Annotated in this window: 49 protein-coding genes and 1 pseudogene (2 of these 50 only partly in view); 26 read left to right on the top strand and 24 right to left on the bottom strand. The window is 69.5% G+C overall.

The annotated features are described in order from the left end of the window. Both IPK71_21570 and IPK71_21565 read left to right on the top strand, forming a co-directional pair. Nucleotides 1-96: pseudogene (locus IPK71_21570) on the top strand (DNA topoisomerase IV subunit A); it begins 2345 nt to the left of the window's first position. Nucleotides 97-111: 15 nt separating this feature from the next. Continuing rightward, entirely contained in the window at nt 112-2019 is a 1908-nt protein-coding gene (locus IPK71_21565) for a type IIA DNA topoisomerase subunit B (GenBank protein ID MBK8216329.1), read from the top strand. A gap of 28 nt (nt 2020-2047) precedes the next feature. Here IPK71_21565 and IPK71_21560 read toward each other — a convergent pair whose 3' ends face one another. Continuing rightward, nucleotides 2048-2593: a bifunctional (p)ppGpp synthetase/guanosine-3',5'-bis(diphosphate) 3'-pyrophosphohydrolase gene (locus tag IPK71_21560; protein MBK8216328.1), complete on the bottom strand. Its 546-nt coding sequence runs from the start codon at nt 2591-2593 to the stop codon at nt 2048-2050. 131 nt (nt 2594-2724) lie between these two features. Here IPK71_21560 and IPK71_21555 point away from each other — a divergent pair, with 131 nt between their 5' ends. Both IPK71_21555 and bamA read left to right on the top strand, forming a co-directional pair. Next, the gene (locus IPK71_21555; protein ID MBK8216327.1) at nt 2725-4026 is read left to right on the top strand and encodes an MFS transporter; all 1302 of its coding nucleotides are present in this window, start codon (nt 2725-2727) and stop codon (nt 4024-4026) included. 109 nt (nt 4027-4135) lie between these two features. Then, entirely contained in the window at nt 4136-6859 is a 2724-nt protein-coding gene (gene bamA, locus IPK71_21550) for an outer membrane protein assembly factor BamA (protein ID MBK8216326.1), read from the top strand. Nucleotides 6860-6986: 127 nt separating this feature from the next. Here the strand turns inward: bamA and IPK71_21545 are convergent, their stop codons facing one another. Beyond that, complete coding sequence (locus tag IPK71_21545; protein MBK8216325.1) at nt 6987-8870, bottom strand: protein kinase; 1884 nt, start codon at nt 8868-8870, stop codon at nt 6987-6989. Nucleotides 8871-9007: 137 nt separating this feature from the next. Between IPK71_21545 and gyrA the strand changes: the two genes are divergently transcribed. From gyrA to IPK71_21530, 3 genes are read left to right on the top strand one after another with little or no spacing between them, the layout of a single operon-like run. Then, the gene (gene gyrA / locus IPK71_21540; protein MBK8216324.1) at nt 9008-11677 is read left to right on the top strand and encodes a DNA gyrase subunit A; all 2670 of its coding nucleotides are present in this window, start codon (nt 9008-9010) and stop codon (nt 11675-11677) included. Nucleotides 11678-11684: 7 nt separating this feature from the next. Then, nucleotides 11685-12536, top strand: coding sequence for an endonuclease III (gene nth / locus IPK71_21535; GenBank protein MBK8216323.1), 852 nt, complete (start codon nt 11685-11687; stop codon nt 12534-12536). Between the two features lie 3 nt (nt 12537-12539). Beyond that, a complete protein-coding gene (locus IPK71_21530; protein ID MBK8216322.1) occupies nt 12540-12908 on the top strand; it encodes a hypothetical protein in 369 nt (122 codons plus the stop codon). Between the two features lie 2 nt (nt 12909-12910). On the opposite strand, the gene IPK71_21525 is transcribed toward IPK71_21530, so the two are convergent. From IPK71_21525 to queG, 3 genes are all read right to left on the bottom strand, one after another. Further along, complete coding sequence (locus tag IPK71_21525) at nt 12911-13366, bottom strand: hypothetical protein (GenBank protein ID MBK8216321.1); 456 nt, start codon at nt 13364-13366, stop codon at nt 12911-12913. Between the two features lie 63 nt (nt 13367-13429). Continuing rightward, a complete protein-coding gene (meaB, locus tag IPK71_21520; GenBank protein ID MBK8216320.1) occupies nt 13430-14461 on the bottom strand; it encodes a methylmalonyl Co-A mutase-associated GTPase MeaB in 1032 nt (343 codons plus the stop codon). 107 nt (nt 14462-14568) lie between these two features. Then, nucleotides 14569-15621: a tRNA epoxyqueuosine(34) reductase QueG gene (gene queG / locus IPK71_21515; protein MBK8216319.1), complete on the bottom strand. Its 1053-nt coding sequence runs from the start codon at nt 15619-15621 to the stop codon at nt 14569-14571. 51 nt (nt 15622-15672) lie between these two features. Between queG and IPK71_21510 the strand changes: the two genes are divergently transcribed. Further along, complete coding sequence (locus IPK71_21510) at nt 15673-16761, top strand: hypothetical protein (protein MBK8216318.1); 1089 nt, start codon at nt 15673-15675, stop codon at nt 16759-16761. Nucleotides 16762-16777: 16 nt separating this feature from the next. Continuing rightward, nucleotides 16778-17464, top strand: coding sequence for a methyltransferase (locus tag IPK71_21505; protein MBK8216317.1), 687 nt, complete (start codon nt 16778-16780; stop codon nt 17462-17464). A 21-nt stretch (nt 17465-17485) separates the two neighbouring features. Here the strand turns inward: IPK71_21505 and IPK71_21500 are convergent, their stop codons facing one another. The 8 genes from IPK71_21500 to IPK71_21465 all read right to left on the bottom strand — a co-directional run bounded on the left by IPK71_21500 (nt 17486) and on the right by IPK71_21465 (nt 23741). Continuing rightward, nucleotides 17486-18064, bottom strand: coding sequence for an RNA methyltransferase (locus tag IPK71_21500; protein ID MBK8216316.1), 579 nt, complete (start codon nt 18062-18064; stop codon nt 17486-17488). After that, nucleotides 18061-18843 carry a tRNA (guanosine(37)-N1)-methyltransferase TrmD gene (gene trmD, locus IPK71_21495; protein MBK8216315.1) on the bottom strand — a complete coding sequence of 261 codons (783 nt, stop codon included), beginning with the start codon at nt 18841-18843 and terminating at the stop codon, nt 18061-18063. Before trmD ends, IPK71_21500 begins: the two co-directional genes overlap by 4 nt. Before the next feature lie 10 nt (nt 18844-18853). Continuing rightward, complete coding sequence (gene rimM, locus IPK71_21490) at nt 18854-19450, bottom strand: 16S rRNA processing protein RimM (protein ID MBK8216314.1); 597 nt, start codon at nt 19448-19450, stop codon at nt 18854-18856. A gap of 66 nt (nt 19451-19516) precedes the next feature. Further along, on the bottom strand, nt 19517-19753 hold the full coding sequence (locus IPK71_21485; protein MBK8216313.1) for a KH domain-containing protein: 237 nt from the start codon (nt 19751-19753) through the stop codon (nt 19517-19519). A 99-nt stretch (nt 19754-19852) separates the two neighbouring features. After that, entirely contained in the window at nt 19853-20110 is a 258-nt protein-coding gene (rpsP, locus tag IPK71_21480) for a 30S ribosomal protein S16 (GenBank protein ID MBK8216312.1), read from the bottom strand. Between the two features lie 190 nt (nt 20111-20300). Further along, nucleotides 20301-20741 (bottom strand): hypothetical protein, encoded by a 441-nt coding sequence (locus tag IPK71_21475; GenBank protein ID MBK8216311.1) that lies wholly within the window; start codon nt 20739-20741, stop codon nt 20301-20303. 76 nt (nt 20742-20817) lie between these two features. Then, entirely contained in the window at nt 20818-22314 is a 1497-nt protein-coding gene (locus IPK71_21470; GenBank protein MBK8216310.1) for an insulinase family protein, read from the bottom strand. Further along, nucleotides 22311-23741 (bottom strand): insulinase family protein, encoded by a 1431-nt coding sequence (locus IPK71_21465; protein ID MBK8216309.1) that lies wholly within the window; start codon nt 23739-23741, stop codon nt 22311-22313. The genes IPK71_21470 and IPK71_21465 overlap by 4 nt, the downstream gene beginning before the upstream one ends. A 207-nt stretch (nt 23742-23948) precedes the next feature. On the opposite strand from IPK71_21465, the gene IPK71_21460 reads away from it, so the two are divergent. From IPK71_21460 to IPK71_21415, 10 genes are all read left to right on the top strand, one after another. Next, entirely contained in the window at nt 23949-24617 is a 669-nt protein-coding gene (locus IPK71_21460) for a sigma-70 family RNA polymerase sigma factor (GenBank protein ID MBK8216308.1), read from the top strand. Next, entirely contained in the window at nt 24610-25107 is a 498-nt protein-coding gene (locus IPK71_21455) for a hypothetical protein (GenBank protein ID MBK8216307.1), read from the top strand. The genes IPK71_21460 and IPK71_21455 overlap by 8 nt, the downstream gene beginning before the upstream one ends. Beyond that, nucleotides 25104-25664, top strand: a complete 561-nt coding sequence (locus IPK71_21450; GenBank protein ID MBK8216306.1) for a hypothetical protein — start codon at nt 25104-25106, stop codon at nt 25662-25664. Before IPK71_21455 ends, IPK71_21450 begins: the two co-directional genes overlap by 4 nt. Next, nucleotides 25661-26146 carry a hypothetical protein gene (locus tag IPK71_21445; GenBank protein MBK8216305.1) on the top strand — a complete coding sequence of 162 codons (486 nt, stop codon included), beginning with the start codon at nt 25661-25663 and terminating at the stop codon, nt 26144-26146. Before IPK71_21450 ends, IPK71_21445 begins: the two co-directional genes overlap by 4 nt. Before the next feature lie 65 nt (nt 26147-26211). After that, nucleotides 26212-27141, top strand: a complete 930-nt coding sequence (locus IPK71_21440) for a hypothetical protein (GenBank protein ID MBK8216304.1) — start codon at nt 26212-26214, stop codon at nt 27139-27141. Between the two features lie 166 nt (nt 27142-27307). After that, nucleotides 27308-28789 carry a DnaJ domain-containing protein gene (locus IPK71_21435; GenBank protein MBK8216303.1) on the top strand — a complete coding sequence of 494 codons (1482 nt, stop codon included), beginning with the start codon at nt 27308-27310 and terminating at the stop codon, nt 28787-28789. Between the two features lie 116 nt (nt 28790-28905). After that, nucleotides 28906-30729 (top strand): molecular chaperone DnaK, encoded by a 1824-nt coding sequence (gene dnaK / locus IPK71_21430; protein MBK8216302.1) that lies wholly within the window; start codon nt 28906-28908, stop codon nt 30727-30729. A 31-nt stretch (nt 30730-30760) separates the two neighbouring features. Then, nucleotides 30761-31645, top strand: a complete 885-nt coding sequence (locus IPK71_21425; GenBank protein MBK8216301.1) for a hypothetical protein — start codon at nt 30761-30763, stop codon at nt 31643-31645. A 124-nt stretch (nt 31646-31769) separates the two neighbouring features. Then, nucleotides 31770-32771, top strand: coding sequence for a hypothetical protein (locus IPK71_21420; protein ID MBK8216300.1), 1002 nt, complete (start codon nt 31770-31772; stop codon nt 32769-32771). Nucleotides 32772-32817: 46 nt separating this feature from the next. Beyond that, nucleotides 32818-34248, top strand: a complete 1431-nt coding sequence (locus IPK71_21415) for a TolC family protein (GenBank protein ID MBK8216299.1) — start codon at nt 32818-32820, stop codon at nt 34246-34248. Between the two features lie 34 nt (nt 34249-34282). Here the strand turns inward: IPK71_21415 and IPK71_21410 are convergent, their stop codons facing one another. The 3 genes from IPK71_21410 to IPK71_21400 form a co-directional block, all read right to left on the bottom strand. Continuing rightward, complete coding sequence (locus IPK71_21410) at nt 34283-38371, bottom strand: FecR domain-containing protein (protein MBK8216298.1); 4089 nt, start codon at nt 38369-38371, stop codon at nt 34283-34285. 81 nt (nt 38372-38452) lie between these two features. Beyond that, entirely contained in the window at nt 38453-38767 is a 315-nt protein-coding gene (locus IPK71_21405; GenBank protein ID MBK8216297.1) for a DUF433 domain-containing protein, read from the bottom strand. Nucleotides 38768-38797: 30 nt separating this feature from the next. Further along, a complete protein-coding gene (locus IPK71_21400) occupies nt 38798-38983 on the bottom strand; it encodes a stress-induced protein (GenBank protein MBK8216296.1) in 186 nt (61 codons plus the stop codon). A 251-nt stretch (nt 38984-39234) separates the two neighbouring features. Here IPK71_21400 and gnd point away from each other — a divergent pair, with 251 nt between their 5' ends. From gnd to IPK71_21385, 3 genes are read left to right on the top strand one after another with little or no spacing between them, the layout of a single operon-like run. Continuing rightward, nucleotides 39235-40131: a decarboxylating 6-phosphogluconate dehydrogenase gene (gene gnd, locus IPK71_21395; protein MBK8216295.1), complete on the top strand. Its 897-nt coding sequence runs from the start codon at nt 39235-39237 to the stop codon at nt 40129-40131. A gap of 4 nt (nt 40132-40135) precedes the next feature. Further along, nucleotides 40136-41662, top strand: coding sequence for a glucose-6-phosphate dehydrogenase (gene zwf / locus IPK71_21390; protein MBK8216294.1), 1527 nt, complete (start codon nt 40136-40138; stop codon nt 41660-41662). Continuing rightward, on the top strand, nt 41659-42783 hold the full coding sequence (locus IPK71_21385) for a glucose-6-phosphate dehydrogenase assembly protein OpcA (protein MBK8216293.1): 1125 nt from the start codon (nt 41659-41661) through the stop codon (nt 42781-42783). Before zwf ends, IPK71_21385 begins: the two co-directional genes overlap by 4 nt. Before the next feature lie 13 nt (nt 42784-42796). Here IPK71_21385 and IPK71_21380 read toward each other — a convergent pair whose 3' ends face one another. Next, nucleotides 42797-45589: an MMPL family transporter gene (locus tag IPK71_21380; protein MBK8216292.1), complete on the bottom strand. Its 2793-nt coding sequence runs from the start codon at nt 45587-45589 to the stop codon at nt 42797-42799. 171 nt (nt 45590-45760) lie between these two features. Next, nucleotides 45761-46147: a PilZ domain-containing protein gene (locus IPK71_21375; GenBank protein ID MBK8216291.1), complete on the bottom strand. Its 387-nt coding sequence runs from the start codon at nt 46145-46147 to the stop codon at nt 45761-45763. A 107-nt stretch (nt 46148-46254) separates the two neighbouring features. On the opposite strand from IPK71_21375, the gene IPK71_21370 reads away from it, so the two are divergent. Together IPK71_21370 and IPK71_21365 are read left to right on the top strand one after the other, a co-directional pair. Beyond that, nucleotides 46255-46863: a hypothetical protein gene (locus IPK71_21370; protein MBK8216290.1), complete on the top strand. Its 609-nt coding sequence runs from the start codon at nt 46255-46257 to the stop codon at nt 46861-46863. Between the two features lie 97 nt (nt 46864-46960). Then, nucleotides 46961-48175: a hypothetical protein gene (locus IPK71_21365; protein ID MBK8216289.1), complete on the top strand. Its 1215-nt coding sequence runs from the start codon at nt 46961-46963 to the stop codon at nt 48173-48175. 55 nt (nt 48176-48230) lie between these two features. Here the strand turns inward: IPK71_21365 and IPK71_21360 are convergent, their stop codons facing one another. Beyond that, on the bottom strand, nt 48231-49043 hold the full coding sequence (locus IPK71_21360; GenBank protein ID MBK8216288.1) for a leucine-rich repeat domain-containing protein: 813 nt from the start codon (nt 49041-49043) through the stop codon (nt 48231-48233). An 89-nt stretch (nt 49044-49132) separates the two neighbouring features. Here IPK71_21360 and IPK71_21355 point away from each other — a divergent pair, with 89 nt between their 5' ends. Next, nucleotides 49133-49621, top strand: a complete 489-nt coding sequence (locus IPK71_21355; protein ID MBK8216287.1) for a hypothetical protein — start codon at nt 49133-49135, stop codon at nt 49619-49621. Between the two features lie 394 nt (nt 49622-50015). Here IPK71_21355 and IPK71_21350 read toward each other — a convergent pair whose 3' ends face one another. Both IPK71_21350 and IPK71_21345 read right to left on the bottom strand, forming a co-directional pair. Beyond that, nucleotides 50016-53552, bottom strand: coding sequence for a protein kinase (locus IPK71_21350; protein ID MBK8216286.1), 3537 nt, complete (start codon nt 53550-53552; stop codon nt 50016-50018). Nucleotides 53553-53639: 87 nt separating this feature from the next. Next, nucleotides 53640-54248, bottom strand: a complete 609-nt coding sequence (locus IPK71_21345) for a sterol desaturase family protein (GenBank protein MBK8216285.1) — start codon at nt 54246-54248, stop codon at nt 53640-53642. Between the two features lie 356 nt (nt 54249-54604). Here IPK71_21345 and IPK71_21340 point away from each other — a divergent pair, with 356 nt between their 5' ends. Continuing rightward, on the top strand, nt 54605-55030 hold the full coding sequence (locus IPK71_21340; GenBank protein ID MBK8216284.1) for a MarR family transcriptional regulator: 426 nt from the start codon (nt 54605-54607) through the stop codon (nt 55028-55030). Nucleotides 55031-55177: 147 nt separating this feature from the next. Here IPK71_21340 and IPK71_21335 read toward each other — a convergent pair whose 3' ends face one another. The 3 genes in view from IPK71_21335 to mutY are tightly spaced (at most 49 nt apart) and all read right to left on the bottom strand, a layout consistent with a single transcriptional unit that may run on beyond the window. Continuing rightward, the gene (locus IPK71_21335) at nt 55178-56644 is read right to left on the bottom strand and encodes a TolC family protein (protein ID MBK8216283.1); all 1467 of its coding nucleotides are present in this window, start codon (nt 56642-56644) and stop codon (nt 55178-55180) included. Nucleotides 56645-56693: 49 nt separating this feature from the next. Continuing rightward, on the bottom strand, nt 56694-57635 hold the full coding sequence (locus IPK71_21330; protein MBK8216282.1) for a diguanylate cyclase: 942 nt from the start codon (nt 57633-57635) through the stop codon (nt 56694-56696). Continuing rightward, on the bottom strand, nt 57632-57671 hold the end of the coding sequence (mutY, locus tag IPK71_21325; GenBank protein ID MBK8216281.1) for an A/G-specific adenine glycosylase. Its footprint extends 1115 nt past the window's final position; only the last 40 of its 1155 coding nucleotides appear in the window; its start codon lies off the right edge, out of view; the stop codon is at nt 57632-57634. The genes IPK71_21330 and mutY overlap by 4 nt, the downstream gene beginning before the upstream one ends.

The following is a 57671-nucleotide window of genomic DNA, read 5'->3' as shown; positions in this document are numbered from 1 at the left end:
CGCGGCGGAAAAGGCCGCGAAATCATGAGCCGGGGCACCCTCACCGAGGTCGTCTCGGAGCCCGTCACGGCCCCCGAGCCCCTCGACCGCACCTGAGCGCACGGAAACGCGATGGCGACCGAATACACAGCAAAAGACATCACGATCCTCGAGGGCCTCGACCCGGTGCGAAAGCGCCCGGGCATGTACATCGGGGGCGTCGGGACGGCGGGCCTCCACCACCTCGTCTGGGAGATCGTCGACAACTCGATCGACGAGGCGATGAACGGCCACGCGAAGGAGATCGCGGTCGTCCTCCACAAGGACCGATCGAGCATCACCGTGAGCGACGACGGCCGCGGCATCCCGGTCGACAAACACCCGAAGCTCAAGAAGAGCGCGCTCGAGATCATCTTCTCGACGCTCCACGCGGGCGGCAAGTTCGAGGGCCAGAACTACAAGACCTCGGGCGGCCTCCACGGCGTGGGCGCGAGCGTGGTCAACGCGCTCTCGACGAAGCTCGTCGCCAAGGTGAAGCGCGAGGGCGCCGAGTGGGCGATGGAGTTTCGTCGCGGCGTAGCCCAAGGTCCGCTGAAGAAGCTCGGGGCCGCGCGCGGCACGGGCACCTGGGTGCACTTCCAGCCCGACCCGACGATCTTCCCACGGACCGAGTTCGACGCCGCCACGATCCGCGATCGCCTCGAGATCGCGAGCTTCTTGCATCGTGGCGTAAAAATTCGCTTCACGGACGAGTCGACCGGAAAAGAAGAGGTGTTCCGCCACGAGGCCGGCATCCTCGACTACCTGAAGAAGGTCGTGGGGGAGCGCGGGGCGAAGCCCGTGCACGAGGCGCCGTTCACCCTCGTGAAAGAGGGCGACGTGAAGGTCGAGGTCGCCTTCCAGTGGACCGAGTCGACCGACGAGCACGTGCGGAGCTACGTGAACGGCATCCCCACGGGCTCCGGCGGCACGCACGAGAACGGGCTCCGCGCCGCGGTCGGCAAGGCCGTACGCAACTTCGTCGAGACCCACGCGCTCACGCCGCGCGGGGTCACCATCACGGCCGACGACATCCGCGAGGGGTTCGCGTCGATCCTGAGCGTGTACGTGGCGGAGCCTCAGTTCCAAGGCCAGACGAAGGACCGGCTCAACAACCCCGAGGTGCAAGGGGCCGTCGACCAGGCCGTCCGCCCTGCCCTCGAGCAGTGGATGAACTCGAACCGCAGCGTGGCCGAGCAGATCGTCGCGCGCATCGTGCTCTCCGCGCGCGCCCGCGAGGCCTCGAGGGCCGCGAGCGCCGCGATCTCGCGCAAGACGGCCACGAGCGGGCGGCTCACGCTCCCCGGCAAGCTCTCCGACTGCACGAGCCACGCGCGCGAGCGCACCGAGCTCTTCATCGTCGAGGGCGACAGCGCAGGCGGCTCCGCCAAACAGGGGCGCGATCGCGAGCACCAGGCGGTGCTCCCGCTCCGAGGCAAGGTGCTCAACACCGAGGCCATGGGGCTCGCGAAGGTGCTCGAAAACAAGGAGATCGCCGATCTCATCGTGGCGCTCGGGTGCGGCGTCGGAAAAGACCTCGACGTCGAGAAGCTCCGCTACGCGCGGGTCATCTTGCTCGCCGATGCCGACTCCGACGGCCACCACATCACGACGCTCCTGCTCACGTTCTTCTACCGGCACATGCCCGACCTCTTGAAGGCCGGCCGCGTCTACGTCGGGGTCCCGCCGCTCTACCGCATCGACGCCGCCAAGAAGACCTTCTGGGCCGCCGACGAGGCCGACAAGGCGCGCATATTGAAGAGCCTCGGTAAGGACGAGAGCGCCGTCGACATCACGCGCTTCAAGGGGCTCGGCGAGATGATGCCCAAGGTCCTTTGGGAGACCACGCTCTCGCCCCGCACGAGGCGCCTCTTGCGCGTCGACATCGCCGACGCCCTGGCGACAGACCGCATCATCTCCGACCTCATGGGCAAAGATCCGCAGGCGCGCTTCCAGTTCATCATGGAGCACGCCGAGGACGCCCAAGACATCGACGTCTGACGCCTGAAAGCGGAGTACTTACGGAGCCTTAGGCTGACCGTTCGACCTCGGCGAGCACCGCGGAGTACTCGTCGACGAGGGGGTGCGGCGCGAGGGACCGGGCTGCGCGCTCGAGGGCGAAGAAGCGCTCGAGCTGGGCCTCGCGCCCACGTTTGAGCTGGGCCCACGGATCACCGTGGTCGGCGCGGCAGACGAGCAGGCTCTCGAGGTTGTCGATTTTGTCGGCCAGCGTGATGGCCTGCGCATCCCACGGCTTTTTCGGGAAGGCCTCGAGGTAGGCCGCCTTCCGCGCCTCCCAGGGGAGGCTCTTGTCGGCCTCGCTGCACGCGACGACGAGCTCGGCCACGTGCTCGCCAAAGCGCGCGGCGATGTCACCCCTCGTGATCCCGGCGTCCTCGATGGCGTCGTGGAGGGCTCCGGCGACGACCACGTCGGCCGCGAACCCATGGCGCGAGAGCGTCGCGACCACGCCCGCGAGGTGGCTCATGTAGGGTACACGGACCCCGGGGTACTTGCGGAGCTGGTGCTCGTGGAGCTGCGCCGCCCAGTCGAGCGCGCGTTTGACGCGGATCATGCGCGAATCCTAGCATCCGCGCGGCCGACCGCACCCCGCCTGCCCGGCACGAGCCTCCTCGCAGCCGCGCGGGCCATCCCCTCCCCGCCCGATTCCACGCCGCTCCGTCGAACCCCTGATACGGTGAGGCGGTGATTCGGCGGCCCACGCTCGTCCTCGCGCTGCTCACGGCGCTGAACCTCCTCAACTTCATCGACAGGTACGTGCTCGCCGCCGTGCTCCCGAAGGTGCGCGACACGCTTCATCTGTCGAACTTCGTGAGCGGCCTCATGGCCACGGTGTTCCTCGCGGGGTACTTCCTCACGAGCCCCATCTTCGGTGTGCTCGGCGATCGCATGCGCCGCACGTGGCTCATCACGTTCGGCATCGTCGTGTGGTCCATCGCGACGTTCGCGTCCGGCCTCGCCCAAGGGGCGACCTCGATGCTCGTCTTCCGCGCGCTCGTCGGCGTGGGAGAGGCGAGCTTCACGGCCATCGCGCCCACCCTCATCGACGACGTCACCCCGAAGGACAAAAAGGGCAAATATCTCGCGATCTTCTACGTGGCTCAGCCGATCGGCGCGGCGCTCGGGTACCTGCTCGGGGGCGCGCTCGAGAAGGCCTACGGGTGGCGCGCGGCGTTCTACTTCGCGGGCGGCCCCGGGCTCGTGCTCGCGCTCACGTGCCTGCTCATCGCGGAGCCGGATCGAGGCGTGCGCGAGAAGGCCGACGTGCGCAAGGCGTTCGGTGAGCTCTGGGCGTCGCGCCAGTACAGGCGCGCCATCTTGGGCTACTGCGCGTACACGTTCGCCATCGGCGGTTTCTCGTACTGGGCGCCCACGTTCCTGTCCGACACCTTCCACATCGATCTGGCGAAGGCGAACTTCCGCTTCGGCTTGCTCACCGTGGTGGGCGGGGCGATCGGCACTTTCGTCGGCGGCTCGTTCGCCGATCGCATGCAAAAACGCGCGGTCGATCGCGCGGCGCTCCGAGGCTCCACCGAAGCCCACGACGCGCACGCCGCCCACGTGACCCGGGTGGAGATCGGGGCGCTCCTCAAGCTGTGCGCCATCGGCAGCCTCGTGGGCGCCCCGCTCGCGGCGGCGTGTTTCCTCTCCCCGTCGGCGAACGGGTTCTTCGCCTCTGCGCTTTTCTGCGAGACGGCGCTCTTCCTCTCGACCTCGCCCATCAACGCGATCATCTTGAAGAGCGTTCCTTCCCACCTTCGCGCGAGCGCCATGGCCCTCGCCATCTTCTCGATCCACCTCTTCGGGGATCTGTGGTCCCCGCCGCTCGTCGGCGTGTTGTCCGACCACATGCCGCCCAGGCTCGCCATGCTCACGCTCGCGGTCGCCATCGGCCTCTCCGGGTACCTCTGGTGGCCGCGGCGGGCCGAGATCGACGAGGGCCCTGCCGCCTCGAAGGGCACCGAGCCGACGTCGGTCGGATCCTGAGCGGGCCCACCTTTCGCGCACCTAGGGGAAAGGCGCGGTTGACCTCCCTCCCTCGAACGCGATAGGACCGCGGGCGCCCGAGGGCTCGTCCCGGGTGCCTTCTTCCGCGATGCGCCTCCTTTCCACCCAGGTCCAAAAGCGGACGTTCGTCCGGCAGCTCGCGGCGTTGAGCGCGGCTATCCTTTGGATACTGTTCGTCTTCCCGGCGACCGCTGGCGCCCAATCCGCCGACGGAGGCCTGCCCGGGCCGACCACCGCCGACGCGCGCCCCGTCGACGCTGGCGCCCCCGCGAAGCCCCAGGGCGACGCTGGCGCCCCGTCGAAACCCGCAGGAGACGCCGGCGCTGGCCCCTCCGCCGCCGACGCGGGCGCCCCTGAAGCCGACCCGCAAAAGGGCACGCCCCGAGCCGCGGGCCCCGCGGAGCCCGCGATCCGCCTCCCGCTGACCGAGGCCGAGAAGGCCGCCGGGGCCACCATCCTCTCGATCGACGCCCGCGGAAACCGCCGGGTCGCCCGGGAGGACGTGCTCACGTACCTCCGCCTCAAGCCCGGCCAAGCCTTCCGCCCCGAGCTCCTCGCGTCCGACGTCCGCGCCCTGTGGGACTCGGGCTTCTTCGACGACATCGAGGTCGACCTCACCCGCTCCGACCGCGGCATCACCCTCACATTCCTCGTGCGCGAGCGCCCGAACGTGAAGGCCGTGGAGTTCGAGGGCAACAGCGAGATCGAGAACGACAAGCTCCAAGAGGCGATCGAGGTCAAGGCCAACACCATCTTGAGCGTGCCGGCCGTGCGCCGCAGCGTGCAGAAGCTGAAGGACGCCTACGCCGAGAAGGGCTACTTCCTCGCCGACGTCGAGTCCCAGATCGACGCCGAGAAGGACAACGAGGTCGTCGTCCGCTTCAAGATCGCCGAGCACCAGCCCGTCACCGTTCGGCGCATCACGTTCATCGGCAACTACAACGTGCCCGACACCGAGCTCCGCGAGGGCATGCAGACGGGCAACGGCGGCTTCTTCGCGTTCGGCTCGGGCGGCCCGTACCGCCAAGACATCTTCGAGCGCGACGTGCTCATGCTCACGGCCCTCTACTACGACAAGGGCTACATGAACGTGCAGGTGGGGACACCTCGCGTCATGCTCACGCCGGATCGTGAGGGCATCGAGATCACGGTCACCATCCACGAGGGTCCGCGCTTCAAGATCCGCCAGCTCAAGGTCTTCGAGCGCGACGCGGACGGGCGCGAGGTCGAGCCCATCGGCGGCCGCAAGGCGCTCCGCCAGCTCGTGAAGGCGAAGAGCGGGGACTTCTTCAACCGCGCCGATCTCGTGAAGGACCTCACCGCGGTCCGCCTCCTCTACCGCGACGCGGGCTACGCCAACGTCGAGGCCGACCCCGAGACCGAGCTCGACCCGGTCCATCGCGAGGTCGACATCGTCATCCCCATCCGCCGCGGCCCGCTCGTGCACGTCGAGCGCATCGAGGTGAAGGGCAACACGAAGACCCGCGACAAGGTGCTCCGTCGCGAGATGGAGATCGAGGAAGGCCAGCTCTTCTCCGAGACCAAGGTCGAGGACTCGAAGCGCCGCATCACCGCGCTCGGCTACTTCGAGCGGGTCGACGTGAGCACCCAGCAGGGCTCTTCGCCCGACAAAATCCAGATCACCTTCGAGGTGACCGAACGCCCGACGGGCACGTTCCAGGTCGGCGCGGGCTTCTCGAGCGTCGAGAATTTCATCGCGACCGCGCAGGTCCAGCAGGCGAACCTCTTCGGCAACGGTCAGTCCCTCGCCCTCCAGGCGCAGATCTCCGGGCTCCGCCAGCTCATCAGCATTCGCTTCTTCGAGCCGTACTTCCTCGACTCGGACTGGTCGGCCAGCACCGAAATCTACGACCAGCTCTACATCTTCACGGACTTCTCGCGTCGGTCGCTCGGCGGCTCGCTCACCTTCGGCTACGCGCTCATCCAGCCGTGGCTCCGCGTGAGCCTCACCGGCACGGTGCAGAACGACACGGTCGACACGACCGCCGTCACGACCTTCCTCGGCTCCACGTCGAGCTTCGCGAGCACCTTCCAGAGGCTGCCGCTCGCGAACCTCTTCAACGCCGGCCGCACGATCTCGCTCCGCCCGACGATCACGTACGACACGCGAAATAACCGCCTCTTCCCGACGAGCGGCCTCTTCCTCCAGGCCTCGACCGAGGTCGCGAGCGGCGTGCTCGGCAGCGAGATCGAGTTTTTGCGTCACAGGCTTACGGGCCGCTTCTACATCCCCCTCTTCGGTCAGACCGACCAGGCCGGCTCGGGCGTGGTCTTCAAGGTCAACAGCGAGGCGGGCCTCGTGACGAGCCCGAAGTCCGAGGGCGTGCCGATCTTCGCGCGCTTCTTCCTCGGCGGCATCCTCGACGTCCGCGGCTACCGCCTGCGCACCGTCGGCCCTCGCCTGCCCCTCAACCAGTCGCTCGACGTGAACTCGGCGCCCATCACGAACGGCGCGAACATCGGCGGCAACCTCCAGGCGTACACGAACGTCGAGCTCGAGTTCCCCATCATCGACAAGGTGGGCATCCGCGGCGTCACCTTCTTCGACGCCGGCAACGCCTGGAACCTCGAAAACCAGTACTGCCAGACGACGCCCGCGCCGCAGTTCTCGAAGCTCGTGCGCCCATGTTTCGAGGCCTCGTCGCTCTTGAACCTGCGCGCCTCGACGGGCTTCGGCGTGCGCTGGTTCTCGCCGCTCGGGCCGCTCCGCTTCGAGTGGGGCTTCCCGCTGAACAAGCTCTACTACGAAGAGAGCAGCGTGTTCGAGTTCACCATCGGCAACTTCTTCTGATCCTCGGCGCGCTCGCGACCGTCGCGTGCGCGATGGGTCGGAGAGAGGCCGCCCGGGCGATTCGTCGTCGGCCTCCGAATCGCGCATGGGCCAGCAGCGGGCCCCACACATCGGCGTGGAGCGTGGCCTACTCGCGGCCGAGCACGAACACGACGGACGGGGTCAGCGTGCCGCCGTCCGGCGTCTTCTGCGCCGGCGGGAACGGGAACGGGGCGACGGCCAGGGCCGAGTCGGTGCAGTCGCGGAGCTGGCCTGCGGGGCCCGGCTCGGTCGTCGCGTGCACGACCGTGCCCTCGCGCGTGATCCCGGAGAGCGAGAACCCGCGCTTCGTGAAGGTCACGTTCCACGGGACACCGGTGCGCCCCGGCCCCTCGAAGCACGTCGCGAGGCGCTGCGACATCTGAGCGACCGCGGCGCGCATCTCGGCCTCGCGGGGGGCGACTCCCGTCATGCTCACGACCCGAAAACCGTAAGCCTTTCGAACGGTTGGGGTCGACGGTGCCGGCGCCGGGCCGGGTGGGACCTGAGGCTTCGCGGGCGCGACCGTCGACGCGGGGGGCGAGGCGGACGGAGGCTCGGACGCGGGGGCCGAGGCGGACGGAGGCTCGGACGCGGGCTGTGGCTCGCCCGGAGAGGACGCGGGCTGTGGCACCACCTCCGCGTGGGAGAGCGCGCGTAGCGCGACGACGGCCACCACGAGCAGCGCGACCAGCGCGACCAGACCGAGCACGCCGACGACGAGCACGATTCCGCCGATAGCCGAGGAGCCGTTCGACCCCTTCCCACGCGCGGCGTCGTACGTGGGGGCCGAGGCCGGCACGAACGTGGGTGCGGGCGCGAACGCAGGCGCGACGGCGCTCGATCTCGGCGCGGGGGGCGCGGGCACGAAGGCCCCGAGCGAAGGCCGAGCCCCCGGGTCCGACATCCGCCCCGGGTCCGACATCCGCCCCGGGTCCGACATCCGCCCCGGCGCGTACCCCGGAGCGGACTGCGAGAGCGAGAGGCCTCGCGACGCGACCGGCGGCGGCGCGCCGAGGGCCTCGATACGACCGACCGCCGGGGGGAGCAGCGGACCGCTCGGGGAAGGCACGGGGACCCCGAGCTCGGGAAGAGGCGGCGCGCCGTACCCCGACACCCTCCCAGGCCCTTGCGAGCGCAGCGCCTCGCGCATGGTGTCCGCCGAAGGGAAGCGCTCCTCGGGCGACACGCGCGTCGCCCGCGAGACGATCTCGGCGAAGACGGGCGGAAGATCGGGGCGCCGCTCGGAGACGCGGGACCTCCGCGTGGGGCTCGTGCTGCTCGCGATGACGTCGGGGATGGTCTCCCCTTCGAGGGCCGGCGCGAGCGTGGCGGCCTCCTCGAGCACGAGGCCGAGCGCGAAGAGGTCGGTGCGCGTGCCCACGGCGCCGTAGGTCGCCATCCATTGTTCGGGCGCGGCGTACCTCGGCGTGAGCGCGACGCCCGTCGACGTGTGCATCGTGGTCACGTCGCCCCGCGCGAGGCCAAAATCGAGGATCTTCGTCACGAGCCCCGAGGGACCGTCCACGATCATGACGTTCGCGGGCTTGATGTCGCGGTGCACGACGCCTCGCTGGTGGGCGAACGCGAGGGCCTCGAGGAGACCGTCCGCGAGCCGGACGAGCTCGTCGGCGGAGAAGGGCCGACGCTCCCGCGCGCGTCGCTCGATCTCCTCGTCGAGCGTGCGGCCGGCGAGGTGCTCGAGCACCACGTACGGGCTCTCCCCGAGGTGGGTGTGTACGTTCCCCACATCGTAGAGGCGCACGATCCCCGGGTGCGAGAGCTGGAAGAGGACCTTGGCCTCGCGCATGAACGAGGCGACGTCGGCCCCGGCCTTCTGCGGCTTCAGCACCTTGATGGCCACGGGCTGATCGAGGGCGAGCTGTCGCCCCACGTACACGACGCCGAAGCCGCCCTCGCCGATGACCCCGTCGAGGCGGTACTTGCCGTCGAGCACCCGACCGCCGAGGTTGAAGGGATCTTGGGGGCTCACGGTCCTCGACGGGGACGATAGCGGACCCGGCGGAGAGAAGCGCGGGCCTTTCGCCGAATTATGCCCCTTTCGCACGGCGAAAATAGGGGTTTTGGCCTTGTCCCGCCCTCCGTCCTGAACTAGTGTTCCGCCCGCTCATGACGTCGCCGAACCCGCCCTCGCCGCCCCCCACGTCACCGAACCAAAAGATCCCGGTCTCGATCCAGGACGAGCTGCGAACGAGCTACCTCGACTACGCGATGAGCGTCATCGTCGGGCGCGCGATCCCCGACGTGCGCGACGGCCTGAAGCCCGTGCACCGGCGCATCTTGTTCGCCGCGTACGAGGCCGGCCTCATGCCGACGACGGCGTTCCGCAAGAGCGCCACCATCGTCGGCGACGTGCTCGGCAAGTACCACCCGCACGGCGACGCGAGCGTGTACGACGCGATGGTCCGCCTCGCTCAGGATTTCTCGATGCGCTACCCGCTCATCGACGGCCAGGGCAACTACGGCAGCGTCGACGGCGACCCGGCGGCCGCCTACCGCTACACCGAGGCGCGCCTCTCGAAGGTGGCCGTCGAGCTCCTCACCGACCTCGACAAGGAGTGCGTCGATTTCCAGCCGAACTTCGACGACAGCAAAGAGGAGCCCACGGTGCTCCCTTCGCGCATCCCGAACCTGCTCGTGAACGGCTCGGGCGGCATCGCGGTCGGCATGGCGACGAACATTCCGCCGCACAACCTCGGCGAGGTGATCGACGCCACCGTGCACCTCGTACGGAACCCCGACTGCCCCATCGACGACCTCATGCGCTTCGTCACGGGCCCCGACTTCCCCACGGGCGGCCTCATCTACGGGCGCTCGGGCATCTTGCAGGCGCAGCGCACGGGCCGCGGCAACATCATCATGCGCGCCAAGATCGACGTCGAGAAGGCGCCGGGCAAGGGCGAGCGCGAGCAGATCGTCGTCACCGAGATCCCCTACCAGGTCAACAAGGCCAAGGTGGCGGCGCGCATCGGCGAGCTCGTTCGCGAGAAGAAGATCGAAGGCATCAGCGAGGTGCGCGACGAGTCCGACCGCGATGGCATCCGCCTCGTCGTCGAGCTCAAGAAGGACGTCCTCCCCCAGGTCGTCATCAACCAGCTTTACCGCCTCACGGACCTCCAGACGTCGTTCGGCGTCATCAACCTCGCGATCGTGCGCGGGCGCCCCGCGGTGCTCGACCTCCGCGAGACGCTCGCTTGTTTCGTGGAGCACCGGCGCGACGTCGTCACACGGCGCACCCGGTACGAGCTTCGCCAAGCCGAAGCCCAGCGCGAGATCGTCGAGGGCTTGGGCATGGCCACGACCGAGGTCGACCTCGTCGTGAAGACCATCCGCCAGAGCCGCGACACGGACGCGGCGAAGGTCGCCCTCATGGCGCTCCCACTGAAGGGGCTCGAGGCCTTCGTCCGTCGCGCGGGCCGGCCCGAGGACGAGATCGCCGAGGCCAAGGAGCGCGGCGACTACTTCCTGTCCGAGCGTCAGGCCAAGGCCATCCTCGACATGCGCCTCGCCAAGCTCACCGGCCTCGAGCAAGAGAAGCTCGCGGCGGAGTACGGCGATTTGTCGAACGAGATCGCACGGTTGCGCGGCATTCTCGCGAGCGAGAAGGTGCTCTTCGATCTCATCGTCATGGAGCTCGAGGAGATCCGCGCGAAGTTCGCCGACAAGCGCCGCACCGAGATCGTCGAGAGCGAGGCCGACATCAGCGACGAGGACCTCATCCAAGAAGAGGACATGGTCGTCACGATCTCGCACGCCGGCTACATCAAGCGCACGAGCCCGTCGGCCTACCGCGCGCAGAAACGTGGCGGCAAGGGCAAGGTCGGCATGGAGGCGCGCGACGAGGACTGGGTGAGCCAGCTCTTCGTCTCGTCGACGCACTCGTACGTCTTCTTCTTCAGCGACAAGGGAAAGGTCTACGTCAAGAAGGTCTACGAGATCCCGCTCGCGGGGCGCACGTCGAAGGGGCGCGCGATCGTGAACTTCGTCGGCATGGAGCCCGGCGAGAAGATCGCGGCCGTCGTCGAGGTGCCGGCCATCGAGCCCGAGCGCTTCGTCACGACGCTCACGAAGCGTGGCCAGATCAAGAAGACCGAGCTCACCGACTACGAGAACTTCCGCCAAAAGGGCATCATCGGCGTGAAGATCGAGGGCGACGATCAGCTCCTCTCGGCCGTCTTGACCGACGGAAAACGCGAGCTCCTCATCGCCACGAAGCAGGGCCAGAGCATCCGCTTCCCCGAGGAGCAGGTCCGCCCGACGGGCCGCAGCACCATGGGCGTCAAGGCGATCGACGTGGGCGACGACGATCAGGTCGTGGGCTTCACCGTGACCGACGACAAGCGCAAGCACGTGCTCGCGGTGTGCGAGCGGGGGTATGGCAAGCGCACCGACATCGAAGAGTTCCGCATCCAGAACCGCGGCGGCAAGGGCATCATTCTCATCGACGCGAGCGAGCGGAACGGCCCCGTGGTCGACGTGAAGCTCGTCTGCGACGAGGACGAGGTCATGCTCATCACCGACCGAGGGCAGATGCTCCGCACGCGCGTCGGCGAGATCCGCGAGACCGGCCGCAACGCGCAGGGCGTGAAGATCATGAGCGTCGAAGAGGGCGAGCGCATCGTCGGGGTCGAGCGTCTCGCCGAGTCCCCGGTCGAGGCCGAGGTCGAAGGCGACGAAGGGGCCGAGCTCGCCGAAGGGGCCGAGGTCATCGACGGCGCCGGAGAGACCGAAGGCACCGCCCCGGGCGACGGCAACGACGCCCCGCCGGACCTCAACTGAGGGCACCGTGGCTGCCTCGAAGAAGCCCACCAAGACCGCCGAGACCGCCGCGCGCCAAAAGCGCCGCGCGGGGCCCTCGGCGTCGGCGACGGAGCTGCTCGCCGCCCTCCGCGAGGCTCACCCCGACGCCCACTGCGAGCTCGATCACCAATCGCCGTTCCAGCTCCTCGTGGCGACGGTGCTCTCCGCCCAGACGACCGACGTCGCGGTCAACAAGGCGACCCCCGCCCTCTTCGCCGCCTACCCCACGGCCGAGCGCCTCGCCAACGCGAGCCCCGAGGCGGTCGAAGAGAAGATCAGCACCATCGGGATGTTCCGGCAGAAGGCCCGCAACGTCACGAAGCTCGCCAAGATGCTCGTGGAGCGGCACGGCGGCGAGGTGCCTCGCACGCTCGACGAGCTCGTCGAGCTGCCCGGCGTGGGGCGAAAGACGGCGAACGTGGTGCTCGGGGTCGCGTTCGGCGCGCCCGAGGGTGTGGTCGTCGACACGCACGTCCAGAGGCTCGCGCAAAGGCTCGGATTCACTAAAGAAACCGAGCCCGAGCGCATCGAGAAGGCCCTCTGCGCAAAGCTCCCTCGCGACGTATGGGACATCACGAGCCACACGCTCATCTTCCACGGGCGGCGGGTGTGCTTCGCCCGGAAGCCCGCCTGCGGCACGTGCTCGGTGAACGCGCTGTGCCCGAGCGCCTTCGAGGCCGAAGAGGTCGGGCGAAAGCCGAAACGCGCCCGAGGCCCCGAAGCCACCCCCGCCAAGAAGGCCGCTCCCACCAAGAAGGCCACCCCCGCCAAGAAGGCCACCGCCGCCAAGAAGGCCGCCCCCGCCAAGGCCGCGGGCTCTCGCGCCCCGAAGCGGTGAGGCATGGGCAGCTCGGGGGCTCCGAAGGCCGCGTCTGGGCCACTCGCGGCCTTCTTCGCCGGGCACTTGCTCTCGTACCCGGTCGTGTTCGTGTTCGCCGTCTTCGGTGTGATCCCGGCGCTCCGCACGATCCCACCTGGCGAGCTCGCGCGCGAAGCGCCGCGTGACGTGGTCTTGCACGTGCTCGGGCGGCTCGCGTGGCCGTCGGTGGGGATCTTCGTGCTCGCCCACGCCGCGGCCATCCCGTGGATGCGCGACGGCGGGCGTGCCGGCCGCGGGATGAGGATTTCCCTGGCGCTCTACGCCGCGATGCTCGCGCTCGGCGGGGCGCTCGCGGCGTACGTGTGGGGCAAGCTCCTCTTTTTCACCTGACGCTACTTGCTGTCGAGCTCACGACGGACCTCTTCGTAGGCCGCCGCGGGCACCACGCGCTGCCCCGCCTTGATGACCCAGGCCTCGGTCTTGCGGAGCGGATCGGCGTAGCCTTTTTGCGACGTGGGCGACTTCACGACGACCCAGCCGTTCTTGACGCGGTACTCGGGGCGGCCGTCGCCGCGGCCGATTTCGCGGAGGACGAGGCCCTGGTAGCCCCCTTGGCCGGGCTGCGGGAGCACGCGGTTCTTCTGCTCTTCGAGGTCTTCGACGCGCTTTCGAAAGCTCCGCGACTCGCTGTGGCTCAGGGTGAAGGAGGGGTTGTCCGCGCCCTTCGACAAATCGATCGTGACCCGCATTTGAGGCTCGTCGTTCGCGCTCGACGGGCTCTCGGCGTCGGGGCAGCCGACGAGCGAGAGGGCGAAGAGGGCCGAAAGGCCGAGGCGAGCATGGTTCACGCGGAGCATCATCGTGGGCCCATAGTGGCCGAAAACGGCGGTCTTCGGGGCAAAAACCACGAGTCAGGCGCGCCCACCGCGGAAGGCCTCGAGGAGCGCTTCGGTCTCCGTGTACGGGTCCGAGGTGCGCTCGGCCACACGATGGGTCGCCGCCTCGATTTCGGCGTGGAGGGCGCGGGTCGCCGCCTCGATCAGCGCCTCCCGGAGCCCCTCGCGCACCTCCTCGCGGAGCCTCGCCTCCTTGCGCGCGCGGCCGGCCTCGGAGGTCTCCACCCAGGTGCGATGGGCGTCGAGGTGACCGACGAGCGTATCGATCCCCTCGCCGCGGACGGCCACGCAGCGCGCGATGGGGGGGGTCCACGAGGCCGAGTGTCCCGAAGCGGGCGCGCCGGATGTCACGGCGCTCCCATGGACCACGTGACCTCGCGACTTCGACGCCGCGACCATCGTCTCGGAGCCGAGCGCGATCATGAGCTCGATGTCGCGGATCGTAGAGTCGGCGCCGTCGCGGTCGGCCTTGTTCACGGCGAAGACGTCCGCCGATTCCATGATCCCCGCCTTGATGGCTTGCACCTCGTCGCCCATGCCGGGCGCCATCACGACGAGGGTCGTGTGCGCGGTGCGCGTGATCTCGAGCTCGTCCTGCCCGACCCCCACGGTCTCCACGAGCACGACGTCGGCCCCGGACGCGTCGAGCACGCGCACCATGTCTCGCGCGGACCGCGAAAGGCCCCCGAGGTGGCCGCGCGTGGCGACGCTTCGAATGAACACCCCGGGATCGGTCGAGTGCCTGCCCATGCGGATCCGGTCGCCGAGGATGGCGCCACCGCTGTAGGGGCTCGAGGGATCGACGCAGAGCACGGCCACACGCTGCCCACGGGCCCTGTACGCGCTCACGAGGCGGTCGGTCAGGGTGCTCTTGCCTGCTCCAGGATTTCCAGTAATTCCAACCACATAGGCGCGCCCCGTGTGGGGAAACAGCGCCTTCAGGACGGCCTCGGACCCCGGGACGCGATCGTCGACGGCGCGGAGGGTTCGCGCCACGGCGCGCGCTTCGTTCTTCAGAACCCCGGGCACGAGCGAAAGCGGATCCATGGGCGACTCGCTACCGAAGAACACCGCCCCTCGGCAAGCGCGAACACGAGCCGCGAGCATCGGGGGCGGACACGCGGAGGAGAAGTCGCCGATCGCTGCGGCTCGGCTCAGCGACGGCGGCCGAGAGCCCAGTCCGCGGCCTCACGCACGGCCGGGCTGACGTCGTCTCGAAGCCCCTCGAGCACGGCGCGTGTCGCGTCGCCGTGGTCTCCTCGATTGCCGAGCGCGATCGCCGCGTTGCGACGCAGCCCATCGCGCCCCGGTCGCCCCATGGGGCTGCCCTCGCGGAGCGCGTCGAAGGCCGCCGTGTCGAGCGACGCGAGCCCTTCGAGAGAGAGCTCGGCGAGGCGGGCGTGAGGGGTGAAGGGGCGCGGATCACCGGCCGAGCCGCGCCCGGCGTTGAAGGGGCACACGTCTTGGCAGGTGTCGCACCCGAACACGCGCTCCCCGATTCCCTCGCGGAGAGGCTCGGGAGCGACCTCCCGCGCCTCGATCGTGAGGTAGGCCACGCACCGGCGCGCGTCGAGCACGAACGGCTCGGGGAACGCCGTCGTGGGGCATGCGTCGAGGCACGCGGTGCACGCCCCGCAGCGCCCCGTGATGGGCTCGTCGGGCGCGAGCGACAGCGTGGTCACGACCTCGCCGAGGAGGACGAACGACCCCTGCCCCGGCACGATCAGGAGCCCATTTTTTCCGACGAACCCGAGCCCCGCTCGTGCGGCCCATGCGCGCTCCAAGACGGGCGCATCGTCGAGCAACGGGCGCGCCGCGACCCCTTCGCCGAGCGTGCGGACGAACGCGGCGAGGCGGCGCAGCTTCTTACGTACGACGTTGTGGTAGTCCTGTCCGCGCGCATACTTCGCGATGGACTGGGCAATTCCGGGGTCCTCCGCCGCGTCGGCACGTTTGTAGCTCCGGGCGACGCACACGACCGAGCGCGCCCCCGGCAGCATGCCCTCGCCCTCGAGGGACCTCCGTACCTCACGGTCGGCCTCGAGGTACGCCATGTCGCCGTGGTAGCCCCGCGCGAGGAACTCCTCGTAGCGGGCGAAATCCACGTCCAGCGGGAGGTCGGCTCGCGCGATGGCGACGGCCTCGAACCCGAGGCGCTTGGCCTCACCCTTTACGCGCAGCGTCAGGCTCTCGACGGAGATGCTCAAGGGACGCTGAGCACGCTAGCTCGGCCCGGGCGTGGTTGCTATGCCGACCCCATGAAGAACGTGCTCGCCCTCGCCGCCCTCCTCGGCGCTCTCGTCTCCCTCGCTGGTGCGTGCTCGAGCAATACCATCGCGTCCCCGGCGGGAGACGGCGGCGCTCAAGCGTGCCTCGAGGCCGCGAAGGACGATCACTGCGCGGCGTGCACGGCCCCCGCGAACGCGAGCCCGACGTCGTGCCGTGCCCCACGAAACGTGAGCGCGTGCTGCACGTTCGTCGCTTCTCCGACCCGCGAGCTCGCGCGCGGCACGGGCCTTAACCGCTATTCGTCGACGGATCCCACGCTCAGGCTCGGCTGCCTCGACGCCCCCGGAGCGCTCGAAGCACCCCAGACGGTGACCTTGAAGGGGTACGTCCGGCTCTTCTCGAGCGGAAACGACTCGGCCGGCGTCCGCATCGAGATCTTCAAAGAGGGCCCGAACGGGACGCTCGGCGAGAAGCTCGGCCAAGCGGTCGAGACGAAGGACACCGACGCCTTCCTCGAGCCCAAGCCCACGTGGCTGAAAAAGTGCCCCGAGGGCGGTTGTACGCTGCGCGCCTACACGTACGCCGGCGTCCCGACCGAGACCCCCCTCATCGTCAAGACCAGCGACGTCGTCCCCGGTGGGAGCCGCTGGAAAGACCTTTACGACTACAACGTCATGTTCCGAAACGCCCGCGTGCAGGGCGGGGTCGTCGAGCACGATCCCGCGGCCGTCGCCGCGACCGACGTGAACACCGTCGCGGCCGCGGCCGGAGGCTTCATCCCGAAGCCGGACCGCGGTGTGCTCGCGGGCGAGGTGCACGACTGCGACGACGTTCGCGTCTCGGGCGCGATGGTCGACACCGACGTCCCCCACGAGGCGGATCTCTTCTACTTCGGCGAGAACGAAGCCGATCCCCTCCCCGACCAGCAGCAGGCGCGAAACGGAACGAGCCGCATCGGCCTCTTCGGAGCCCTCAACTTCCCCACCGCGGTGCCGATCCGCGTGACGGCCGTGGGCAAGGTGAACGGCGAGACGACGCTCGTCGGCACCCACGTCGTGCAGACCTTCCCCGGTGCGGTCACGGCGCTCAGCCTGCGAGGCCGGCGCCCGACGAAGTAGGCCCACGCGGCGGGGTATGAACGTCACGACCGACATCGTCTTCGGGCTCGAGCTCGACCAGCCGGCGCGAGGCGAGGGCTACCGCGTCAACGTCGACGCGCTCCACCTTTCGCGGTTCGCTCGCCGCGAGGGGCGCGTCGCGAAGCACGCCGTGGACCTCGGATCGGGGGTCGGCACGGTGGGGCTCCTGCTACTTCGAACCGGCAGCGCCGCGCGTGTCACGCTGGTCGAGCGCGAGCCTTCGATGGTGGCGCTTTGCCGGAGCAACGTCGCTCGGAACGGCGTCTCGGGAGAGGCGAGAGTCCTCGAAGGCGACGTGACGAACCCCGAGCTCCTCCTCGACGCGCGAGCCGATCTCGTCGTCTCGAACCCGCCTTTTTCGCCCGAGGGCCGGGGGCGTGTCCCGCGCGATGCCGTGCGGCACGCCAAGGTCGGCCCGCTCGAGCCCTTCGTCGTGCTCGCGCGGCGGGCGCTCGCCCCGAGAGGGCGCGCCTGTTTCGTGTATCCTGCAACCGAGACGGTGCGGCTCTTCTCGACCCTACGCGCGTCGGGGCTCGAGCCGAAGCGCATCGCGTTCGTCCACGCGCGGCTCACTCTTCCGGCCAGGGTCGTCCTCGTCGAGGCGCTCCCCGGCAAGCCCGGCGGCCTCGTCGTCGAGCCCCCGTGGACCGACGCCGAGCTAGGCCCGGGCAGCGCCGCGTAGCTCCGGCTCGGGACCTCGGAGTCAGCGTTCGCCGAGGAGGCGATCGAGGGTCAAGGCACACGCGGCGCGCACGCTGAGGTGCTTGTACCCGTCACCGCGACCTTCGCGCGCGCCGAGCGGAGGCAAGAGGGCGTCGACCTCGGCGAGGAGCTCGTTCGGGAGCCCCCACGCGGTGCCGAACAGGATGACGACCGGCTTGCCAGGCACCTCGAGCTCCCGGCGGGCCTCGACGAACGAGAGGGTGTCGCGCGGCGCTCGCGCGGCGGTCGCCCACACCGTCACCCCGTCGCGTCCTCCGTACGATGCGTAGACGTCGGCGAGGGACCGCACCGGGCGGAGGAGCGCGAGCGCCTCTTTTCGCGTGGGGATGCGGGCCGCGCTCGATCCCACGGTCCAGTGCTCGCGGATGCGCTCGACGAGCGCGAGCTGCGCGTCGACGGGATGCACCACGAAATACGAGGAGCACCCGAACGTCCGAGCGCTCCGCGCGAGGTCGTGGACATCCAGGTTCGTGACGGTGGAGGTCACGATGCCCTTCTGCGCGTCGAGCACGGGGTGGTGCACGAGCGCGATGGAGACCTCTCTACCCTCTCCGCTCATTCGTCGTTCCCCTCGGGCTCGGGGCGGACGACGGCCCTCTCCGCGCGCGCGCGACGCTTCGGTGGCGAAGGCAGGGCCGCCTGCCGCGCCTCGTACGCGGCCCACAGATCGGGCCTGCGCTCGCGGGTGCGCGCCTTCCGCTCCTCGTCACGAAAGTCTTTGATCTTTTTGTGGTTTCCGCCCGCGAGCACGTCCGGCACGCCGAGCCCCCGGAACGTCACGGGGCGCGTGTACTGCGGGTACTCGAGGAGCCCATCGTCGCCGTGGGATTCCTCCTCGACCGACGCCGCGTTGCCGAGCACCCCTGGGAGGAGCCGCACGGTCGCCTCGATGACGGCCATCGCGGCCACCTCGCCCCCGGTCATGACGAAATCGCCCAGCGAGACCTCTTCGTCGACGAAGTGGCGGACACGCTCGTCGAAGCCCTCGTACCGACCGCACACGAGGGCCAGCGCGTTCATACCCGCGAAGCGCTTGGCGTGGGCCTGAGAGAACCTCGCCCCTTGAGGCGTGAGCAGCACCCGGTGCGCGCGTGCCTCGTCGGCGCCGTCTTTCTCGAGCGCCTCGAGCGCCTCGACGAGCACGTCGACGCGCATGACCATGCCGCTCCCGCCGCCGTAGGGCGTGTCGTCGACGCTCCTATGGTTGCCGAGGCCATGATCACGAGGCGACTTGAAGCGGAGCTTCGCCGCCCCGGTCGCGACGGCGCGACCGACGAACGATACCCGCGCGAAGGCCTCGAAGAGCTCGGGGAAGAGCGTGACGACGTCGATCCGCACGCGGGCGCCTTCACTCCGCCTTCGCCCGCTTCTCGCGGGGCTTCGGGGGGGGCTTCGGGGCCTTCGGCTGCGGCCGCTCGAGCCCCTCCATCGTCTCGACGACGAAGCGACCTCGGGCCACGTCCGCCGTGGACACGAACGCGGCGACGAGCGGCACCTCGTAGTCGGTCCCTCCGTCGTCGGCGCGCACGACCAGCGTGTCGACGCTCGGGTAGCTCACGATGTCCCTCACGTGCCCGAGGCGCACGGGCTCCTTCCCGGCCTCCTCGACCCACACCTCGGCCCCGAGCGCGTCGCAGGTGTAGAACTCGCCCTCGCCCAGCTGGGGGAACGAGGCTCGTTTCACGCAGATGAGCGCGCCTCGGATCTCCTCGGCGCGATCACGATCGTCGACCGAATGGAGCTTCATCAAGATGGCTTGGTCGGCGCGCCGCGCGAAATCGACGCTGACCTCGTGCTCTTCGCCGTCCGTGAGGCGCACGAGCACCTCGTCTTGCTCGAGGAGGACGTCGCTGTCTTTGTTGAAGAGTCGGAGGCGCAGCTCTCCACGCACCCCATGTGGGCGAGCGACCTCGGCGAGCGGGACCCAGGCTTCGGGCGAAATCATGTCTTCTCCGCGTGCGGCGGGCGCAAAACGGCCCGAGAACCGAAGGGGCTCCCGGGCCGCAGCACGTCAGTCGACGATGTCGAGGTGGGCGCGCCGCCCGAGCTTCGTGGACATCGCCGAGAGGAGCGTACGCATGGACTGCGCGGTGCGCCCTTCTTTTCCGATGACCTTGCCCACGTCTTCTTTGGCGACGCGGAGCTCGATGAGGCTGTTGTTCTCGCCCGCGATCTCGGTGACCACGACCTTCTCGGGGTGGTCGACGAGCTCGACGGCAATCGATCGAATCAGCTCTTTCAGGGGCATGTTGGACCTCCTAGGCGCCTGGACCACGTTCATGGGCCGGCGGACGCACGACCGCCGTCACGCGCCACCCGAGCGGCGACGCGCGCGACGGTCACGAGATCACTTGGCAGCCGCGGCGGCCGCTTTTTTCTGGGCCTTGATGAGGCCGAGGACCGTGTCGGACGGCTGGGCGCCGGTGCCCGTCCAGTAGGCGAGACGGTCGGCGTCCACCGTGAACGAGCCCTCACGCGACGGGTCGAAGGTGCCGATGTTCTCGAGGAACCGGCCGCCACGGGGGCTCCGGTGATCGGTCACGACGATGCGGTAAAAGGGCTTCTTCTTGGCGCCCGCGCGGGCAAGACGGATGTGAACGGCCATGACGAACCTGCGAAATCTTCGTGGAGCTTGGGGAGGTTTGCGCCGAGAAGAGGCGCATCCGCGGGATGCCCGGGCACCTCGGGGGTACCTACGGGAGGGCGCACCGTACGTTTGTACTTCACACCCGTCAAGGCCTTTTGCACGCGCGCGCCGCAAAAAGGCCCCGGATGGCCCCGATGAGCGGAGCCGTTCAGCCGTTGACCGACAGCACCCGGGTGAGCCTTTGGAGCATCGCGAAGTGCGCGAAACCACCGTAGATTTGGAAGCTCTTCGCCCGCAGGGCCGACATGGCCTGCTTGAGCACGTCCCGCTGCATGTCGTTCTCGGGAATAGGGAGCCCGAACGGTCCGACAGGCATGTTCGAGAGCGCCATGACCACGTCGCTCGTGGCGCGGATGGTCACGTCGGGGACCGACACGATGCCGTCGTGGACCGTGAGGTGCCCGAACGCGAAGCGCAGCGTCAGGGCGACGTCGGCGTCGTCGGCCACGATCGCGTAGCTCCCGCGGAGCGCGTAGAAGTCTTTCAGCTTGTGCGGCTTCGCGTCGAGGTTCTGGCGGACGAGCTCCGCGAGCATCGACGCGAGGCCATTTTCTTCTGCGCCGGGCGCGAGAGCGATGGATACGGACATGGGCCTCGACGATTAGGCAGGAGCCGCCGAGCCGTCAACGACGAAGCGAGCGCCTGCTCCCGTGCATCGACGTGGCTCACTCGACGACGAGGACCTCGACAGGGCCGAGCCCGAGCGGCTCGATCTGGGGCAAGACCTTGTCTTTCGGGCCGACGATCACGATGGCGGCGCGCGCTGGGTCGAGGTGCTCTCGGGCGACCTTCTTGAGGGCCTCGACGGTCGCGCCGTCGCGCAGCTTGGCAGCTCTCGCCTCGTAGTCCGGGGCTTCGCCGATGCCCGCCATTCGCGCGAGGCGCGCCGCGGCCGAGGCCACGCCCTCGTACCCCTCGACGAGCTCGGCGCGCCCCACGAGCCTCGTTTTTTCGGCCTCCTCGCTCGTCGGACCGTCGGTCGCGTAGGCGGCCACGTCCGCCAGGAGGGCCTTGGTCGCCTCGCCCGTCTTGGAGGTCTCGACCGAGGCCTGCGCGACGAACATCCCCGGGCCACGAGCGAACGAGAGCCGCGAGCTCGCGCCGTACGTGATGCCCCTCTCCTCGCGGAGGTCTTGGTTGAGGCGTGAGGTGAAGGACCCGCCGAGCGCGACGTTCGCCCTCGAGAGGACCGGCGCGTCGGGGAGCTGGGCCGCGAGCCCCGGGAGCACGAGCGAGACGACGCTCTGCGGGGCGTCGGGCCTGTCGACGACGACGACCCTGCGCCTCGGCGCGACCTCGGGCAACGCCGGAGCGGCGAGGGTCGCGCCACGCGCGCCGACGTAGCTCCCGAACGCGGGGAGGAGCTCGTCTTCCAGCGCTTTTCGGTCCACGTCGCCGACCACGACGAGGGTCGTCCGCTCCGGGCGAAAGGTCTTCCCGTAGAGGTCGCGCACGTCATTCAAGGCGATGGCCGCCGCGCCGCGCGGGGTCCCGTCCGTCGGGTGCCCATAGGGGTGATCGGCGCCGTACCGAACCCGCAGCCCGGCCACCCGCGCCACCTCGCCCGGATCGTTCTTCCTGGCGCGGAGGTCGTTCGCCCAGAGCTCTTTCACGCGGGTGAAATCGGCCGCGGTGAACGACGGGCGCGCCACGACGTCGGAGAAGGGCACGAGCGCCGCGCCGAGGTTTCGCCGGAGGACGGTGAGCTGCGCGAACGAGTAGTCGGCGACCGCGCCGGTCTTGACTTGCGCCCCGAGCGCCTCGAACGTCCGCGCGAGCTCGAGGGCTCCCTTGCCCCCCGCCCCCTCGTCGAGCAGGTTCGCGACGAGGCTCGCGAGGCCCTCTTTTCCGGGCGGATCGACCGAAGCTCCGCCCGGCACGACGACCGACACCGACACGATCGGGAGCGTGTGACGCTCGAGCAGCCACACCGTGAGGCCGCTCTTCGTCGTGACGACCACCGGCGCGGGCGGAACGTAGGCAGGAGGGCGCTCCGGCACCGGGCGCTCGCCGAGCACGTCCGGCGAAGCGACCGCGGTCGGCGCGGGCTTCGGCGGCGGAGCGAACGGGAGGGGGGCCTTGGCCGACGGCGGTGCCATCGGCTCGCAGGCCGCGAGGGAAAGGACGAGGACCGTCGCGACGGCGCCGAAGCGGAGGCTCATCGCCCACCTCGATCCGCCGTGGCCTTCTCGGGTGCCGGGAGGACGGTGAGCACGACATGCGCGCTCTTCGAGAGCGTCGAAGCCGCCGTCTCGCGAAGATCACGAGACGTCACCGCGCGGTAGCGCGCCAAGTCTTTGGAGAGGTACCCGGGGTCGCCCGTCTCCTCTTCGTACGCGTTCAAGAGGCTCGCCCGCTCGCGAACGCTCTCGAGGCGCGTCATGAGCGACGTCTCGATGCCGACTTTCGCACGCGACACTTCGGCCTCCGTGGCGTCCTTCGTTCGGACGCGCTCGAGCTCCTCGGCCACGTGCGCTTCCAGGGTCGAGAGGCTCGCGCCGGGCCGCGCCGTCACCTCGACGACGAACCGCGACTCGAGCGCTCCGGAGGCCTGATACGCCTCCACCCGTTGAGCCAATTTCTCTTTGAATACGAGGCGTTCCGTGAGCCTGCTCGCCTTCGTCCCCGCCAGGACCTGCGCCAGAACGTCGAGCTCGGCGTCCCCTTTGGCGAAGTGCTTGGGCGACGGCCACGCGAACGTCACCCGAGGGAGCTCGACGGCGTCGGTCATCGTCTCGCGCACCACGCTCGAGAGCTTCGGGGCGTCCTTCGGCAGCCCGGGATCGGACGCGCGAGGCACGGTCGGCAGCCCCCCGAAGTACCGGACCACGAGGGCCCTCGTCGCCACGGGGTCGAAGTCCCCGGCGACCACGAGCGAGGCGTTCGACGCCGTGTAGTGCGTCGCGAAGAACTGCTTCACGTCGTCGACCGAGGCCGCCTCGAGGTCGGCGTGAGAGCCGATGACGGGGTGGTGGTACGGGTGGCCCTCCGGAAAGAGGAGCTCGGGGAGGCGGAGGTCCGCCTTTCCGTAGGGCTGGTTCTCGCTGGTCTGACGGCGCTCGTTACGGACCACCTCGCGTTGGGCGTCGAGCTTTTCGCGGGTCATGAGCGGGCCGAGCTCACCGAGCCTGTCGGCCTCGAGCCAGAGGAGGAGCGGCAGCACCTGCGAAGGCCCGACGTCGTAGTAATCGGTCCGATCCTCGCTCGTCCACGCGTTGTTCCAGCCGCCGGAGGCTTCCATCCACGCGTCGAACGCCTTCGTCGGGGCGCGCTTCGTTCCCATGAACATGAGGTGCTCGAACAGGTGGGCGAAGCCCGTGCGCCGCTTCGGCTCGAACCGGGAGCCGACCCGGTACGAGAGGTTGACGACCGCGGTTGGGACCGTGTGGTCCACGTGGAAAATCACCCGAAGGCCGTTCGGGAGGGTCTCCTTCGTGAAGGGCAAGAGCTCCCGCACGGCGGAGGGCTCGGGGGGCTTCGAGGGCGCCTCCGGGGCGGCGACGGCGACCCCTGCCGAGAAGGAGGAGAGGCCGACCGAGAGACCGACCGCGAAGAGGGCGAGTGGGCGCACGAACGACGGCGAGGGCATCGCGGGAGACCCTACCAAAGTTCGGGGCGACCGCGCCGGACTGTAAGGGCCGCCCTCGGCTTGCGTTCTCCCTCCGTGACCGCGCTCTCCCTCCCGATCCCCCCCTTCCCCTGGAAAGCTGCGGCACCTGGTCGCTGGGGCTCGGTCTGCCCGGGGGCGGTGCTACGAAATGTCCCAAGGCGTACGAGGTCCACTACGCTCGCCTCCGTGGCGACCTACGACGAGGCCGAGCGAGAGAAAGAACGGGAGCGCGACCGCGCCCTCGTCGCTCGCGCCCAAGCCGGAGACAAGGGCGCGCTCGGCGAGCTCCTCCGCCTCTATGGTCCCCTCCTCTACCGGTCGGTCTTGCTCCCTCGCCTCGGCTCCGAGGCGGCGGCCCACGACGCGCTCGCCGAAACCTACGAGAAGGTCGTCGCCAAAATCGGCTCCTTCGAGTGGCAAAATGTCGGGTTCTTTCCATGGCTTAGGGTCGTCGCACTGCGCGTCGCGTTGGACGCTCTCCGCGCCCGAAAGCGGCTCGTGGTGTGGGACGCCGACGACGTGCAGCGCGAGGTGGACGCCACCGCGACGAGCACCCCGCTCGACCAGAAGGTCTCGGACACGCACGACCGCGAGGTCGTCAAACGCAAGCTCCACGCGGCCCTCGGTGCCATCAACCCGCGGTACGCCGAGGCGATTCGCCTCCGGGTGCTCGACGAGGTCCCGCGCGAGGAGGTGGCGGCGCGGATGGGGGTCACTCCCGCGACGTTCGACGTGTTGCTCCATCGGGCGACGGCAGCGCTGAAGAAGGCGCTCGGCGCTCCCCCTTTGGACGAAAGTGCGACATCATCTCCCGGCAAGACCGAGAGCCCGACGAAGGACAGGAGCCATGGCTGACGCCCACGACGACGCGGCCGCGAACGAGGGAGCTCTCGACCTCGACGCGCCCCCGACCGAAGACGAGCTCCGCGAGGCCGACGCGCTCGCCCGCGCCCTCGAAGGTGCCTCGACGAGCGACGACGCGACCTTCTTGCGAGCGGTCCGCCTCGCCCACGCGCCGGAGAAGTATCCCCTCTCGGACGAGGAGAACGCCCGCATCGCGGCAAGGGCCCTCGGCAAGGCTCCGAGCGCGAGGTCGGGGCGTGTCATCCGGGTCGCCTTCGGCGCGGCGTCGTTCGCCCTGGCTGCCGCGGCGGCCATCGTCCTGGTCCTCGGAGGCGACCGCGGGAGCCAGGCCCCTACCCGGCTCGCCCAGTCGCGATCGACGCAGGAGCTCTTCCGAGAGCCCTTCGCCCAAGGGCAAGCGTCGGCGCGCATCGACCGTATCGCGTTGGCCCGATCGAGCGATCTTCGTGAGAACCGCTTCGCGCGATGGGGGGTTCGATGAGCCGCGCCGCCCTTCTTTTCGCCGGTGCGCTCGTCGCGCTCGCCTTGGCGTTGGCCGTCGCCTGCGGACGGAGCACCCCACGCGACGACGCGGCGTTCGACGTCGAGACCATGGCGTACTTGTCGGAGGCCCGCGCCCTTCACCACCAGGCCGGCATCCGCGAGGACGAGGGCGATCTCCCGGGAGCGATCGGCGCCATGACTCGTCTTACGTCGGCCGCGCGCCCGCACCCCGAGCGGAGGGTGCCCGAGGTCGAGGAGGTGCTCGCGGACGCCTTCGCGAGGCGCGCGGAGCTCGAGCTACGCGCTGGCAACACGGACGGCGCCATGGTGTCGGTGCGTGAGGGCCTCGTGCACGCCGAAGGGCCGACCTTCTTCCGCGGGCATTTGCTCGAGGTCGAGGGCCTCGTCGAGAAGGCACGTGCGGCGTCGTTCCAGGATGCGGGGAAAAACGACGAGGCCAAGGCCGCACGAGAGCGCGCCATTCGTCGGCTCGACGAGGCCGTGAAGATCCAGGAGGCCGTGGTCAACGCTTCGCTCGACGGAGGAGCTCGATGAGAACACGCGGTGCATTCGGGCTCGCTGCCGCCCTCACGTGCGCAGCTTGTGGTGGGGCGAGCTCGAAGCCGGCAGAGTCCGCCCAAGCTCCGTCCGCCGCGAGCGAGTACGCCCCGGACTCCCCCTCGAAACAAGCCGGCGCCGCGAGCCCCGTCCAGGCTCAGCCGCAGGCTCCACCCCCCTCACCGGCCCCCGGTGTCCAAGGGCCAGGGAGGTCCGAGCGGATCCGCGCTTTCTATTCTCTCGGCGTCGAGCTCGATCAAGCCGGCCCCGACTGCCGGGCCGCCTGCCGGGCCCTCGGGGCGATGGACCGCGCGGCCGGCGAGCTCTGCGACGTCGACGGGCACGACGGAGTCTGCAAAGACGCCGAGGGGCGCGTGAGGGACGCGCGCGACCGTGTGCGCACGTCGTGTGGCACGTGCCCCGACGGCGTGGTGCTCGATCGCGCCGCCCCGGTACCCGCGGGCAAGCTTCCGAAATGAATAAGCATTTTGTCACCCCACCGCAGCTGCTTGCGGGGGTGCCCCGCCTGGCGTAGCCAAAACGCGTGGAGCGTGACGACCGACATGACGTGCGCCAAGGGGGCGCGTGGACCTTCGGTCAGTCCCTCAAGAACGCGATCCTCTTCGGCGCGGCGCGGTGCCTGCTCGCCCTCCTCGGGCCCCTGCCGCGGGCCTTTCTGGTGCGGCTCGGGCGCGCGCTCGGCGCCCTCTGCCACGCCGTGCTGCGCGGGGAACGGAACAAGGCCCGGGCCAACGTGGCTCGCGCGCTGCCCGGCATGCCTGCAAGGGAGGCCGACGCGCTCGTGGCGCAGACCTTCCGGACCCTCGGGGAGAACCTCGGGGACACCGTCGATCTGTATGGAAAAGCTCGCCTCTCCCCGAGCCTCCCCTTCGAGGCCGGATCGCTCGAGGTGCTCGATCATGCGAGGCGCGAAGGGCGCGGTGTGGTGCTCGCGTCGGGGCACCTCGGGCCCTGGGAGCGGGTCGCCGCGTCCTTCGTCGAGGCAGGGTGCCCGCTCGTGACGCTCGCCCGCGAGGCCTACGATCCTCGCCTCACGAGCGTGCTCGTCCGCCTCCGCGAGAGGCACGGTGTGCGCGCCATTTTCCGAGGCTCGCCCGGCGCCGCCGTGCGCATCGTCCGCACCCTCCGGCGGGGCGAGGTCCTCGGGGCTCCGATGGACCTCGCGTCCCGAGTGCCCTCGGTGCCGGTCGAGATCCTCGGCCACGAGGCGCCGACGGCCGTCGGACCGGCGCGAATCGCCCTCCGCTCGGGCGCCCGTGTGGTGGTCGGCTCGTTCGTCGGCGGGGTCATCCGAGTGACGCCCGTCCCGACGGACGACCTTCGCGCCGGGCCGGGCGCCGAAGTCGAGCTTTGCCGTCGCATCAACGCCGAGCTCACCCGTCGCATCCTCGAGAGCCCCGAACACTGGCCGTGGATGCACGACAGGTTCCGGACGAGCCCGCAAAGGCATTGATATCGCCCACGATTTCGGGAGAGACTCGGGAGCTTCTCGTGGGCGGAGCCGCTACCCGGGGAGCACCTCGTGGTCGGGGGTGCTCGCCGGGCGGGAAAAAAAGCCGCGCAAATGGTTCGTGAATCCGACCCACTGCTCTAACCTTACGTTCTGGAGGCATCCGTCCGTGGCAACCTTGGTTCCCCGCGTGCGCGCCGGGGTCGACGTCCGCACGCTCCCCCTCGACCCGACCGACGGCTTCGTGCTGACGCGTATCGACGGCGTGACCCCCGTCCACGCGATCGCGCAAATGACCGGCTTGCCCGAGTTCAGCGTGTCGGCTTCCGTCGAGAAGCTGAAGGGCCTCGGGGCGGTCGATCTCATCGATCCGGCCGCGCCCCCTCCGAACGTCCCCCCCCCCCCGCCCGCAGCCTCCGCCCCCGACGTGACCCACAAGGCCAACGCGTCGACGGCCGGACGTTCGCAGCGCTATCCCGAAGAGGAGCTCGACGAACCGGACGTCGACCTCGAGCGGGACCATCGCCGCCAGGTGCTCGACCTCTTCTACGACCTCGACGACCTCGACCACTACACGCTGCTCGGGCTCACACGCGAAGCCGACAAAAAATCCATCAAACGCGCGTACTACGACCTCGCCGCGAAGCTCCACCCCGACAGGTTCTTCCGAAAGAAGCTCGGTAGCTTCAAGTCGAAGATGGAGGTCGTGTTCGCGCGCATCACGAGCGCCCACGACACCCTCACCGACAAACAAGCCAAGGCCGACTACGACGCCTACCTCGGCGACGTCGTCAACACACGCGCCCTCGAAGCGCAGCTCGCCCGCGCCCAAGAAGAAATCCGCCTCGCCAAAGAGCAGGTCGAGGCTCAGGCACGCGCCGCCGCCGAGGCCGCCGCGGCCATGGCCGCCGAACGAGCTCCCTCCCCCTCCACCCAAGACCTCGAGCTCAAGGCCCGCCGCGAGGCCCTCGCCCGAAGGCTCGGCCGTCCCGCGGTCCCCCCGGCCCCTGGCTCGCGCCCGGACGTCGCTCGAGCGGCCCCCGAGGCCCAGAGCGCCGCACGGTCTCGCTCGGTCGAAGAGAACCGGGACACCCTGCGGAGAATGTACGAGGATCGGCTGAAAGCCGCGCAGAAGGCCCAGGCTCAGAAGTACGCCGATCTCGGCCGCGCCGCCCTCTCCAACAACGATCCCGTGGCGGCTGCCAACGCGCTGCGCATGGCGGTCTCGTTCGAGGAGGGCGATTCCGCGCTGAAGGAGCTCTTCGAGCAGACCGAGGCGCGCGCGGCCTCGGTCCTGATCGAGACCTACCTCAAGGCGGCCCAATACGAAGAGCGCAGCGAGCGTTTCGCCGAGGCCGCGCGGTCCTGGTCGAAGGTGAGCCAACTCCGACCGACGGACGCCGTGCCCGCAGACGCCGCCGCCCGATGCCTGCTCGCCGCCAAAGGAGACCTCCACGAGGCCGCTCGGCTCGCCCAGCACGCCATCTCGGTGGCCCCTCAGACCACGAAGTACCGCGTCACGTTGGCCAACATCTACTTGGCCGCGAACCTCGTCCTCGCGGCGAAACGCGAGCTCGAGAACGCCGCCCGTGTCGACCCGAAGAGCACGGTCGTCTCGGAGCTCCTGAAGCGCCTACCGAAGCCCACCTGAGGCCCACCTGAGGGTGGCAGGCGGGTTTTCCACGCCGACCGATCGGAAAAGTGATCACCCTTCGCCCACATGAGGCATGCTTGGGGGCGGATCGGAAACTTGGGAGAGAGTGCCGCATGGACAAAGTGATCGGTATCGACCTCGGCACGACCAACTCGTGCGTGGCCATCGTGGAGAACGGCAACCCGGTCGTCATCCCGAACCGTGGCGGTTACAAGACGACGCCGTCGATGGTGGCGGTCACCGAGGCCGGAAAGCGGCTCGTGGGCCACATCGCGAAGCGGCAGGCCATCACGAACGCCGAGAACACGGTCTACGCGGCCAAGCGCCTCATCGGGCGCAAGTGGACGTCGCCCCAGGTCAAAAACGCCGTCGCCACGTCGAGCTACAAGGTCGTCGAGGGCCCGCACAACGACGTGCGCATCGTCCTCCGCGACAAGGAGTTCAGCGTCCCCGAGGTGTCGGCCATGATCCTCCAGGAGATGAAGGTCATCGCCGAGGACTACCTCGGGGAGCCCGTCTCCAAGGCGGTCATCACGGTCCCCGCGTACTTCAACGACAACCAGCGGCAAGCCACGAAGGACGCAGGCGAGATCGCGGGCCTCGAGGTCATCCGCATCATCAACGAGCCCACGTCCGCGGCCCTCTCGTACGGCTACGGGCGAAACGTCGAGAAGACGGTGGCCGTGTACGACTTCGGCGGCGGCACGTTCGACATCTCGATCCTGGAGATCGCGGGGAACGGCGTCTTCAAGGTCATCGCGACCGCGGGAGATACCTTCCTCGGAGGCGAGGACGTCGACGCGCGCGTCATCGACTGGCTCGTGCAGGGCTTCAAGGACGAGCACGACATCGACCTTCGTCAAGATCGGATGGCTCTCCAGCGTCTCAAGGACGCCGCCGAGAAGGCCAAGTGCGAGCTGTCGAGCGTGAACGAAGCCGAGGTGAACCTCCCCTTCATCATCACCTCGAGCCGCAACGAGGCCCTTCACCTCCAGCGCACGCTCACCCGCCAGGTGCTCGAGGAGCTCGCCGACGATCTCATCGCCCGGACGGTCGACATCTGCAGGCAAACCCTCGAGGATGCACGCCTCGAGAAGGACGAGGTCGAGGAGATCTTGCTCGTCGGCGGCATGACCCGCATGCCCAAGATCCAGCAGGCCGTCGCCAAATTCTTCGAGCGTGAGCCCTCGAAGGGCGTGCACCCGGACGAGGTCGTGGCGCTCGGCGCGGCCATCCAGGGCGCGGCGCTCGTAGACGACAAGCAGGAGATGATCCTGCTCGACGTGACGCCGCACGCGCTCGGCATCATGACGTTCGGCAACTACTTCGAGGAGCTCATCCCGGCCAACACCACCGTGCCGACGCAGCGCCAGAAGATCTTCACGACGAGCCGCGACAACCAGACGGCCGTGAAGATCCTCGTCATGCAGGGCGACTCGACCAAGGCCGAGGACAACGAGCTCCTCGGAGAGTTCATCCTGACGGGGCTTCGAAGGGCTCCCAAGGGCACGGTCGAGATCGAGGTGACCTTCGAGATCAACGCCGACGGCATCGTGTCCGTCCGCGCGAAGGATCTCGAGACCGGCCTCGAGCAGTCGATCCAGGTGACCGCGACGAGCGGCCTCACCCGCGACGAGATCAAGGCGATGATCGACAACGCCAAGGACGAGCTCGTCGACCGCCGCACCTCGGAGGAGTTCGAAAGCGCGAAGCAAGAAGCCGAGAAGACGATCGCGCAAATCGAGGAGCTCTTCCCGCAGGTCCAGCAGGTCGTCGCGTCGAGCGACTTCGGCCGAGACGCCATCGAGAAGGCCAAGGGCATCGTCGCGAAGGCTCGTCAAGCGATCGAGAAACGCGACGCCGCGGCCGTGAAGGAGCAACTCGAGGGCCTCATGCGCACCCACCGCATGTTCAAGGGCGTGGTCGCAAAGACCTGAAATCCTTGCACATTTAACCCTCGGTCCTCGCGTGAGCGACAACTCGAAAAAGCCGATCCTGGAAGACCTGTCCGGGGCCGATCTCGACCCCGACGCCACGGCCGTCGTCGACGCCCGTTCCGTCTGGGCGGCGCTCGAACGCGAGGACAAGGGGCTCGGGCTCAAGGCCCCGTCGGTCATTCCGAAGCCTCCGGTGTCGGTGCGCCCACCGAGGCCGAAGGAAGAGGAAGAGGTCGACCTCGCGTGGGAAGACTTCGACCTCGTCGAGGAGCCCGAGCCCGCCCCTCCTTCCGCCAGCGGGGAAGATCCGCGTGGCAAGACGGGCGCGCCGACGGCCCCCCCGCCGAGCCAGCCCCAAATCCCCGAGCCTCCACCGACCTCCCCCGTGGCTCTCGCGAGCGGGCCGTTGCCGGTGTTCTCCGAGGAGCCACCGTCGCCGCGCGCACCGTCGCCGTCGAGCATCGTGACCCCCGCGTTCGGTGTCGAGGCGGTGGCGGAGCCCCGACCCGCTCCGAAGGAGAACGAGGCCCCCAAGCGACGCTCCGGACCGAGCGCGGTCGAGATGGACGACCGGTTCTCGATGGGCGACTACACCGGCGCGATGGAGATCGCCGAGGAGCTCCTGTCGCGCGACCCCGATCACTCCGACGCACGCGAGTGCATCGAGCGCTCACGAGCTGCGTTGCGCGCAGCCTACACGGCGAAGCTCGGCTCTCTCGACCGCGTGCCGGTCCTCGCGATCGCGAGGGAGCAGCTCCGCTGGCTCACCATCGATCATCGGGCGGGCTTCATCCTCTCGCACGTCGACGGCATGTCGAACCTGGAAGAAATCGTCGACGTGAGCGGCATGCCGGAGCTCGACGCGCTCCGCATCCTGTCCGAGCTCGTCGAACAACGGATCATCGCGATTCGATAGCCGAATCGTAGAAGAGCACCGCGGCGCGCGACCCGCTCGCCCCCCTGGCGCGGGCCGAGCGCACCAGGCCGCGTGCGGCTCGTGTTTGCGCGACCGTCGGGTTCTCGCTACACCAAATCGAGCCATGAAGGTCGCCGGACACAAGAGCGCTTCGGATCGCCTCCAGCGGCTCCGCCGTCGCGTCGAGGCGGCCCTCAGGGTTTCGCTCGACCCACGCGGGCTCCTCCCCCTCCTGCACGAGCTCTCGCGGGTGTCTCCACCCTCGAGCGACGACGCCGCGTTCGCCCATCAGCTCCTCGCCGAGCTGCTCGCAGAGGTCGACCCTTGGCGGGCGGCGCTCTACGCGCGGAGGGTCGTTCGCTCCCACCCCGAAAACCACCGAGCGTGGGCGGCCCTCGGGCTCACGCAATCGCTCCTCGAGAACTTCCGGTTCGCGCGGCGCGCGTACGAGCGGGCCCTCGAGCTGTCTCCGAAGAACGCCTCCTACGCCCACAACCTGGGACATCTGCTCGACGTCGCGCTGCACACCCCCGACGCGGCCGTCGTGTGGCTCGGGAGAGCGTACCAGTGGGCCAAGACCGACGTGCTCGTGGTCGCGTCGTACGCGCACGCCCTCGGCCGCGTGGGCCGCTGGAAAGACGCCGCGCGCGTGCTGCGACGATCGGCCGGCAAACCTTCTCGGGAGCTTCGCGCCCTCGCGACCTGGGTGGAGGCCGGCCTCGAGGGAGGGGCCAAGCGGCCCGAGGTCCCCGCGTTCCGTCCGCTCCTTCGGGAGCACGCACCGAAGAGCCGTCGTGCTCCGCCGGCCGGAGCCACGCGGCCTGCCATCGAGCGAGCCCTGAGGCGCGGTCTCTCGCATCTCCCGCTCACCGGGGACCAACGCGACCGCGCGCTCGACCTCGCGGTGGACGCGACCCGAGCTCGGTTCTCGGCGAGCCACGCGAGCTCGGTCGACACGATCGCCGCGGCGATCGCCTACGCGATCGTCTTCGTCGACGAGGTCCCGCTGACCCACGCCGAGGTCGCCGCGCCGTTTCGAGTGCGGGTAGCCGAGATGCGCGGGTGCTTCGCCGAGCTCCGCGCCGAGCTGTCGATCGTCCGAGGCGACGGCCGATACGCGACCTGACGCATCCCTTCGGTGGGGCGCGCGCTCGTGCTAACCACGGAGGCCGATGCGCGTTATCGCCCTCGCCACGCTCGCCGCCACGCTCGCCGTGGCCTCCTCCGCAACGACCAGCGCTCGTGCCGACGAGGCCCCGCCCCCGCGAACGGGCCCCGAAGGGCCGGCCAAGATGCCCGAGGTGAGCGACCCGATGCTCACCCCCGTGCCCCTCCCCGCCCGGAGAATCCAGCGGTGGGAGGAGGCGCTCACCTTCATCAAGTCGCGGTCGACGGAGCTGCGAACCGCGGAGGTCGAGATCCAACGCGCCGAGGCCCAGTGGCGCCAAGCCCTCGCTGGCGCGCTCCCCAGCCTGAACGCGACCGGCTCGCTGACACGGCAGCTCATCACCAACACGTCGAGCCAGGTCGCGGGAGTCGCGCAGAACCCCGACGGGACGACGCGTCCGGTCTTCCGAGAGGTAGAGGTCCCCTTCCCTCAGGCGGCCAACGCCAACCTCTCGCTCGTCGCTCCGGTCATCGCCACCCGCCCGTGGTACGCCCTCGGAACGGCGAAAAAGCAGGAGGAGGTCGCTCAGCTCAACGTCGCCGACGTGAAACGCCAGATCGCGCTCCGCGTGGCCAACGGCCTCGTCGCCGTCGTCACGGCCGAACGCATCTCCGAGCTCAACCGCGTCGGGCTCCGCAACGCCCTCGAGCGCCTCGAGCTCACCGAGCGGCGCGCGCAGCTCGGCGCTGCCACCGGCCTCGACGTGGTCCGCGCCAAACAAGACGTCGAGACCGCCCGCGCGAGCCTCGTCACGGGAGACGAGTCGCTCCGTCAGAGCCGCGAGGCCCTCGGGCTCGCGCTCGGCATCCCGGAGGCCGTGGGCGTCGCCCCCAACGTGCGCATCGATGGCCTCGAACAGGCGGCGATGGCAACGTGCAAACCTTCGGAAAAACTCGAGAATCGTCCAGACGTCGCCTCCGCGGCGGCCCAGATCGCCGTGGCCGAGAGGGGCACGGGCGACGTCAAACGGCAGTACCTCCCCACCGTGACCTTCCAGAGCACGCTCGCGACGACGAGCATCGACACGGGGGCGGCCCCGAACACGACGTGGAACATTCAAGGGGTGCTCCAGATCCCCATCTGGGATGGCGGTGCTCGCTACGCCAACATGCGCACGGCCGACGTCGAGATCGCGCGCGCGGCCCAGCGCCTCGAGCAAGTGAAGCGGACGGCCACGATCGAGGTCACGCAAGCGAGGCGCGCAGTCGACGTGACGAACCAGAGCCGCCTCGTCGCCGAGAAGGCCCGGGATCTCGCCAAAGAGACCGACCGCCTCGTCCGTACGGCCTACCAAGAAGGTCGCGGGACGAGCCTCGAGCTCGTGGCGGCCGCGACGACCTTGCGCCAGGCCGAGATCTCGCTCGCCCTCCGCGAGTTCGAGGTGGTGAGGGCGAGGGTCGCCGCCGTCATCGCCCTCTCGACCTGCTCCTACTAACGCGAACGAAGGCGAGCCGGCGCCCCGGACCTGCTCAAAACGGGACGATCGGGTCGTGGGAACGAAGCACGAACGTGCGCCCCACGGAGACGACCGCCCCTGCGTACGGGGGGATTCTAACGGCCCGGAAGCGCGCGGCGATGCATGCGCCCGTGGGCGTCGCGTTGAACGGGCCTCCGTCGACCACGGCCGACGTCACGAAGCCGGTCGGACCGAAGGTGACCGACACGTGGCCCGCGCCCGTCGGCCCACCTGGCCGACCGCAGGACTCGACCGACACCGCCGCGAGGGCGGTCCGGGCCGCCTGCGCGTCGAAGGGGCGAAGGCCCGGGGGAGGAACGCTGCGGTCACCGCTCTCGGACACGAGGGTCTCCTCGTAGTGGGCCTCGACGCGCCCCACGACGACCCGATCGCCCGTGAGCGTGAACGGAACGGTCTTCGTGACACCCGACGAGGTGACCTTGACGGTGCCCGAAGCGGGGCGCGTGCTGCCACGTGCAGACCGCGTGACCTCGACGACGAACGCGCCGGCCTTCGGGTTCGCGAGCCCGAGCTCCTCGTGCCCACGCGCGGTGGCGTCCGCCACGTGGAGCCCCGGAAGACGCGTCACGACCGAGGCTCGACCACCGCTCGGGTCCACGATGGCGAGGTCGAGGTCCTCGCCTCCTTCCCACGTGGCGCTCACGACGACGTCTCCGTGCGGCGGCTCGTTCTTTTCCTGAGCGAGGCGCGTGAGCACGGAGGCGAGCGCTCCCTCCCGTGGCTTCACGGCGAACGGAATCCTAATTCGTTCCGATGATTTAGGCCGACCGTTGGCTTCCTCGCAGCGCATGGCTCGGCCGGCCGCGTCGACGTCCTCGGGGAGGAGATCGGAGACCGTGACCCGGAGGGCACACGCCGAGGCGAGGTCCCCCGTGCGCTCGTAGGCTTCGGCCGAGGCACGCGCGAGCTTCGCCGCGTCTTTCGAGGAGAGCGTGGGCGAGGAGAGCGCGCCCGTGAGGATGCGCATGGCTCCCGCGCGATCGCCGCGGCGAGCGACGAGATCGGCCCTCCAGGCGATCGCGTCGGCGTCCAGCGGATCGCGCTCGTTCCACTTGGTGAGCACGGCATCGAGCTCGTCGAGGTCGTTCGTCTGGGCGAGGAGCTTCGCGAGCTCACGATGGCGGTTGCGTTCGTCGGGCGCCGCGGCGAGCGCTGCCCTCGCCGCCGACACCTTCTCGGCCGGGACGGGGCTGCCCGCGCCCTCGTGGACCACGGCCACGCGCCGCCAGACCCGCCTCATCCACTCCCCACCGCCACGACGCCCGAAGCCCCCGCCCCAGTCGTCGCGCGGCGCGGCCGCCTTCTTCTCGGGCTCGAAGGGGACCGGACCTCGTGGGCGACCCACGCCGGAGCCCCCTTGCGGAGCGACCTCTTGCGCGGCCTGGGTAGGCGCAGGGCGCGCGGCGGGCGCGGCCGCTCGGCTCTCCTTCGCCTTCGACGACGGCTCGCTGTCCGCGAGGGCGAGGGCGCCGCCGAGCCCGGATTCGTCTTTGTCGGACTCGCGGGCGAGAGGCTGCGCCACGTCCCCTCGCGCGACGTCGTCGCCTGTGAAGCTCGCCTCGGTGCGCTTCGTTCGACCGACGCCGAAGGCCTGGAACATGGCCTCGCTCTCGAGGACGAGGAGCGACGTGAAGCGGCTCGGCACGGCGAAACGCTTCGACAGGTCGACGGCCTCGGCGCGCGCGGCGTCGCCGGGCTGAAGCTCCCGATCCGCGATGCGGTACTGAGCGTAAACCCTCGGAACGAATGCATTTCCCGGGGCGTCCGTCGCCACGAGAGAGACAGGGATCTTCTGCTCGAAGGGCTCTCCTCCCACCGTCCCCCGGAGGATCACGTCCCCGTCGACCCGCTCACGGAGCATCTTCGCCGCCAAGAGCGCCTCGCCCCCCGCGCGGAGCGGAGGCAACACGGCCGGCGCGGCCTCGACGAGCCCTTCGGGGAGCACGAGCACCGGATCGCGCAGCACGGTCCCGTACGACGCGTTCAGCACGGCGAGAGCCGCCGACGCGAGGGTCTCGCCCGGTTGGTACGGCACGACGACCCCGCCGCCGCCCTTCGTCAGCTCGGACAGAAACGCCGTGTCGGAGTCTCCGCCGATGGGCACGGCCGACACCTGCGTGTGCGCTCCCGCGCCGATCCGGTCGCGCACCTCCGCGGCCACGCGTGAGAGCGCCTTGTGCCCAGCGGTCGCGTTCCCCGTGGAGAGGACGGTCACGCGGAGATCCCGGGCCCCGTCGTGGCCGTCGACCCGCGCCGCTGCGCCCACGGCGCCCACGAGATCGGACGCGCCGTCGGGGGTGATGGCCGAGAGGAACGCGTCGACGTCGTGAGCGGCCGCCGCCCCTGGCCCGACGAACCCCGACGCGAGCGGTTTGCAGCGCAGATCGCACGCGAGCACCGTGACCCGATCGCGGCGGTCCATCTCCTGGATCATCTGCACGGCCAGCCGGCGCGCGCGCAAGAACCTCTCCCCGAACATCGCGCGCCCGGAGTCGATGACGACGACCTGATCGCGTGGCCTCACGTCGCTCCACTTGGGCAGGGAGGGTCGCAACGCGAAGGCCGCGTAAGTGTCCCCCGGCTTGCCGTCGTGGGCCGGGCTCCGAAACGCGTACGACGACATGGGGCTCGCCTTGTCGGCGGTCGTGTACTCCAAGACCAGATCCCCCGACGGCCGGAACGCCGCGTCATCCATGGTGAGCGTGACCTCGGTCGCTCCACCCCCGCGTGTCAGCTCGTAGCCTCGGGCGCGCACGCCGTCGGCCCCTTCGAACCCGACGACCTTCGCGTCGACGTGCATGGCGAAGGGAGGCATGTCGCTCGCCGTGCCGTGGGGGAGCGGATAGGTGTACCGCCGCACGCCGGACGACGGCGCGACCGCTTCGGTGTACGCGATCACGACCCGCCGCGAGCCGCGCTTCGGGATCGGGAAGATTTTGAGCTCGAAGCGGCCACCGCGTTTCCACTCGAGGAGAGCCGGGTCCCGCCAAGGCCCGGGCACCCACACCCACTCCTCGCGAGGCTTCGGGGCCGTGGGAGCCGCGTTGTGGATGACCCCGCGCCAGATGGCCTGTGCGCGCGACGCGTCCACGAACTCCCCGTCGACGAGCTTGCCGTCGACGTCGAGCGCGAGCTTCTCGATCTGTGCGCTCGGGGGCAAAGGAAAGCGATAGAGCCCCTCGAGCTCGTCGTCGGTGTCGTTCGTGAAGACCTCTTCGATCTCGGTTCGGGCGACGGCGCCGGCCACGCGGACCTTCACGTCGTGCCGCGCGAGCCGTACCGCGCGATCTTTCTCCTCGGTCTTTCCGGGCTTCTTGGCCCGAAGCTCTCCGAGGCCCGCCACGTCGCCTTCGGTGTCCTCGTTGTGCGTAAGGAACGCTTCACCGAAGGCCGAGCGTCGGGCCATGTCGGTGGCTGGGACGACCTCGGGGCGCTGTCCTTTGACGAGCACGGCCTCTTGACCGGCGAGGACCTTCGAACGCCCCATCGGCGCGTCGACGTCGACCTCACCGCGGAGCACCTCGACGTTCGCTCGCTCCGCCGTGGAGGTGAGGACGAGCCGCGTCCCGATGACCGAGACCGTCCCGTGAGGACCGAGGAGACGGAGCGGCGGCGCGCCTTCGACGTGGGCGGCCTCGACGAGCACGCTGCCCTCGGTGAGGCGCACCGACCGGGGCCCCCCCTCGATCGCGAGCTCCGAGGATCTGTCGAGCACGAGCTCCGAGCCGTCCGAGAGCCGCAAGCGCGCGCGGGTGCGTGCGTCCGTCCGAACGACGCTGCCCTTCGCCAAAGGTCCGCTCGCGTCGACGGTTCGCGCGGATTGGCCCGGCTCGACGACGGTCAGCCCGGAGGACTTGTCGGCCGATGCCCGCTTCACCGCGAGCACCTCGGCGGAGAGCTCGGCCGACGCTTTGGCCGACGGATGAGAGGCGCGATCGGCGAGCCGCACCCCGGCGGCTCCTCCCAAGAGGGCCCCCAACACCGCGAAAACACCGAACATTTTCGAGCGACGGCCCAAGACGGGCGCCACCTCGAGGGACGAAGGGGTGGGCTCGGGGGTGCTCGTCGGGGCGGTCGTCATGGGGCCTCTCGAAAACGGTAGAGGGCCTGAGACGGCTCGCGGGCACAAAAGTTTTCCGGCCCCGCGACACGAGCGAGCTCCCTAGAAAGGCAGCTTCGCTTGTTTCATCGGGGCCGGGGGGCGGTCCGGGTCGGTCTCGGCGAGGAGCGAGCGCTCGCGGGCGAGGTCCGCTTCGACGAGGTCCAAGTTGTCGTACGCAAAGGCGAGGGCGTCGAAGAGCCTCGCGGGCCCGAGCGTCGGGTACCTGCGGAGCAGCGTTTCGACGGAGGTGCCACCCTTGTGCCACGCATAGAGGCGCCGCACGGCGATGCGGGTCCCTCGCACGAACGGGGCGCCGTCCTCGGCCTTGAGCTCGATGTGCGGGTGCATGACACGCACCGGGGGGAGTCCGGACATGCCACACCCTACGTAGCCAGGGAAATCAGGTCAAATTCCCGGCCCGGGCTTCTCGCTCGGCGGGGCCTTTTGGGTGCCCCGGCGCGAGTGCGGCGCGAGCCCCCCCTTCTTTCCCGCGACGCGGGCCTCTTCGGGGGTAAACTCGTGCGCCGTTCCGGCCGCGTGGGCCGCTTTTCCGCCCTTGCGGGCGATCTCGCTGACTTTCGCCGGGTCCATGGCCGCAAAGCCTCGGGGCTTCGGGCGCTTGGGCTCGGACGGAGCGTCGGCGGGGATGGACTGGAGGGGGTTCTCGTACGGTTTGGTGCTAATTTTTTCGCCCACGTAAGGTGCGATGACAACCCGCGGGAAGAGGTTGCGTCTTTTTTCACACGTGGAGCGCACCTCCTGCGCGAGGTGCGAGATATGCTCGCCCCGCGCGAATCGGCCACGGGCCAGCGGCCCACATTCACTCACAAGAGAGAAACCACATGCAAATCGCACTCGTCGGGCTCGGAAAGATGGGCGGGAACATGGTCCGGAGGCTCCTCCGGGGCGGGCACGAGGTGGTCGCGTTCGATCGCTCCGCGGACGCCGTGGCCGCCGTGGTCGCCGAAGGCGCAAAGGGCGCGTCGTCGCTCGCGGAGCTCGTGGGCAAGCTCTCGGGGCCCCGCGCCGTATGGGTGATGGTCCCCGCGGGGGATCCGACCGAGGCGACCATCGTCGAGCTCGCGGGCCTGCTCTCCAAGGGCGACATCGTCATCGACGGCGGCAACTCGAACTTCCGCGAATCCATCCGGCGATCGGCCTTCTTGGAGGAGAAGGGCATGAGGTTCCTCGACGCCGGCACCTCGGGCGGCGTCTGGGGCCTTCAGAACGGGTACTGCCTCATGGTCGGCGGGGACCGGTCCGCCTACGACCACATCGAGCCCGCGCTGCGGACGCTCGCGCCCGAAGAGGGCCTCGCCTACCTCGGGAAGGCGGGCGCCGGGCACTTCGCCAAGATGGTCCACAATGGCATCGAGTACGCGATGATGCAGGCCTACGCCGAGGGCTTCGAGCTGCTCGCCGCGAGCGACTACGGCTACGACCTCGGGCGCCTCTCGGGCATCTGGAACCGAGGCAGCGTCGTGCGGTCGTGGCTCCTCGAGCTCGCCGAGAACGCGTTCAAGAAGGACCCGAAGCTCGAGGGGCTCAAGGCCTACGTGAACGACTCGGGCGAGGGCCGTTGGACAGTGAACGAGGCCATCGCGTTGGCGGTCCCCGTCCCCACGATCGCCGCGTCGCTCTTCGCCCGGTTCACGTCGCGGCAAGAGAGCTCCTTCGCCATGCGCGTCCTCGCGGCGCTGCGCAACGAGTTCGGCGGTCACGCCGTCAAGAAGGCCTGACACCATGCAGAACCCGCTCCGGCGTGGGCTCTCCGAGGACCGTACCGCGGCCCCGTTCGCCGTCGTCATCTTCGGGGCCTCGGGCGACCTCACGAAGCGCAAGCTCTTGCCTGCGCTCTACAACTTGTCCCTGAGCCGGACGCTCCCCGGCGGCTTCGCGGTCGTTGGCGTCGCGAGGCGCGACAAGTCGGAAGAGCAGTTTCGCAAGGAAATGAAGGACGGCGTGTCGGCCTTCTCCCGGCGCAAGCCCATCGACGAGGCCGTCTGGGACGACTTCGAGCGCGGCATCCACTACGTCCGCGGGGCGTTCGACAAACCCGAGACCTACGCGGCCCTGCGCGCCCAGCTCGAGGCGCTCGAGGCCGACCGAGGCACCCGAAACCGGCTCTACTACCTCGCCGTACCTCCGTCCGAGTTCGGTCAGATCGTGTCGCACCTCCGCGAGGCGAAGCTCATCGAGGCTCCCGGAGCGGGGAGGCCGATCACCCGCGTCGTCGTCGAGAAGCCCTTCGGCCAGGACCTCGAGAGCGCGCGGGCCCTGAACCAGGTCTTCGCCTCCGCGTTCGACGAGTCGCAGGTGTTCCGCATCGACCACTACCTCGGCAAGGAGACGGTGCAGAACCTGCTCGTCTTCCGCTTCGCGAACAGCCTCTTCGAACCGGTGTGGAACCGCGAGCACGTCGATCACGTGCAGATCACCGTGGCCGAGGAGATCGGCGTCGAGGGCCGCGGGAAGTTCTACGAAGAGACGGGCGTCACCAAGGACATCGTCGAGAACCACCTGATGCAGCTCTTCTGCCTCACGGCCATGGAGCCACCGATCTCGCTCGCGGCGGACGCCGTGCGCGACGAGAAGGTGAAGGTGCTCCGCTCGCTCCGCCCCATGGAGCGCTCGCTCGTGCAAGAGAACGTGGTCCGTGGTCAGTACGGCCGGGGCGTCGTGCGCGGGGACGAGGTGCCGGCCTACCGCGAGGAGCCGGACGTGTCCCCCACGTCGCGCATCGAGACGTTCGTCGCGATGCGCATGTTCGTCGACAACTGGCGCTGGGGCGGCGTGCCCTTCTACGTTCGGGCCGGAAAGAGGCTCGCGCGGCGCGTGACCGAGGTCGCCATCCAGTTCAAGAAGGTGCCCCACAACCTGTTCCGCGCGCCGGACGGCGGCGTGACCCCCAACGTGCTCGCCCTCCGGATCCAGCCCGACGAAGGCATCGCGCTCCGCTTCATCACGAAGGAGCCCGGTCAGCACACCATCCTGCGCGACGTGGCGATGGACTTTCGCTACGGCGCCGCGTTCGGCTCGAACACGCCCGAGGCCTACGAGCGGCTCCTCCTCGACGCGATGCGCGGCGACGCGACGCTCTTCACGCGCCACGACGAGGTCGAAGAGCAGTGGGCCTTCATCGACCGCGTGTTCGACGCGTGGCACGCCGAAGCGAACGCTCCGCCTCCCGTCTATACGTCGGGCTCGTGGGGGCCTGACCAGGCCGACGATCTCCTCGCCCGCGACGGCCGGCGCTGGAGGCGACCGTGAACGCCGGGCCGATCCTCGCCGCCATCGAGCGCGAGCTGCGCACGTTCGGGGAGAACCGTGGCGCGGGGACGCGTGTACTTTCCATGAACCTCGTCGTGGTGGCCGAGTCGTTCGATCTCGCCTCGCGGTACACGCAGGTGGTCGACGACGTCGCGCCGACGCTGCTCGCGCGCGCGATCGTCGTGGGCCTCGACCCGGGCTCCCGCGAGGGCGCGCTCGAGGGGCACGCGACGTCGGTCGAGGTCGACAAGAACGCGTTCACCGAACGCATCTCGCTGACCGCCAAGGGCCCGATGTGCTTCAGAATCCCGAGTATTCTCGAAGCTTTACTCGCACCGGACGTACCCATCGTCCTCGTCTGGCTCGGGCGCCTCCACGCGCACGACGCGGTGTTCGAGCAGATCGCGGAGCGCGCCGACCGCGTCATCATCGACTCGGAGTACACCTCGGTCGCGAACCTCGTCGGCCTCGCCTCGTTCGCCGGCACGCACCCCGCGGCCCACATCGCCGACCTCGCGTGGACGCGCATCGAGGCGTGGCAAGACCTCTTGGCGAGGTTCTTCGATCAGGCCGAGCACACGCCGTTCGCGGCCCACGTCGAGCGCGTGGTCGTGGCGCAGGCGTCGGATCCGGGAGCGCTCGTGGGCTCCGAGGCCGCCCTCCTCGTGGGGTGGCTCGGGAGCCGCCTCGGGATTCGCTCGTACCGGGCGGGAGGCGCCGTGCGCTACGTGCGCCCGGACGGGGCGGACGTGACGTTCGAGATCGTGGCGGTGCCACGGCCGGAGGGGGTCGCTCCCTCGACCCTCGCCGAGGTCACGGTGCACGCGCGCCGCGGGGCCGAGACGCTGAAGGGCAGCACCGTGCGCGAGCTCGCGAGCGGTGGTCAGCGCGGTCGGACGGCGGACGCCGACGTGGTCACGTGGAGGCTCCAGACGTCGACGGGCACCGCGCTCGAGCAGCGCGTGCGGCTCGGCACCAACAAGGCCGGGAAGTGGCTCGAGCGCACCCTGAGGCGACCGTCGGTCGACCCCGCGCTGCTCGAGGCCATCGCCTTCGCCGAGGCCATCGCGGACGAGCACGTCGGGGCGCGCACGAGCACGCTCGACGTGACGGCGACCTGAGGCCGACCGCCCTTTAGTGCTCGAGGTCGGCCTTCGCCTCGACCTTCGCGTCGATCGGGGTCTTCGCGAGGATGAGGTGGAGGAGCGCCGGCAAGAACAGCATCGCCATGACGATGCAGGCGATCTCGCCGGCGACCGCCAGGTACCCGAACGACTGGAGGGCTTGGTTGTCCGAGATGAGCAGCGACCCGTAGCCGATGATCGTGGTGTACGAGCAGAGCACGACGGCGCCGCCCGACCTCAGCACGGCCTTGTCGACGGCTCCGCCCAAGAGGCGCGTGCGATCGAAGATGTTGAACGGGTACTCGCACCCGATGCCGAAGGTGATCGGGAGGGCGACGAAGTTCAAGAAGTTCAGCTTCACGTCCAGATGTGCAGCGAGCCCCATCGTGCATACGACGCCCATGAGCAGCGCGAGCAGCACGGACGCAGCCCCGCGGAGCTGGTGCGTCGCGAGCACGACGACGACGATGACGGCCAGGAACGACGCGACCGTAGCGAGCGGCCCGTCGTGCTCGAGGGACCGGATCATCTCGGCGTAAATCGTCGGCCGTGAAGCGGTCTGCACCACGACGCCGCTGTCGAGCCGGATGTTGTCCGACGCCTTCGCGATGCGGAGCACGGTGTGGCCGTCACTCCAGGACGTGTTGGGCTTGTATTGGATGTAGAAGAGCGTGCCTACGGTGCCGTTCAGCTCCTCGAAGCGGCGGCGAATGAGCGGGGGTACGTCCTTGCGCTCGACGGGGGCGAGGTCCTCGGGGGGCATCATCTCTTCGACGCGCTTGCGCTCGTCCGGTGTGAGGCTCTCCATGACCTTGGGCGTGAGGTGGTCGCGAATACGATCCAAGATCGCGAGCTTCTCCTTCTGCTCGTCGAGCGTTCCCGGCAGAAAGTCGTCGATCGTCACGATCGTCTGGATGAGCGCGCCTTTCGGATCGGCGGCGTCGTTCGCCAAGATCTTCGCCTTGACCTCGGGCACTTGCTCGGCGTTGTCGGCCATGATGCGCGCGCCGGAGATGTCGGTCTTTCCCTGGAAGACCTGATCGGCCTTGGTGCTCCACTCCCCCGCCCCACCCCCGCCGGCCGCCTTGGAGCCGCGCGAGCCGAGGTTGTGGAAGTTGTACTCCCACGGATCGCGGAGGTAGTGCGGCAGCTTCGAGGCCGCGAAGAGCGTCACACCGATCGACACGATCACGAGCGATTTCGGGAACTTACGCGTCACCCACGCGAGCCCGCGGACGATGAGCCCGTGGGTCTTCGCGGGGAGCTTCGCGACCTCGTCCTCCGTGAGCGCGACCTCGAGCGGAGGCGACAGGAACTTCGGGTAGACCTTCTCGATCGCGACGACCAGCGCCGGGACGATCGGCACGATGGAGGCCCACACGAAGAACATCCCGAGAATGCCGATCGCGCCGAACTGGCTGAAGCCGCGGAAGGCCGTGATGGTGAGCGAGCCGTACGCGATGCCCGCGACGCTCGCGCCGACGAGCTCGGCCCGGAAGGCGTTCTTCACCGCCTCGAGCCGCGCGACCGAGGGGGGCATGCGCTTTTTGAACTCGCGGTACCGCGCGAGCAGCACGATCGGGTAGTTGATGCCGTTGCCGACGATGATGGCCCCGAGGAACGCCCCCGCCGTGTTCACGTAGCCGAAGTGGAACGTGGCGAACGCGTAGGCAGCGCCGATGCCGACCGCGACCGGGAGCAGCACGACGAACAGCGACACGATCGAGCGGAAATAGACGACGATGCCGAGCGCGACGCACACGAGCGCGGCGACCGTGGCCCAGATGGCCTCGTCGACGATGGACTCCTTTTCGGCCTTGGCGTTCGGGATGTCGCCCGCGAAGCCGACCACCATCTGCGGGTCGTAGCGCTTCTTTTCGGCCTTGGCGTCGTCGGCGCGGAGGCCATCGACGAGGGCCTTCATCTTCACGGTGAAGGCATCGCCGCTCGTCTCGCCCATGCCCTGCGCGCTCGTGATGATGCGGAGGACGAGGGTCTTGCCGTCTTGGCTCGCGAAGTATCCCGTCGGGAAGTCGTCGTGTTTCTTCGCCGAGGCTTCCCAGCGGTCGTTCATCTCGTCGAGGCCGAGGGCCGACTTCTTCTCGCTCTTCGGGGCCCCGCCGTCGACGGGCGCGCCACCGTCACCGGGCGCGGGCGGGGCAGCGGCTAGAGCGCCGGCGTCTCCCTTCGGCGCGGCCTTGGCGACCTGCGGAACGGGGGAAACGCTCGGTTTTCCGGCTCCCCCGTCCCGCGGGGCGCCGGCGTCGTCTTCGTCGAGGAGGTTCTCGACGAGGCCCGTTCGGAGGGCCACCTGGCGGTCGACGGTGCTGTCGGCGTCCTCGAGGTCCTTCTTGGTGGCGAAGAGCCACTTGTGGGAGCGGTAGAAGGTCTGGACCTCCTTCGTTCCGTTCTCGAAGTATTGGACGAGGTTCACCCCGCACGCGCGACGGCACCCGTCGTCGCCGTTGCACGCCGCCTCGCAGGCCTTGTGCTTCTTGACGTCGGCGTCGAGGCGCGCCGAGACGTCGTCGATGAAACGCTCGTTGGCGGCTCTGTCGGGCGACTCGACGACGAAGATGAACGACGCACCACCGCCGACACGGCCGAGCTGGTGCTCGTAGGCCTTGAGGCCGGGGCTGTCCTTCGGCAAGAGCTCGGTGAAGTCGCTTCGGACCTGGAGCGTCGTCTTCGCGTAGCCGAGGCAGGCCGCGGCGAACACGACCGCCAAAAGAAGGACGGCGTAGAACCTTCGCTCGGAGAAGCGCACGAGGCGCTCGAGGGTGCGTTGAAAAAGCTCTTTCATGGGTCAAGCCGCCGGACCTTGGTTTTCCGGGCGATTTGAACCAGATAGGGCACCCCACGCGGTCGCGTCAACGCGCGAGTTCCAGGGCGGCGCCGAGCCGAAAACGTTGCGCACGGAGGGCCATGCGTCGCCTCCGGGAGGCCTCGGGCGCGCCTCGCGGCGGGCGGGTCGTCAGGCGCGGGCGGCGTCGGGGCGGCGCGTTCGCTTCGGAACGGGCGGGAGCGCGCGCCGCAGCGAGCCACGCACGACGAGCCGTTTCACGGGGTCGATGGCGTCGAAGCGCAGGGCAAATCCCGGTCCGTCGTCGCCTTTGCGAAGCCCCCGGACCGCGCGCACCACGGTGGCGCCGGCGTCGACCCACAGGCCGAGGTCGCTCGTCTGGAACGACACCGTGACCGTGTCGCCGACGGCGAGGCAGGCGTCCGAAGCGATCTGCATACCGTCCTCGCTGAGGTCTCGGGTGATCTCGGCGAAGACCTGCGTGTCCTCGTGGCGGACGATCTGGCACGGCACGGAGACGTTCTTGCGAATGGCGGAGCGGCGGTTTTGGGGGGTCATCGGGGTTCTCCACCACGGATCGTAGGCAAGGCGAGCCCAGGTGGGCCAAGAACGCCGATCGGCCCCGTTTGCTTGTCCTTTCGTCGTGGGGCCGTAAGACTGCGGGCATGGCTTCTCGTCCCGTCTCGCTCTCGGTCCTCTCGCTCTCCGCCGTCGTGCTCGCTTTCGTGGCCTGCTCCTCAGACGACAAGGTCATTCCTTCGGCGGTGCTCGGCCCCGGTCAGCCGGCCGTCGGCGGGGGCAGCACGAGCGGAGGGGATTCCGGGACCGACGGCGGGGCCGACGCCGACGCCACGGTCGACGCCCCCCTCGGGCCGTGCCTCCCCGAGTCGAGCTTCGGCCTCGACGGGGCCTTCGGCGGCGTGCTCGCCATCCGCGGCACGGTGAGCTTTCCGGCTCCCCTGCCCGCGCAGCGCCGGGTCGAGATCTCGGTCGTGTCGACCGCAGGGGGCAACGTGCGCTCCCAGTCGTTCGCCGCGGCCGCCGTCTCGGACAGGTTCACCTACCGGGTCGGCGGGCTCACGGTGGGCAAATACGTGCTCCGCGTGCAGGCGGACGCGACCGGAAACGGCGTCGTGAACGACCCGGGCGACTACGACGGGTACTTCGACGGCACGGCCACCGGGCCCATCTTGAACCGCGCCGACGCCGCCTTCGTCGACGTGGTCGGGGCATGCGTCGACGGCGTCAACTTCGGCGCAGGTGTGAAACCCTGACACATCGGGGGGCGCAAACCACCTTGCGCATGACCGAAAGACTCGAAAGAATTGGGAAACCTCGCCGCGCCTCGGGGCGGGGGCCTAGGAGCTTCGTATGACGCCTTTTCGTAGAGCCTTTGCGATCATCCTGCCCGTCGCCGCCGCCTCGATGGCCCTCGGCACCCTCGTGGGGACGGGCTGCGGGAGCGACGACCCGGGCGGAGACGGCCAAGACGCATCGGCACAAAACGCCGAGGCGCTCTTTCGCCAGATCGAGCCGAGCCTCGTGAACCGGTGCGGCGCGAAGGACGGCGTGTGCCACATCAAGGGCGTCTACAACGGCGCGCCGAAGTGGCTCGCCGAGCCCGACTCCTACGCGTCGATCAAGGCCTTCCGCGGCATCTTGCCGGTCACGAAAGATCCGGACGACAGCACGCTGCTCTCCCAAGCCGCCCACGACGGTCCATCGCTCGACGCGACCCCGGACCTCAAGGCCAAGGTCCGCGAGTGGATCGCGGCCGAGGTGGGAGCCCAGAAGCTGCCCGCCACCAAACCCTTCACCGTCGTGCTCGGCGCCAACGCGATCGACCTCAAGGACGTCGATCCGGCGCTCGCCGGCACGACCCTCGAGCTCGTCGCCGCCCGCGACGGCTCCGTGCTCACGCTCTCGGGCATGAAGATCCTCGCGGGGCCGACCACCAACGTGACCATCGAGTCGCCCTTCTTCGTCCAGATCCCGAAGGTCGGGCGAGTCAAGGTCGACCCGAAGAACGCGGGCTTCGAGGGCAAGCTCGAGGTGCCCGCCGGCACGAGGAAGGAGCTCTTCGGGGGCGGCCTCGTCCTGCTCAACGTCGCGGGCGACACGCAGCTCAAGCTCGTCCTCCAGGCCTTCTCGACCACCCCGGGCAAGGCGCCGAACCGCGAGTGCACGGCGCTCGATCTCTTTCGCTCGTCGGCGGTGCCGGCGTTCCGAACGTTCATCGACACGATCCCCGACCCGCAGCTCGACGCCGCCTCGTTCCCCGATGGCGGCACGCCCCCTGCCGCGTGCGTGAGCTGCCACATGGGCGGCGAGGACTCGCCCGACTCGGGGGTCACGCCCACCGAGGTCGTCGCGACGCAGGCGATGGACCTTCGCGCGCTCGACAGCGACGAGAAGGCGGCGTGCGCCCAGGCCCGTCAGTGGATCGACTTCGCGAACCGCGAGAACAGCCTGCTCATCACGAACCCGCAGGGCAAAGGCAACACCCAGCATCCCTTGAAGGGCGTGCCGTCGAACCACCCCGTGGTCGAAGGCATTCGCAAGTGGGTCGCCGCCGAGCAGCCGTAAGTCACGCGCGTCGTCGCCCGCGGTTCGCCGGGACGACGACGCATGCGCGGAAAGCCTACTTGTCGCCCTTGGAGACGATCTTCAGCCCGCGTCCGATCGCGGGCTGGAGGGGCGAGATGTCGGTCACGGCGGAGCCCTCGACGTAGAGGTACTTGAGCTTCAAGAGGTCCTTGAGGGGCGAGACGTCGGTCACGAGGGTGCGCCGAATGCTCAGCCGCTCGAGTTTCTTGGCTTTGGCAAGCGGTGAAATATCCGACACTTGGGTATCATCGAGCTCGAGCTCCGTCAGGTTGACGAGGTTCTCGAGGGGCTTGATGTCCCGCACGTAGGTGCGCCCGAGATCGAGCCTGTCGAGCAGCACGAGCTTCTCGAGGGGCTTGAGATCCGACACGTGGTTGATCGACGCACGCAGCGTCTCGAGGCGCGTAAGGTGCGCTATCGGGCTGAGATCGTCGAGGTCGCTCGGGCCGAGGAAGAGGTCCTTCAGGGCCGTCGTCTTCTGGAAGACGCAGGAGTCGAGGGTGGCCTGCGGCGCCTTCACGAGGTTCAGCGAGCGGATGGTCCCAAGCTCCGAGACCTTGACGGCTTCGCCCGGCTTTTTCCCGAGCTTTCGGCGGATCTCCTCGGCGAGCCCCGCGTCCTTCGTGTCGAGCATCGGGCCCTCCGAGCACACGACGGGGGCCTTCGGTTTGGGCGGCTCGGACGGGGCCGAGGGGGCGGCCGACGGCGCCGAGGCGACGGCCGGTGGCGCCGACGCCGAGGGCGAGGCCGACGCTGCGCCCTTGGGCGGGTCCTTTTTCGGGTCGTCGCACGCGGCGAGAGCCAGAGCAGCACCAAAAACGACGCAGGCGATCGAAGAGGCTCGCATGGGGCGCCACTCTACCCAGGCGGCGACCTCGTGGGACAAGAAACGGAAGGGCCGCGACAACCGAAGAAAGAGGAGGTACGGTGCCCGCGATGAGCTTCGATGTCGCCAAGGTCCTCGGGACCGAAACCTTCACGTCGTCCGAGTCCGACGCGATCCTCGAGATCGCCTACCTCGTCGGCGTCGCCAACGGCAGCTTCTCGCGGGACGAGCTCAAGACGATCCGCCGGCTCGCCCACACCCTCGCGGAGCGCACGAGCGACGAGGGCGGCTTCAAGGCCACCTTCCTCGGTACCGCCGATGGGAAAATCACGCCGCTCGAGGAGCTCATCGAGCGCTACGAAGCCAACAACGAAGGTCAAGAGAGCTCGCTTCGCCTGTCGACCCTCGCCAAGGCGCTCTCTCCGCACGCGCGCCGCGCGGCCTACCGCGTCGCCTACGCCCTCTCGCTCTCGGACCTCGAGAGCAACGCCGAAGAGGAAGAGGTCGAGGCCGATCTCGCGACCACGCTCGGTCTCCGGGACGAGATCGAGACCCTCCGCAACGAGGTGCTCGGCGCGCTCGACGACGAGCCCGGCTGAGCCGCCCCCCGCCGCCCCGGCCGCCCCCGCCGACCTTCGAAACGCCAAAACCCCGCGGCCCGAAAGGAGCGCGGGGTTCGTCGTTTTTCACGAAGGGCGAGGCCCGCGGAGCGAGCCTTACGGCCTCACTTCGACGGCGTCGTGGCCTGGGCCTCGGCCTTCTTGGCGCGCCAGGCGGCGAGCTTCTTCGTGCGGCGCTTCTTCTGCTTGTTGCGAACGGGGGGATCTTGCGGCGTGGACATGGCGCGGGAACCTACAAGAAGGTTCGGCCCACGGCAACAGCGACGGGCGTGAAGCGCGACACGAGGCCAGACGGCGGGCTCGGGAGAGCCCGCCCAGGACCCAGGTCAAGAACCACGTAACCTATCGAATTTACGAAGAATACCCGACCGTCTCAGCGAGGCAGGATGGGCATGTGCGCCGAGCCGTCGTCGGGGTTCGCGGCGTCGATGAGCCGAAGCCACGCCGAGACCTTGGCCGCGCCGTTCGCGTCCCACCGCATGCGCGAGAAGCGCACGAGGAGCTGCGGGGTGTGATCGCCGCAGCGGGTTTTGTCGCCAAAAGCCGCGCGCGCACGATCGAGCTCGCTGGCGGCGTCGCCGAACCTGCCCTCGCGCTGGGCGAGCCACGCGAGCGTGAGGTGCCGGTGCTGTCGCGGCTCGGCCTCGTCGAGGACGATCTTCTCGCACTCGCGGATGAGATCCGCGGCTTCGGCGTTGCCCTCGGCGAGGGCGACCTGCGCGAGGAGCAGCCTGGCCTCGAGATCTCCCCACGGATCTTGGAGACGTTCGAAGATCTTGGCGGCCGCGTTCGCGTGTTTTCGCGCGGCGTCGAAGACGTCGGTGTCGATGGCGATCATCGCCAAGAGCCGCTCGCAGGCGGCCTCGCCGCGCGGGTTCTGGAGCTCCCGGAACGCGGCCCTTGCGGCGAGCGTTCGCGTGCGCGCCGCCTCCATCTCTCCGCCGCGGTGATCGGCGTGCCCGAGCACGACGTCGCACTGGGCGAGCCCGAGCCTGTAGCCCATGGCGTCGAACGCTTGGCGCGCCTCCATGAGCAACGAGCCCGCGCGCCGGAAACCACCGACGGCGGTCTCGATCATCGCGAGTAGGATGATGCATTGCGCCCGACCGAGGTGATCGCCGACCGCCTCGGAGCGCTCGCTCGCCTCCCCCAAGACCGAGCGCGCGCGGGCGTGCTCGCCGAGGAGGTAGTCGATTTCCCCAAGGACGACGAGGGCTTGCGCATACCCGCGTGCGTCCGAGAGCTCCTCGAAGCGGCTGAGGGCGAGGGCGACCTGCATGCGCCCCTGAGCGGGGGCGCCCTGGTCGGAGGCCAAGTGGCCGAGCAGACGGAGCGCGTGGGCCTCGCGGGCTTTGTCGCCGGCCTGCTCGAACGCACGACGCGCCGTCTCGGCTTGCTCTCGCGCCTCTTCCAGCTTGCCGATGTGACGGAGGGCCTCCGCACGCCAGTACGCGTACTCGGCGGCGGCGGAGCCGGTCACGCGCCCGTCGAGCAGCTGGAGGTCCTTCAAGGTCGCCGTGGTGTCGCGACCTCGTGCCCATGCGCCCTCGATGAAGCGGAACATGAGCTGCGCGGCGACGTCGTCGTCCCCCGCGCGGAGGAGGTTGCGCACCCGGTGCTTCATGATGCGCCGTGAGCCGACCTCGGGGTGCTTCGCGAGCGCGTTCGCGGCGAGGCGGAAGATGGCCGGAGAGTCGTTGCGCTCGACCAGCCGGCCGAGCAGGTGCTCCTGGAGGAGCGCGTGCGCCCAGCGAAACTGGTCGTTTCCGCTCGCGAGCAGGATCTGCGCGCGCGTGAGGGCCACGAGCGCGTCGCGAGGGTCCATGCCGAGCGCGCCGACGAGCGCCTTGAGGACCGCGCCGCGGATGTCGTCGCCGAGGGCGGCCGCCGCGTAGGCCGCGAGCCGGAGGTCCGTGGGCACGCCCCGGAGCCGCTCGTCCCAGAGCTCGGACGTCGTGATGGCGCGGCCTCGGAGGGCCTCGTCGGGGACGCGGTAGCGGCCGCTCTCGAGCGTGAGGTAACCGCCACCCGCCCACGCGTGGACGAGCTGCAGGGCGAAGAGCGGGTTGCCTCGGCTCTGCATCGTGGCGGTCACCACCGCCTCGTCGGCCAGCGGGAGTGTCGCCTTCAGCAGGTAGCGGGTCTCGTCGGCGCCGAGCGGGCGAAGGTCGATCACCTTCCCTCGCCACTCGGCACGCATCGCCTCCATGCGGAGGGCCGTGTCGAGGTCGGTCTCGAGGGACTCGCTTCGGGCCGTCGCCAGCATCACGAGGCGCAGCTTCGGCGCCTCTTTTCGCAGGCGCGAGAGCATGTCGAACGTGTTCTGCGAAGTGAGGTGGAGGTCGTCGAACCATATGAGGATCGGTCGCTCTTGGCCGATGCGCTCGAGCACGCGGCGCACGACCACCCAGCGGAGCTCGGGGGTGTCGAGCACGAACCGCTTTCCCGAGGGGCCCACCGGCAGCACTTGCCCGGGCGGCGTGGGACGGAGCCACTCGGCCGTGGCGGCGACCCAGGAGAGCTCGTCGTCGTCGTCTTTTTCGACCTCCCAGCGGTCGATGAGCGTCTGCTCGACGGTGTCGCGATCGGCGTCCTGCAGGGAAAAATAGTGGTTGATGGCCCCGGTCAGGCCGTCGAGCGGGGACGGCGTTCGGCCGTAACGCGCACGGAGGGGCCACATGAACCCACGTTCATGCACCTGCTCGCACATCCACTCGGCGAGGCGGCTCTTGCCGACACCTGCCTCGCCGATGAGAACGACGAGGCGCTGAGGCGGCCCGCTCCCCGAACACACGGAGCCGACGATGTCGAGCAGCTCACGCCGCTCTTCGTCGCGCGCGACCATCGGCGACGGGCGCAGCGAGAGGAGGCCCGGGGCGAGCGAGCGAGCGGCGGTGATCACCCGCCCCACGTCGGACGACTGGGAGGCGGACGAGGGGGCCGCGGGGGGCATGCTCGGGCTCGACGCCGTGAGCGTCTCTTCCATGGAAACGGCGTGGCGCGGGCGGAACTGCGACCACACGCGGCGCGCATCGGCGGCCAGCTCGAACCTGTGCCAGGGGCGCTTCGCGAGCAGCTTCTGCACGTACGCCGCGACACCTGCGGGCACGCCGTCGGGGAGCTGAGGGGGCGGAACGGGGGTGCGTTTGTGGGCGCGAAGCACCTCCTGAGCGGTCCCCTCGAAGACCTCTTTGCCGGAGAGGACGCGGTACATGATGCAGCCGAGCGCGTAGAGGTCCGTCGCGGGGCCGACCTGCGTGGCCGCCTTGCGAATTTGCTCGGGCGCGACCCACCCGACCGTGCCCGCGCCGGAGTGCACCGCGAGCTCCGGCGCCGGGCCCCCGTCGAGGCGCGGATCGTGGAGGGTACGACGAAGCCACGCGAGGCCGAGATCGAGGATGTACGCGCGCGGCCCCTTCCCGGTGGACGCGAGGTCGAGCATCACGTTGGAGGGCTTCAAATCCCCGTGGATCACGCCTCGCGCGTGCGCGTGCGCGAGGCCCGCGAGCACCTGGTCGACGAGCGACCAAATGACCGACCACGGCATGGTCGTCGTGTGCATCCACTCGTGCACGCTGCGCCCGGGGAGCGCGTCCATGACGAGGTACGGGGAGCCGTCGTGGAGGGTGCCGAAGTCACGCGCGCGTACGACCGCCGGATGGTCGAGCGAGGCGACAGCGCGAGCCTCTTGCTGGAACCACCAGCTCTCCTCGGCGCGGGTCGTCTTCGCCTCTTCGGGGGCACGGAGGCGCTTCAGCGCGACGCGCTCGAGCGTCACGAGATCCTTGCAGAGGTAGACGACGCCCATGCCGCCGCGACCGAGCTCGCGGACCACCTCGTAGCGCGACACGAGCACGGTTCCGATTTCGGACTTTTTTTCTTCGGGCTTGGTCGCGGATTTGTCGGTCATCGGGGGCTCGCTTGGGCGAGAGCATACGACAAAATGAGCGCGCGCCACACGCCGCGAAGGCATGTGGCGCGATTCGTCGTGGAAGCTTCAGGAGGGCTTCGCGGACGCGCGTTTCTTCGGCTGCGGCATGGTGCGGAAGACCCAATCCCAGAGCGGCGACGAGACGCCGAAGCCGCCCGAGTGGTCGAGGTGGTGGTGAAGCATGTGGTGCTTCTTGAGGGCCTTGCCGACCGAGCCGTTCAGCTTGAAGTGGTGGAGCGCGAAGTGGGTGCCGTCGTACGCGAGGTAGCCGAGGCCGAACCCGACGAAGAACGGCGTGCCGTACGCGCCCATCGTGGCCCAGAAGAGCGTGAAGAAGAAGACGCCCATCGGGATGCTGGCGCCGAGCGGCATGACCAGCCGGTCCTTGTCGTCCGGGAAGTCGTGGTGGACGCCGTGCACCAAGAAGTGGAAGCGGCGGCCCCAGGGGGTGTCCTTCTGGAAGTGGAAGACGTACCTGTGGAGCACGTACTCGGTGAACGTCCAGAAGACGACGCCCGAGACCACGAGCCCCACGAACGGGCCCACGGCGACCGCGCCTCCGGGCACGAGCGTGAAGCTCCGGTAGGTCACGTAGACGAGCACCGGGAGCCAGAACACGAAGGGAGTGGCCGGGTGGATCCGCGAGAAGCGCTCGATGAAGTCGCTCTCGAACATCCGCGTCGTCGTGGGTCGAACCTCGTCTCGATTGGTCGCCTGCATCGTTCCTCTGTGCGGGGCCGTCCGCCAAAACCGCGGGCTTCCCGCGGGCTCGAATGCGCCGGAACGTTAGTCCGCGACCCGAGCCCACGCAACCGAACCCGTGGGGAAATCTTCGGAAAATAGCGCGTATTTCGTTGCGCACCCGGCGCTCTGTCGGCGGGCGCGCAGAGGTTACGCGCGAGCGGTGGTCTCGGCCCGCGTGCCTTGCGTTTTCGTCGCGACGAGGTGCCGAAAAGGCCGACGAAACGAGGCCTCACGCGCTTTGGGTCTTGACGCCAGGCCGGAAGTTGTAGAGTACAGGCCCTCCACACATGGCCGAGCAAGACAGGTTCGCAAAAGCGGTGGTCGCAGTAGCCCGAGGCTTCGGGAAGATGGGGCGCGAGCGCGCCCGTGCCGGCGAGGTGACCCCTCAGCAGGCAGAGACGCTCCAGCTCATCGCCCAGCGCGGCGCTGTGTCGACGTCGACGCTCGCGACCCTCCTCGGTATCGACCCGTCGACGGCGAGCCGCAACCTCACCGGCCTCGAACGCGAGGGGTACATCTCGCGCAAGAAGGGCACGAGCGACGGTCGCCAGACGGACGTCCGGCTCACCCCTCGCGGCAAACGGACGGCCGACGCCGTCATGGCCGACTCGCAGAAGGCCCTGGGCGCCCTCGTCGACAAGCTCCCCCGCGCCGAACGTGGACGCGTGATCGAGGCCCTCGAGGCCCTCGCCAAGGTCCTCGAGGCCGAATAGTCCGCGCGTCGACGCGCGGCGGGTCGCTCGAGTGTCCCGTCGCCGTCGCCCACGTGGGGCCTCGTTCGGCGAGCCTTCGGCGCGCGCCGCATCATCGCTTGCCGTTCGCCCCGCGCGACGAGCGCCCTCGGGCCCGCGTCGCGCCTCTCAGCCGCCGTTCGCGCCCGCGTCCGGAGCGACGCTGTCGAGGCCGGACACCCGGGCGAGCTCGGACAGGGCGAGGTTGTAGTCCATCATCGCTTGCAGGTGAGCGACGCGCGCGCCGATGTAGAAGCGCGTGGGCTCGATGAGGTAGCGCTCGTCCTTCGTGCCGAGATCGATGGCGTCGCGCACGCTCGTGAGCCAGCCCTTCGCGAGGTGCTCGTTGCGTGCCCACGCCTCTTCGCGCACCTTGGCCTCGTTCACGGCACCGTAGGCGGTCTCGACCTCGACGCCGATGCCCCCGAGGGCGAGCCGCTCGTACGCGCGAGCCTCTTCGAGCTGAGATTCGGCTTGAACGAGCCGCGCTTGGTTCGGGAGCACGTCGAGGCTCCAGCGAGCCCCCATGGCCAACCCCCAGCCAAACCGATTGAACGGGTCGAGGATCCATGCCGTATTCTGTTGGGTCGCGTTCGGCCCGATCAGGTACGAGGCGTTGGCCCCGATGTAGACGTCCGGGAAAAAACGCGCCTCCGCGAGCCCCACCTGCGCCCTACGGGCGGCGACCCCGGCGCGCGCGTAGCTCACCTCGGGGCGGAGGACGCGCGCGGCGGCGAGGTAGCGCACGACCGGGCGAAGGGGCACTTCGGGGCGCTTCAAGGGCTCGTCGGGCACGTCGAAGCTCGACTGCACACCGGTGAGGAACCGAAGGGCGGCGAGCGCGACGTCCTCGCCGCGGTGGGCGTCGCCCGTGCGCGCGACGAGCTCGTCCCGGTAGAACTGGAGCCTCAGCCGGTCGACCTCGTCGTAGCCGCCGTCGGATTTCGCGAGGTGATCGTTGATCTTGGTGAGGCCCTTGTCGATGCCCTTCAGGGCCTCGTCCGCCACGTAGAGCGCGTCGCGCGCGAAGAGGAGCGTGAAGTATGCACGCCGCACGTCCATGCGCACTTGCTGCCGAAGCTTCTCCAGATCCCACTCGTTCATGCGGATCTGGGCTTCGGCCGCGTGGATGTACCCCGTGATCTTGCCGAAGGTGTAGAGCGGGACGCCGCCGTTCACGGAGAACTGGAAAAATGGCCCGAACGACGTGTTGAGGTTCGGGTTCAGGAGGATCGAGGGGGTGGCCCCGTAGTAGGGCGTTCCACCCAGCGGGGGGATGACGCCGATCGTCGCGTTCGCGCTCCAGCCCTGGAAAAAGGGCGCCCACTTGGCCTCGTCGAGCTGCGCGTGGACGACCGACAGGCGCGCCCTCGCGGCCCAGAGGTTCGGGTGGTTGCGATCGGCGAGGGCGAGGCACTCGGAGAGCGAGTACCGGCGCACGGCGCGGCGCACCACGATCCCTTCGCCCTCGTCCTTCGGTGGCGTGGAAATCGTGGGCGGCGGCGTGGACGGCGCGTCGGCCGCGAACACACGCCCCTCGACCAGGGCGGCCGAGAGACCTAGGGCGAACGCGACGCGGAGGGCCCAAGAACGCACGGCCCTGCTTTAGCTCAAACCGCGGCGCGAGCGCCACCTCGGCGCGCGGTCACGGGCCTTGCCCGGCCCTGGAGAGCACGACCCCAGCGTGCCGAAACACGGAAACGCGGCCTCCCCCGCCCCGTTTGGCATCCGAGAGCGCGTCGGCCGCCGCGCGCAAAAGCTCGCCCCGCGTTCGCACCTCACGCCCGGGGAAGACGGCGACGCCCATCGACACGGGGACGTCCACGAGCTCTCCGCGTGCGCCCGCGACCTTCCGCGCGGCGAGGTCGTCGAACACGCGCTCGGCGACCGTCATCGCTCCCCCGAAATGGGTCTCCGGGAGCAGCACGAGGAACTCGTCGGGCCCGTAGCGCACGACCACGTCGGCCTCGCGCACACCCGAGCGGAGGCTGCTCGCCACCTCGACGAGCACCGAGTCGCCGAAGGCGCGGCCGCGCTCGACGTTGTGACGGCGCAGGCCATCGACATCGACGAGCAGGCACGAGAGCGGGAGGCGCTGCTCCTCGGCGGCGGCGAACACGCGCGGGAACGTCTCGCGGAGGTACCGATAGCCGAAGAGCCCCGTGAGCGGGCACGTCGCCGACTCGCGGTCGAGCTCGCGCCTCGCCTCTCGGTAGTGATCGTGCGCCCGCTTCAAACGCAGCATCGCGTCGACGTGGCCGAAGAGCTCCACCTCCTCGAAGGGCTCGTCGAGGCAGGCGTCGGCCCCCGCGAGCACGCCCTCGATGCGGCCCTCCGGATCGGTGACGGCGACCGTGAGCACCACCGGCACGAACACCTCGCTCCCGAGCCCCTTGATGGTGCGGCACAGGCGCGGCGCATCGGCGACGACCAGGTCGACTCCACCGAGCTCGACGCGGGACACGAGGGCGCTGGTGTCGGCGTAGGCCTCGACCGCGTGCCCCGCCGCCTCGAGAGCGCGAACGAGCGCGCGTCGGGTCGCCGCGTCACCGTCCGACACCGCGATGCGAGCCGGCGTGCCGTTCACGCGATCCCCGCGGCTTCGAGGATCTTGAGGGCGAGC

It is taken from the genome of Myxococcales bacterium (assembly GCA_016712525.1).
In the GTDB taxonomy this organism is placed as follows: Bacteria; Myxococcota_A; Polyangia; order Polyangiales; family Polyangiaceae; genus JAAFHV01.
Note: the sequence above shows the minus strand (reverse complement) of the source record. Positions and strands in the feature narration are given on the sequence as shown.

What these genes read in the sequence shown, in the direction of transcription:
- IPK71_21565 (MBK8216329.1), top strand. Translation starts at nt 112, where the DNA reads ATGGCGACCGAATACACAGCAAAAGACATCACGATCCTCGAGGGCCTC.
- IPK71_21560 (MBK8216328.1), bottom strand. Translation starts at nt 2,593, where the DNA reads ATGATCCGCGTCAAACGCGCGCTCGACTGGGCGGCGCAGCTCCACGAG.
- bamA (MBK8216326.1), top strand. Translation starts at nt 4,136, where the DNA reads ATGCGCCTCCTTTCCACCCAGGTCCAAAAGCGGACGTTCGTCCGGCAG.
- gyrA (MBK8216324.1), top strand. Translation starts at nt 9,008, where the DNA reads ATGACGTCGCCGAACCCGCCCTCGCCGCCCCCCACGTCACCGAACCAA.
- IPK71_21530 (MBK8216322.1), top strand. Translation starts at nt 12,540, where the DNA reads ATGGGCAGCTCGGGGGCTCCGAAGGCCGCGTCTGGGCCACTCGCGGCC.
- meaB (MBK8216320.1), bottom strand. Translation starts at nt 14,461, where the DNA reads ATGGATCCGCTTTCGCTCGTGCCCGGGGTTCTGAAGAACGAAGCGCGC.
- IPK71_21510 (MBK8216318.1), top strand. Translation starts at nt 15,673, where the DNA reads ATGAAGAACGTGCTCGCCCTCGCCGCCCTCCTCGGCGCTCTCGTCTCC.
- IPK71_21505 (MBK8216317.1), top strand. Translation starts at nt 16,778, where the DNA reads ATGAACGTCACGACCGACATCGTCTTCGGGCTCGAGCTCGACCAGCCG.
- IPK71_21500 (MBK8216316.1), bottom strand. Translation starts at nt 18,064, where the DNA reads ATGAGCGGAGAGGGTAGAGAGGTCTCCATCGCGCTCGTGCACCACCCC.
- rimM (MBK8216314.1), bottom strand. Translation starts at nt 19,450, where the DNA reads ATGATTTCGCCCGAAGCCTGGGTCCCGCTCGCCGAGGTCGCTCGCCCA.
- IPK71_21485 (MBK8216313.1), bottom strand. Translation starts at nt 19,753, where the DNA reads ATGCCCCTGAAAGAGCTGATTCGATCGATTGCCGTCGAGCTCGTCGAC.
- rpsP (MBK8216312.1), bottom strand. Translation starts at nt 20,110, where the DNA reads ATGGCCGTTCACATCCGTCTTGCCCGCGCGGGCGCCAAGAAGAAGCCC.
- IPK71_21475 (MBK8216311.1), bottom strand. Translation starts at nt 20,741, where the DNA reads ATGTCCGTATCCATCGCTCTCGCGCCCGGCGCAGAAGAAAATGGCCTC.
- IPK71_21470 (MBK8216310.1), bottom strand. Translation starts at nt 22,314, where the DNA reads ATGAGCCTCCGCTTCGGCGCCGTCGCGACGGTCCTCGTCCTTTCCCTC.
- IPK71_21465 (MBK8216309.1), bottom strand. Translation starts at nt 23,741, where the DNA reads ATGCCCTCGCCGTCGTTCGTGCGCCCACTCGCCCTCTTCGCGGTCGGT.
- IPK71_21455 (MBK8216307.1), top strand. Translation starts at nt 24,610, where the DNA reads ATGGCTGACGCCCACGACGACGCGGCCGCGAACGAGGGAGCTCTCGAC.
- IPK71_21450 (MBK8216306.1), top strand. Translation starts at nt 25,104, where the DNA reads ATGAGCCGCGCCGCCCTTCTTTTCGCCGGTGCGCTCGTCGCGCTCGCC.
- IPK71_21445 (MBK8216305.1), top strand. Translation starts at nt 25,661, where the DNA reads ATGAGAACACGCGGTGCATTCGGGCTCGCTGCCGCCCTCACGTGCGCA.
- dnaK (MBK8216302.1), top strand. Translation starts at nt 28,906, where the DNA reads ATGGACAAAGTGATCGGTATCGACCTCGGCACGACCAACTCGTGCGTG.
- IPK71_21420 (MBK8216300.1), top strand. Translation starts at nt 31,770, where the DNA reads ATGAAGGTCGCCGGACACAAGAGCGCTTCGGATCGCCTCCAGCGGCTC.
- IPK71_21415 (MBK8216299.1), top strand. Translation starts at nt 32,818, where the DNA reads ATGCGCGTTATCGCCCTCGCCACGCTCGCCGCCACGCTCGCCGTGGCC.
- IPK71_21410 (MBK8216298.1), bottom strand. Translation starts at nt 38,371, where the DNA reads ATGACGACCGCCCCGACGAGCACCCCCGAGCCCACCCCTTCGTCCCTC.
- IPK71_21405 (MBK8216297.1), bottom strand. Translation starts at nt 38,767, where the DNA reads ATGTCCGGACTCCCCCCGGTGCGTGTCATGCACCCGCACATCGAGCTC.
- IPK71_21400 (MBK8216296.1), bottom strand. Translation starts at nt 38,983, where the DNA reads ATGGACCCGGCGAAAGTCAGCGAGATCGCCCGCAAGGGCGGAAAAGCG.
- gnd (MBK8216295.1), top strand. Translation starts at nt 39,235, where the DNA reads ATGCAAATCGCACTCGTCGGGCTCGGAAAGATGGGCGGGAACATGGTC.
- zwf (MBK8216294.1), top strand. Translation starts at nt 40,136, where the DNA reads ATGCAGAACCCGCTCCGGCGTGGGCTCTCCGAGGACCGTACCGCGGCC.
- IPK71_21380 (MBK8216292.1), bottom strand. Translation starts at nt 45,589, where the DNA reads ATGAAAGAGCTTTTTCAACGCACCCTCGAGCGCCTCGTGCGCTTCTCC.
- IPK71_21375 (MBK8216291.1), bottom strand. Translation starts at nt 46,147, where the DNA reads ATGACCCCCCAAAACCGCCGCTCCGCCATTCGCAAGAACGTCTCCGTG.
- IPK71_21370 (MBK8216290.1), top strand. Translation starts at nt 46,255, where the DNA reads ATGGCTTCTCGTCCCGTCTCGCTCTCGGTCCTCTCGCTCTCCGCCGTC.
- IPK71_21365 (MBK8216289.1), top strand. Translation starts at nt 46,961, where the DNA reads ATGACGCCTTTTCGTAGAGCCTTTGCGATCATCCTGCCCGTCGCCGCC.
- IPK71_21360 (MBK8216288.1), bottom strand. Translation starts at nt 49,043, where the DNA reads ATGCGAGCCTCTTCGATCGCCTGCGTCGTTTTTGGTGCTGCTCTGGCT.
- IPK71_21355 (MBK8216287.1), top strand. Translation starts at nt 49,133, where the DNA reads ATGAGCTTCGATGTCGCCAAGGTCCTCGGGACCGAAACCTTCACGTCG.
- IPK71_21350 (MBK8216286.1), bottom strand. Translation starts at nt 53,552, where the DNA reads ATGACCGACAAATCCGCGACCAAGCCCGAAGAAAAAAAGTCCGAAATC.
- IPK71_21345 (MBK8216285.1), bottom strand. Translation starts at nt 54,248, where the DNA reads ATGTTCGAGAGCGACTTCATCGAGCGCTTCTCGCGGATCCACCCGGCC.
- IPK71_21340 (MBK8216284.1), top strand. Translation starts at nt 54,605, where the DNA reads ATGGCCGAGCAAGACAGGTTCGCAAAAGCGGTGGTCGCAGTAGCCCGA.